Here is a 57,671-nt window from a genome sequence, read left to right on the forward strand (position 1 = left end):
ATATAGTTGGTGCAATTTCAGAGTTATTCGGTGAAGAAGAAGACACAAATATAAAGAGGTGGTAATACGCCATGGAAACCGTTTTAAGACTTTTAGTTTATGCTATCGAGATTTACTCGTGGGCACTTATTATTTACATTCTCCTATCATGGTTCCCAGGTGCAAAGGAATCAACTTTCGGAGAGTTTCTTGCGCGTATTTGTGAACCATATTTAGAACCATTTCGCAGATTTATTCCGCCGCTTGGTATGATTGATATTTCGCCACTCGTTGCGATCTTTGCGTTGAGACTTGCGACAAATGGCTTGGTAAGTTTATTCGGCTATTTCTTATAGTAAGAGGTTATATGTATGAGCATCTACGAGCATTTTAGACCTGATGAAGTGGTCTTTGTGGATAAAGTGTTAGAGTGGAAGCGAGCAGCGGAGTACCATCAAGTGAAGTTAACAGACTTTCTTGATCCAAGACAACAACAAATTGTCACGATGGTAATAGGACAAGGAGATGTTGCTGTACAGTTTGATGGTGCAACGTCTCAAGCAGAGCGCAAAAGAGCACTCATTTATCCGGACTATCTAGTAGTAAATGAAGAGGAATTTCAAGTAGAAGTATTGGAAATTGACTATCCTTCCAAGTTTTATACGCTAGAGCATAGGCAAATATTAGGTACATTTATGTCTCTCGGTTTAACGAGAGAAAAATGTGGTGATATTTTGCTTCAAGAAGATCGTGCCCAAATTGTAGTCGCGAAAGAAGTTGTATCTTATATTGAGATGAACTTACAATCTATAGGAAAAGTGAAAGTCTCCTTATCACCAGTGCAAGGGGAAAAAATTCTACAGATACAAGAAACGTGGGGGGAGAAATCCGGAACAGTTTCTTCACTTCGTTTAGATGTTATGTTAGCTGAAATGTTACATATATCTAGGCAAAAAGTACAACCTTTCATAAAAAATGGTTTAGTAAAAGTGAATTGGAAAACAGTGGAGCAAACCTCTTATGAATGTTATCCAGGAGATGTTTTTTCAGTGAGAGGACATGGACGCAGTAAATTGTTTTCTGTAGAAGGTAGAACAAAGCGCGACAAATGGAGAATTTTGTATGGTATACTAAAATGATTGGTTTTTTAGAAGGAAATCCTCCTATTTTGTCGAAGAAAAGATATAATTGAAAGAGGAAATTTAGATAACTACTTGGAGGTGGCGTTGTGCCGTTAACACCATTAGATATTCATAACAAAGAATTTGGTCGCGGATTCCGTGGCTATGATGAGGATCAAGTAAATGAGTTTCTTGATCAAATTATCAAAGATTATGAATTAGTCATTCGTGAGAAAAAAGCTTTAGAAGAACAAGTTGCGCAATTAGAAGGGAAGTTAGATCATTTCTCTAATATTGAAGATACGTTAAACAAATCTATCGTTGTTGCACAAGAAGCAGCGGAAGAAGTAAAACGTAATGCGCAAAAAGAAGCAAAATTAATTGTACGTGAAGCTGAAAAGAATGCAGACCGTATTATTAACGAAGCTTTAGTAAAATCAAGAAAAGTTGCTTTTGATATTGAAGAGCTAAAGAAACAAGCGAAAGTATTCCGCACTCGTTTCCGTATGTTATTAGAAACACAGCTTGAAATGTTAAACAACGATGATTGGGATAAACTAATTGAGTTAGAAGACGAAGTAGACGAGCTGTTGAAAAAAGAAGAAACAGTGTAAGCTTGACGTTTTTCTCATTATTACATATAATTTTAAACAACATATTTATTAAGAAAAACGAAGATAGGGATAAGTACCTTTTTCATACCTTATATAGCGAACTGAGGATGGTGTAAGCTCAGGATAAGGAGATAATGGGAATATCACCCTGGAGTTCCGCGCTGAACAAATAGAGTAAGCGTAGGCGTATATTCGCGTTAAGAATATAAAGAGGATTGTATACATACGTATAGGATCTACTAGGGTGGTACCGCGGGAGACTTTCTCGTCCCTTTTTGGGATGAGAAAGTCTCTTTTTTATTCCGTTTTTTAGGTCTTTCTTTTATACATGTAAGGAGGAATTGAGCATGGAGTACAAAAATACATTACTAATGCCAAAAACAGAGTTCCCGATGCGTGGGAATTTACCAAAACGTGAGCCTGCAATGCAAGAAAAGTGGGCGGAAATGAATATTTATGAAAAGGTACAAGAACATACGAAAGGTCGTCCTTTATTTGTACTGCATGATGGACCTCCATATGCGAATGGTGACATTCATATGGGACATGCATTAAATAAAGTATTAAAAGACTTTATCGTTCGTTATAAATCAATGACTGGTTTCTGTGCACCATATGTCCCAGGTTGGGATACACACGGTTTACCAATTGAACAAGCTTTAACAAATAAAGGTGTAAAGCGTAAAGAAATGACAGTTGCTGAGTTCCGTAAGTTATGTGCAGAGTATGCATATGAACAAGTAGAACGTCAGCGTGAGCAATTTAAGCGTTTAGGTGTACGTGCTGATTGGGATAACCCATACATTACTTTAGAGCCAGCTTATGAAGCACAACAAATTAAAGTGTTTGGTGATATGGCGAAAAAAGGTTATATCTATAAAGGACAAAAACCAGTTTATTGGTCACCAACGAGTGAATCAGCTTTAGCGGAAGCTGAAATTGAATACCAAGATAAAAAATCTGCATCTATTTACGTAGCATTCCCTGTAAAAGATGGAAAGAACGTATTAGAAGGTGATGAGAAATACATCATCTGGACAACAACGCCTTGGACGTTGCCTGCAAACTTAGGTATTTCTGTTCACCCAGAACTTGAATACGCTATTGTAAAAGTAAATGATGAAAAATATATTATTGCTTCTGAACTATTTGAGACAGTTGCAAAAACGTTAGAGTGGGAAAACGCTGAAGTTGTGAAAACAGTAAAAGGTAGCGAGCTTGAGTATACAGTTGCAAAGCATCCATTCTACGATCGTGATTCATTAGTTATGCTAGGAGATCACGTAACAACAGATGCAGGTACAGGTTGTGTTCATACAGCACCAGGACACGGGGAAGATGACTTTATTGTTGGTAAAAAGTATGGCTTAGAAGTACTTTGCCCAGTTGATGATAAAGGTGTATTAACAGAGGAAGCACCTGGATTTGAAGGCTTATTCTATGATAAAGCTAACAAGCCAATTACAGAAAAATTAGAAGAAGTAGGCGCATTACTGAAACTAACATTCATTACGCATTCATATCCACATGATTGGAGAACGAAAAAACCTATTATTTTCCGTGCGACAGCACAGTGGTTTGCATCTATTGAAGCATTCCGTAAAGAATTATTAGAAGCTGTTGCGGAAACAAAATGGGTACCAGCATGGGGCGAAACTCGTCTTCATAACATGGTTCGTGACCGTGGTGACTGGTGTATTTCTCGTCAACGTGCATGGGGTGTGCCAATTCCTGTATTCTATGCTGAGAATGGTGATCCAATCATTACGGATGAAACAATTAACCATGTAGCTGATTTATTCCGTGAACACGGTTCTAACGTATGGTTTGAGCGTGAAGCGAAAGATCTATTACCAGAAGGATTTACACATTCAGGTAGCCCAAATGGTGAATTCCGTAAAGAAACAGACATCATGGATGTATGGTTCGACTCAGGTTCTTCTCACCAAGCGGTATTAGAAGAGCGCGATGACTTACAACGTCCAGCAGATTTATATTTAGAAGGATCTGACCAATATCGTGGTTGGTTTAACTCTTCATTATCGACAGCAGTTGCTGTAACAGGAAAAGCGCCATATAAAGGCGTACTAAGCCATGGTTTCGTATTAGATGGTGAAGGACGTAAAATGAGTAAGTCGATTGGAAACATCGTCGTACCGAAGAAAATTATGGATCAATTAGGCGGAGATATTTTACGATTATGGGTATCTTCTGTTGACTATCAATCTGATGTACGTATTTCGGATGATATTTTAAAACAAGTAGCAGAAGTGTATCGTAAAATCCGTAACACATTCCGTTTCTTATTAGGAAACTTAGACGACTTTAAGCCAAGTGAAAATACAGTAGCTGTAGCTGAACTTCGTGAAGTAGATCGTTATATGTTAGTGAAATTAAATGACTTAATTACAAAAGTAAAAGAAGCATATGAGACATACGACTTCGCTGCTGTATATCATGCAATTCATAACTTCTGTACAATTGATTTAAGTTCATTCTACTTAGACTTTGCAAAAGACATTTTATACATTGAAGGTGCGAACCATGAAGATCGTCGTGCAATTCAAACTGTATTATATGATGTTCTTGTTGCATTGACGAAACTTGTAACACCAATCTTACCGCATACAGCTGATGAAGTATGGCCATACATTCCGGGTGTAACAGAAGAAAGTGTACAATTAACTGATATGCCAGAAGCTGTACAATTAGATGGTGCAGAAGCATTAAAAACAAAATGGGATGCATTTATGACATTGCGTGATGACGTATTAAAAGCGTTAGAAGTGGCTCGTAATGAAAAGGTAATCGGTAAGTCATTAAATGCAAGCATTACGCTATATCCAACTGCAGAAATGAAAGCTATGTTAGAGTCTATTAACGAAGACTTAAAGCAATTATTCATCGTTTCTGAGTACAAACTTGGTGGCATGATGGAAGAAGCGCCAGCAGATGCACCGAAGTATGAACATACAGCGGTTGTTGTTGCTCAAGCAACTGGTGAAACATGTGAACGCTGTTGGGTAGTTTCAGAAACAATTGGTAAAGATGCTGAACATGAAACATTATGTGAGCGTTGTGCAACGGTTGTTAAAGAAAATTATGTAAAATAATAAGGGGTGACTGCACGTAAAGTGCAGTCATTTTTTGGTTAACAGTATATTGAAATAACTTTCACTCTCTTTCCTATGAAGGAAAAATGTGTGAGAGGTAAGCATATAAATTTCGGACACACTAATCGTACATTGCAACTGGGAGGAATGTACACGTGAATGAAATGTATATGGAAATCAAAGAAGAATTGCAATTGATGCGAAAAGAGTTACAAGAGAGGCTAGCTAAAGAGGTTATGTACAAATATAATACAGAGTTTAGCGAAGAGCTTGGGTATGAAATGAAGGAAGAGATAAAGAAAAAACTATTATTACATGATATAAAAGAGGATTTAAAAGATGTAGAACGTGCATTATTTAAAATGGAAATAGATATGTATGGTATTTGTGAAGACACAGGGAGAGTAATGTCGGTAAAACAAATGAAAACGATGCCGACTGCACGTACCATTCATGAATTTTTCTATGAAAAAGTAAATGTATGAATGGGCACAACGATATTATATTACCTTTTTTTTATTTATTTTATTCTTCTATAAAGGTTCATTGTGAAAAGGTTGCAGCTATGCTAAAATTTTGAGGTACACTGTCTTTGTGGGGGAAATGAAAATGATATATTATGTAATAGCGTTATTTGTCATTGCCATCGATCAAATATCGAAATGGCTAATTGTAAAGAACATGGAATTGGGTACGAGCATTCCGATTATCGATAATGTATTATACATAACATCACATCGAAATAGAGGAGCTGCCTGGGGCATTTTAGAAAATAAAATGTGGTTTTTTTACATTATTACAGTCGTTTTTGTAGCATTTATCGTATTTTATATGAAAAAATATGCAAAAACAGACAAGCTTCTAGGAATTTCATTAGGTCTAATTTTAGGCGGAGCAATTGGTAATTTTATTGATCGTGTATTTAGACAAGAAGTAGTGGATTTCATTCACGTGTATATTTTCTCGTACAACTATCCAGTATTCAATATCGCTGATTCAGCATTATGTATTGGTGTTGTATTAATTATTATTCAAACATTATTAGAAGGCAAGAAAACGAAGGAGTAATTGAATGAGTGAAGTAGTACAAGTAACAGTTGCAGAAGAACAAAAAAATGAGCGAATTGATAAATTCGTTGCAGGAATAAATAATGAATGGTCACGTACACAAGTACAACAATGGATTAAAGATGACGTTGTTACAGTTAATGGAAAAGCTGTAAAAGGGAATTATAAAGTTAGAGAAAATGATGAAATTACAGTGACGATTCCTGAGCCAGAAGAGTTAGATATTCAGCCAGAAGATATGAACTTAGAAATTTATTATGAAGATGCAGATGTACTTGTTGTTAATAAGCCACGTGGTATGGTTGTACATCCAGCACCAGGTCATACAAGTGGTACACTTGTGAACGGTCTTATGCACCATTGTACAGACTTATCAGGCATTAATGGCGTGATGCGTCCAGGTATCGTGCATCGTATTGATAAGGATACGTCAGGCCTATTAATGGTTGCTAAAAATGATATGGCACACGAATCACTTGTAAATCAACTTGTAGCAAAAACAGTAACGAGACGTTACAAAGCGATTGTACACGGTGTTATTCCGCACGATAAGGGAACGATTGATGCTCCGATTGCTCGTGATAAGAAAGAACGTCAAAGTATGACGGTTGATGAAAATGGTAAGCATGCTGTTACGCATTTCCAAGTGTTAGAGCGATTCAAAGATTTCACACTTGTAGAATGTCGCTTAGAAACAGGGCGTACACATCAAATTCGTGTTCATATGAAATATATTGGCTATCCACTTGCAGGAGATCCAAAGTATGGACCAAAGAAAACGTTAGATATGAACGGACAAGCACTTCATGCAGGTATTTTAGGATTTGATCATCCTCGCACTGGTGAATATATTCAGTTTGAGGCACCGATTCCAGAAGTGTTTGAAGACGCATTAAATATTTTACGAAAATAGTATTGACAAATCATAAGAAAACTGAGATACTGACAACAGTTAAATAATGATCCTTTAACACAGCCCCGTGAGGTTGAGAAGGTAACGGTTTGAAATGCATAGGGTATGCTATACCCTTTTTCAAAAGTCCTCTCGCACACGCTGAGAGGACTTTTTTTATACCATTACTCTCACGCAAGAAAAAAGCTTGGAGGTGTAGAGCATGCAAGAGAAAGCTGTCGTTTTAGATGACCAAATGATTCGCCGCGCTTTAACACGAATTAGTCATGAAATCGTGGAACGAAATAAAGGTGTCGATAATTGTGTTCTTGTCGGAATTAAAACTCGTGGAATTTTTATTGCACAACGTTTGGCAGAACGAATTGGTCAAATTGAAGGAAAAGAAATAGAAGTTGGAGAGCTAGACATTACGTTATATCGTGATGATTTAACGCTACAATCGAAAAATAAAGAACCACTTGTAAAAGGTTCTGATATCCCTGTAGATATTACGAAGAAAAAAGTTATCCTTGTAGATGATGTATTATATACAGGCAGAACAGTTCGAGCAGCAATGGATGCTCTGATGGATTTAGGTAGACCATCACAAATCCAATTGGCGGTTCTTGTTGATAGAGGTCATCGTGAACTACCAATTCGCGCTGATTATGTAGGAAAGAACATTCCAACATCAAGTGAAGAGCGTATCGAAGTTGATTTGCAAGAGACAGATCAACAAGATCGAGTAAGCATATACGATAAGTAAAGCCCTTTTAAATGTAGTCCTGTGAGGCTGCCAAAGGGTCTTGGCTTTCATATGTCAAATTTGGCATACGAAAGTGTAGGACTCTTTGTGCACAGGCACAAAGAGTTTTTTTATTGCAAAGATTTAAACTGAAGGAGGATGTAACAATGGAACAAAAGCCAGTGTTAGACGTTAATGAAGTACCGAAACCGGGAAAATGGTTATTTTTAAGTATACAACATTTGTTCGCGATGTTTGGATCAACAGTGCTTGTTCCGTTTTTAACAGGATTGAATCCGTCAGTAGCATTAATATCAAGTGGATTAGGAACGTTAGCGTTTCTTCTTATAACGAAAGGTCAAGTACCTGCCTATCTAGGATCATCATTCGCCTTTATCGCACCGATTATAACAGCGAAAACGGCAGGTGGACCGGGAGCAGCAATGCTTGGTGGGTTGCTAGCAGGGCTTGTGTATATCTTAATCTCAATCGGAATTAAGAAATCAGGATCAAAGTGGATTATGAAATTATTACCACCAATCGTAGTTGGTCCAGTAGTAATGGTAATCGGTCTAGCTTTAGCACATACAGCAGTTAACATGGCGATGAATGGTGCGGATGGCAAATATAGCTTTACACACTTTTCAGTAGCATTAGTAACATTAGCAATTACAATTATATGCTCAATATTCGGAAGAGGATTTTTCAGTATCATACCAGTGTTACTTGGCATTATCGGCGGATATATTTTCGCTTACTTCCAAGGGCTAGTAGACTTAAAGCCGGTAGCTGAGGCAAAATGGTTTGTTGTACCAGATTTCACAGTACCATTTGTAACATACACACCAGAGTTTTCATGGAAGATCGTACTCTTGATGGTACCAGTTGCACTAGTAACAATTTCAGAACATATCGGACACCAAATTGTACTAGGAAATGTTATTAAAAGAGATTTAATTGAAAAACCTGGTTTACACCGTTCAATCTTCGGTGATGGAGTAGCAACATTAATCGCATCACTAATCGGTGGACCACCGAATACAACGTATGGTGAAAACATCGGTGTGCTAGCAATTACAAGAGCGTACAGTGTATACTTATTCATCGGTTCAGCCGTATTCGCAATCATGTTCGGATTTGTCGGTAAGATTTCTGCACTGATTCATTCGATACCAACACCAGTTATGGGTGGTGTATCAATCTTACTATTCGGTGTAATCGCATCAAGCGGATTACGTATGATGGTAGACGATAAAACAGATTTAAGTGACAAACGAAACTTAATGATTGCATCAGTAATACTAGTAATCGGTATTGGTGGAGCGGTACTTCACGTAGGAGAATCATTCCAAGTAGAAGGAATGGCACTAGCAGCAATTGTAGGTGTACTGCTAAATTTACTACTACCGGAAACGAAACAAATAAAACAATCTAAGCAGATTGCTTCATAATAATAACCTTTTAATTCAGTCCTGTGAGACCGAAAAGGGTGGCTTCTTTCTTGCACCCTAGTCTCACAAGATTAGGGTATTTTTATGCAGAGGTTGTTATAAAAATACAAAAGTGGTAACATAAAAATCAGAAAGATGAGGGATGACGATGAGCCATTTGTTAACGATGAGTGAATTATCGGAAGTAGAAATTTCAGAAATCCTAAAAGACGCAGAAGATTTTGCGAATGGGAAAGAAAGCAAAACGACAGAGCAAACTTTTGTTGCGAACTTGTTCTTTGAGAATAGTACGAGAACAAGATTTAGCTTTGAAGTTGCTGAGAAGAGATTAGGACTTGATGTTTTAAACTTTTCAGCTGATGCATCTAGCGTACAAAAAGGAGAAACATTATACGATACGATAAGAACACTAGAATCAATCGGAACAAAAGCAGTGGTCATCCGCCACGAGCAAGATCGCTACTTCGATGAACTAAAAGATCAGGTGAATATTCCAATCTTAAACGCTGGAGATGGATGTGGGAACCACCCAACGCAGTGCTTACTCGACCTTCTTACCATTAAACAAGAGTTTGGAAGATTTGAAGGATTGAAGATTGCGATAGTAGGAGATGTTCGTCATAGCCGAGTAGCACGTTCGAATGCAGAAGCATTAACGAAACTGGGTGCAACAATTTACTTCGCAAGTCCAGAAGAGTGGAAAGATGAAGACAACACATTTGGAACATACAAACCATTAGATGAGCTTGTTCCAGAAGTGGATGTAATGATGTTACTTCGTGTACAACATGAGCGTCATGATCATTATGAAACAGACATTATGAAAGAGTATCATGAGAAACACGGATTAACAGTGGAAAGAGAACAGCGTATGAAAGAAGGAAGCATTATTATGCATCCAGCTCCTGTAAACCGAGATGTTGAAATTGCAAGTGAACTTGTTGAGTGTGAGCGTTCACGCATATTTAAACAAATGGAAAATGGAGTTTACGTAAGAATGGCTGTACTAAAACGCGCCTTACCAAATGTATTAGGAGGAATGAAACATGAATTACTTGTTTAAAAATGGTCGTTATATGAATGAAGAAGGAAAAATCGTAGCAACGGATCTTCTCGTACAAGACGGTAAAATCGCTAAGGTAGCAGAAAATATTACGGCAGATAATGCTGAAGTAATCGATGTGAACGGAAAGTTAATCGCACCTGGATTAGTAGATGTACACGTACACCTTCGTGAACCAGGTGGTGAACATAAAGAAACAATTGAAACAGGTACACTAGCAGCGGCAAAAGGTGGATTCACTACAATTTGTGCAATGCCAAATACACGCCCAGTACCAGATTGCAGAGAACATATGGAAGACTTACAAAATCGTATTAAAGAAAAAGCGCATGTTAACGTATTACCATATGGAGCAATTACAGTACGTCAAGCGGGTTCTGAAATGACAGATTTCGAAACGTTAAAAGAACTTGGAGCATTTGCTTTCACTGATGACGGTGTAGGCGTACAAGATGCTAGCATGATGTTAGCTGCTATGAAACGTGCAGCGAAATTAAATATGGCAGTAGTTGCGCACTGTGAAGAGAATACTCTTATTAATAAAGGTTGTGTACATGAAGGGAAGTTTTCTGAGAAACACGGATTAAACGGTATCCCATCAGTATGTGAATCTGTACATATTGCAAGGGATATACTGCTTGCTGAAGCGACAGATTGTCACTATCACGTATGTCACGTAAGTACGAAAGGCTCTGTACGTGTAATCCGTGATGCAAAGCGTGCTGGAATTAAAGTAACAGCAGAAGTAACACCTCATCATCTAGTGTTATGTGAAGATGATATCCCATCAGCTGACCCTAACTTTAAAATGAACCCACCGCTTCGTGGAAAAGAAGATCACGCAGCATTAATTGAAGGTTTATTAGATGGAACAATCGATATGATCGCAACTGATCATGCACCGCATACAGCAGAAGAGAAAGCACAAGGAATTGAAAGAGCACCATTCGGAATTACTGGTTTTGAAACAGCATTCCCGCTTTTATACACAAACCTTGTGAAAAAAGGAATTATTACATTAGAACAATTAATTCAATTCTTAACAGAAAAGCCAGCTGATACATTCGGCTTAGAAGCAGGTCGCCTGAAAGAAGGTAGAGCAGCTGATATTACAATTATTGATTTAGAACAAGAAGAAGAGATTGACCCAACAACATTCTTATCAAAAGGAAAAAATACACCATTCGCAGGTTGGAAATGCCAAGGATGGCCGGTAATGACAATCGTTGGTGGTAAGATCGCATGGCAAAAGGAGAGTGCATTAGTATGAAAAGACAACTTATCTTAGAAGATGGAACAGTATTAATTGGAACAGGTTTCGGAGGAGAAATCGAAAAGTCAGGTGAGGTTGTATTTACAACAGGAATGACTGGATATCAAGAAACATTATCTGATCCATCATATTGCGGTCAAATTGTAACATTCACGTACCCATTAATCGGAAACTACGGCATCAACCGTGACGATTTTGAATCGATTCACCCATCTGTAAATGGTTTAATCGTAAACGAAATTTGTGATCACCCATCAAACTTCCGTAATGAAATTTCGTTAAATGACTACTTAAAAGAAAGAAACATTCCAGGATTAGCAGGGATTGATACGAGAAAATTAACGAGAAAAATTCGTCAATACGGTACATTACGCGGACGCCTTTGTAATATGGATGCAGATGTAGAATACATCGTGAGCCAATTAAAAGCGACAGTATTTACAGATCATGTGAAACGCGTATCAACGAAAGATCCATACCCAAGCCCAGGCCGCGGACATCGCGTTGTACTAGTAGACTTCGGTATGAAACATGGTATTTTAAGAGAATTAAATAAACGTGATTGCGATGTGATTGTAGTTCCTTACAATACAACAGCTGAAGAAATTTTACGCCTTAGCCCAGATGGGATTATGCTAAGTAACGGACCTGGGGATCCAAAAGATGTACCAGAAGCAATTGAAATGTTAAAAGACATTATCGGTAAAGTTCCTTTATTCGGAATTTGTCTAGGACATCAATTGTTCGCTCTAGCATCTGGTGCGAATACAAGTAAGTTAAAATTCGGCCACCGTGGGTTAAACCATCCAGTAAAAAATCTTGCAACTGGAAAAGTAGCAATTACATCTCAAAACCATGGTTACGCAGTAGAAGAAGAATCAGTTGAAAATACAGAACTTGAAATTACACATGTTGCTTTAAATGATGGAACAGTAGAAGGTCTTCGTCATAAGAAGTTCCCAGCATTTACAGTACAATACCATCCAGAAGCTTCAGCGGGACCAGAAGATGCAAATGATTTATTCGAAGATTTCTTAACAATGATTGAAAACTTCAAGAAAGAAGGGGAAGAGTTATGCCAAAACGCCTAGACATTAACACAATTTTAGTAATCGGATCAGGACCAATTGTAATTGGGCAAGCAGCGGAGTTTGACTACTCTGGTACACAAGCTTGTCAATCTCTTAAAGAGGAAGGTTACAAAGTAATCCTTGTTAACTCTAACCCAGCAACAATTATGACCGATACTGCAACAGCAGATAAAGTATACATTGAGCCTTTAACATTAGAATTCGTAAGCCGAATCATTCGTAAAGAACGTCCAGATGCAATCTTACCAACATTAGGTGGTCAAACAGGTTTAAACATGGCTGTTGAACTTGCAAAATCAGGCGTACTTGAAGAGTGCGGAGTTGAAATTTTAGGAACAAAATTGTCAGCAATCGAGCAAGCGGAAGATCGTGATTTGTTCCGTACATTAATGCAAGATTTAAATGAACCAACACCACCAAGTGAAATCATTCATAACCTTGATGAAGCATATAGCTTTGTAAACGAAATTGGTTATCCAGTAATCGTTCGTCCAGCATTCACATTAGGCGGAACGGGCGGCGGAATTTGCCATAACGAAGAAGAGTTAATTGAAATCGTAACAAGTGGTTTAAAACATAGCCCAGTAACACAATGTTTATTAGAGAAAAGTATTGCTGGTTGTAAAGAAATTGAATATGAAGTAATGCGTGATTCAAATGATAACGCGATTGTAGTATGTAACATGGAAAATATCGATCCAGTTGGTGTTCATACAGGTGATTCTATCGTTGTAGCACCGAGCCAAACGCTAAGCGACCGTGAATACCAAATGTTACGTAATACTTCATTACGAATTATTCGTGCACTAGGAATTGAAGGTGGATGTAACGTTCAGCTTGCACTAGATCCATATAGCTTCCAATACTATGTAATCGAAGTAAACCCACGTGTAAGTCGTTCATCTGCATTAGCATCTAAAGCAACTGGATATCCAATTGCGAAATTAGCAGCGAAAATTGCAGTCGGCTTAACATTAGATGAAATCGTAAACCCAGTAACACAAAAAACTTATGCTTGCTTCGAGCCAGCATTAGACTATGTTGTTTCAAAAATTCCACGCTGGCCATTTGATAAGTTTGAATCAGCGAACAGAACACTTGGAACGCAGATGAAAGCAACTGGTGAGGTTATGTCAATCGGACGTAACTTAGAAGAATCATTATTAAAAGCGGTTCGTTCTTTAGAGCTTGGCATTTATCACTTAGAATTAGACCACTTAAAAGAACTTGATAAAGAAACAATGAAAAAACGCATTATTAAAGCAGATGATGAGCGACTGTTTATCGTAGCAGAAGCAATTCGTCAAGGTGTAACGAAAGAAGAGATTAACGAATGGTGTGAAATGGACTTCTTCTTCTTACAAAAAGTTGAAAATATCGTAAATATGGAACGCGAAGTAAAAGCGAATGTAGGAAATATGGAAGTACTACAAACCGCAAAAGAAATGGGCTTCAGCGATCACTACATCGCAGCAGCTTGGAACAAAACGGAGCGCGAAATTTACGATATGCGTAAAGAAAATAATATGACGCCAGTATTCAAAATGGTAGATACTTGTGCGGCAGAGTTTGAATCTGCAACACCGTATTACTACAGCACATACGCTGAGGAGAACGAATCAATTGTAACAGATCGTAAGAGTGTAGTAGTTCTAGGATCTGGTCCGATCCGCATTGGTCAAGGTGTTGAGTTTGACTATGCAACAGTTCACTCAGTATGGGCAATTAAAGAAGCTGGATATGAAGCGATTATCATTAACAATAACCCAGAAACTGTTTCAACAGACTTCAGTATTTCTGACAAATTATACTTTGAACCATTAACGATTGAAGATGTAATGCACATCATCGATTTAGAAAAGCCAGAAGGTGTTATCGTTCAGTTTGGTGGACAAACGGCGATTAACTTAGCGGCGAAATTAGAAGAACATGGTGTGAAGATTTTAGGAACATCACTTGAAGACTTAGACCGTGCAGAAGATCGTGATAAATTCGAAGCTGCTTTAACAAAACTTGGTATCCCACAACCAGTTGGTAAAACAGCAACGACTGTAGAACAAGCGGTAGCAATCGCAGAAGAAATTGGTTACCCAGTATTAGTAAGACCATCTTACGTACTAGGTGGACGTGCGATGGAAATCGTATATCGTCAAGAAGAACTACTGCACTACATGAAAAATGCAGTTAAAGTTCACGCAGATCACCCAGTATTAATCGACCGTTACATGGTCGGTAAAGAAATTGAAGTAGATGCAATTTCAGACGGTGAGAATGTATTCATTCCAGGTATTATGGAACATATTGAACGCGCTGGAGTTCACTCTGGTGACTCAATTGGAGTATATCCACCACAAAGCTTATCTGAAAAATTAAAAGAACAAATTATTGAACATACAATTGCACTTGGAAAAGGATTAAACATTGTTGGATTACTAAATATCCAGTTTGTCGTATTCGAAAATCAAGTGTACGTAATTGAAGTAAATCCACGTGCGAGCCGTACAGTACCATTCTTAAGTAAAATTACAGGTGTACCAATGGCAAACGTTGCAACGAAAGTTATTCTAGGGCAAGACCTAGTAGAGCAAGGATACGGAACGGGCTATCACCCAGAAGAGAAAGAAGTATATGTAAAAGCTCCGGTATTCTCATTCGCGAAATTACGCTCAGTGGATACAACATTAGGACCTGAAATGAAATCAACAGGGGAAGTAATGGGTAAAGATTTAACGCTTGAAAAAGCATTATATAAAGGATTAGTTGCTTCTGGAATTAACATCCCAACGCACGGATCAGTAATCATTACTGTAGCGGATAAAGATAAAGAAGAGGCGATGGAAATTGCAAAACGTTTCCATGAAATCGGCTATAACTTATTAGCAACAGCTGGAACAGCACAATCATTAACAGAGCAAAATATCCCAGTACAAGTTGTAAACAAAATTGATTCTGAGGACTACAACTTACTAGATATTATCCGCCAAGGAAAAGCACAGTTTGTAATCAATACATTAACAAAAGGCAAACAACCAGCGCGTGATGGTTTCCGCATTCGCCGTGAATCAGTAGAAAATGGTGTAGCTTGCTTAACATCACTTGATACAACGAGAGCAATCTTACGAGTATTAGAATCTATGACATTCTCAGCTCATTCAATGAAAGAAATTACGCAAACAAAGCGTCACGAGGTGGTACATGCATGATGCAAAAGCAAAATATGATCGTCGTTAATCAAAAAGAAATCGCAAAGAACATTTACGAATTAGTGCTTCAAGGAACTTTAGTACAGCAAATGAACGAACCAGGGCAGTTTGTACACATTAAGGTAGCAGAGGGCATTGCGCCCCTTCTGCGCCGCCCAATTAGTATTTGTAATGTAGATCAAGAGAAGAACGAATTTACAATGCTATATCGTGCGGAAGGACAAGGGACAAAAACATTAGCAACTAGAAAACAAGGTGAAATGGTAGATGTATTAGGACCATTAGGACACGGTTTTCCTGTAGAAGAAGCAGAAGCTGGTCAAACAGCTTTACTAGTAGGCGGGGGGATTGGTGTACCACCACTTTATGAATTATCACAGCGCCTCGTTGCAAAAGGTGTACGTGTGATTCACATCTTAGGTTTTCAAACGAAAGATGTAGTTTTCTATGAAGAAAAATTTACAGAACTTGGTGATACGTACGTTGCGACAGTAGACGGTACACACGGTACAAAAGGATTTGTCACAGATGTAATTGATTATTACGGAATTGACTTTGATATTCTTTATTCATGTGGTCCGTTAGCGATGCTTCGTGCATTAGAAGGACGTTACAAAGAGAAAAAAGCCTATATTTCATTAGAAGAACGTATGGGCTGTGGTATTGGAGCTTGTTTCGCATGTGTATGCCACTTACAAGAAGATCCAAGTGGACATTCTTACAAGAAGGTGTGTAGCGACGGACCAGTATTTCCAATCGGGGAGGTTGTACTATGAACAGATTGCAAGTTGAATTACCGGGATTATCATTAAAAAATCCAATTATACCAGCATCTGGATGCTTTGGGTTTGGTCGTGAATATGCACAGTTTTACGATTTAAGTGTACTAGGATCAATCATGATTAAAGCGACGACAGAACAACCACGCTATGGAAATCCTACGCCTCGTGTTGCTGAAACACCGGGCGGCATGTTAAATGCAATCGGACTTCAAAACCCAGGATTAGAAAAAGTAATGAATTCTGAATTACCATGGTTAGAACAATTTGACCTTCCAATCATTGCAAACGTTGCAGGTTCACAAGCTGAGGATTACGTAGCGGTTGCAAAGGAAATTTCTAAAGCGCCTAATGTCCATGCACTGGAATTAAATATTTCTTGTCCAAACGTAAAAACAGGTGGTATCGCCTTTGGTACAAATCCTGAAATTGCTGCTGATTTAACGAAGCGAGTAAAAGAGGTTTCTGAAGTACCTGTATACGTGAAGTTGTCACCGAACGTGGCAAACATTGTGGAAATTGCAAAAGCGATTGAAAATGCAGGTGCAGATGGTTTAACGATGATTAATACATTGCTTGGTATGCGTCTAGATTTAAAAACAGCTAAACCAATTTTAGCAAACCGTACAGGCGGATTATCAGGTCCTGCGATTAAGCCAGTAGCAATTCGTATGGTACATGAAGTAAGCCAAGCGGTTAACATTCCAATTATCGGAATGGGTGGCATTGAAACAGCGGAAGATGTAATCGAATTCTTCTACGCTGGCGCAAGCGCAGTTGCAGTAGGTACAGCGAACTTTATCGATCCGTTCGTATGTCCGACAATTATTGAAGAGTTACCAGCATTACTAGATGAATTAGGATTTGATCACATTTCGGAATGTCAAGGAAGGAGCTGGAAGCAAACATGTCACAGTCGTTAATCGTTGCACTAGATTTTCCAGGGAAACAAGATGTAGAACAATTCTTGCGCCACTTTGAAGGGGAAGAGTTATTTGTCAAAGTTGGTATGGAGTTATTTTACAAAGAAGGCCCTGCAATTATTACGTACTTAAAAGAAAAAGGACATAAGATTTTTCTAGATTTAAAACTTCATGATATTCCAAATACAGTAAAAAGCGCTATGCGTAGCCTAGCTAGTCTAGATGTTGATATGGTAAATGTTCATGCTGCTGGGGGAAGCAGTATGATGAAAGCTGCGATTGAGGGATTAGAGGAAGGTAAGCAAGAAGGAAAAGAGAGACCGATTTGTATTGCAGTTACACAACTAACAAGCACTTCGGAAGCTATGATGAAAAAAGAGATCGGCATTGAGAAAACGTTAGAAGAAGCGGTTGCTCATTATGCAAAACTAACGAAAGAAAGTGGACTTGATGGCGTTGTTTGCTCAACGCTTGAAGTTCCAAAACTACGTGAAGTATGCGGAAATGAATTTGTAACAGTAACACCGGGGATTCGTCTTGCGAGCGATGATATAAATGACCAGGTGCGCGTAGCAACACCGAAACGTGCGAGGGAACTTGGCTCAAGCTATATCGTAGTTGGACGTAGTATTACAAAAGCAGAAAATCCGCTTGAAGCGTATAAAACAGTAAAACAACAGTGGGAAGGTGTAACAGTATGAAAAAAGAAATCGCATCGCATTTATTAGAAATTGGAGCAGTATTTTTACAACCGAATGATCCATTCACATGGTCTTCAGGTATGAAATCACCAATTTATTGTGATAACCGTTTAACTTTATCTTATCCGAAAGTACGTCAAGCAATTGCAGCTGGATTAGAAGAGTTAATTAAAGAGCACTTCCCAACTGTAGAAGTTATTGCAGGAACAGCAACTGCTGGTATTGCGCACGCTGCATGGGTAAGTGATCGTATGGATTTACCAATGTGCTACGTACGTAGTAAAGCAAAAGGTCACGGTAAAGGGAACCAAATTGAAGGAAAAGCTGAAAAAGGTCAAAAAGTAGTAGTAGTAGAAGACTTAATTTCAACTGGCGGTAGTGCAATTACATGTGTAGAAGCACTTCGCGAAGCTGGCTGTGAAGTATTAGGAATCGTATCAATCTTCACATACGAGCTTGAAGCAGGAAAAGAAAAACTAGAAGCAGCTAACGTAGCATCATATTCTTTAAGCGACTACAGTGCATTAACTGAAGTTGCAGCAGAAAAAGGTATGATCGGACAAGCTGAAACGAAAAAATTACAAGAGTGGCGTAAAGATCCAGCTAACGAAGCTTGGATCACAGCGTAACACGAAAAAAGACGACTGCGGGGGAACGCGGTCGTCTTTTTTATATAAATTCAATGTAAAGTTCCATCAATATTAAAGAAAATCATATGACGATCCCCTTGCTAGCAACTATTTAGCGTTTTCCACAACTTCATACCCTCTCACAAACAATAGCGTCATATAAGAAACAATAAATGAGAAGATGCTATACATGCCAACCCAAAAGAAAAACTTCGGAGTAAAGGCGATAACACCTATTATTAAAAAACTAGCAAACGTTACAATCGGCATGACGTAATACGTTTTTGTCTTGCAGGTTCCAACAATAGAAATGATAAAGATAAGTAATGGACAAATTAATAAGACGAAAATCAATTCATTCATAGCTATGTCCCCTTTTCTAATGGAAGTAATCTGTTTCTCGTAAACGTTTTGAAATAATTACTCTCCTAATATAATTTCGCTAAGTAATAACGAATCCCTCTTGAAAACTGATAATTCATGATGAATTTTACAAGCAAAAAGCGTAAGCAAAAGAAAACTTGCTTACGCTATAGAATAAACATCGCAACGATCGTGGTGACAATTAAGCCAATCCCAACTGGTAAAAAGTTTCGACGTGCAAGTTCAAATGGATCGACTTTACAAATCGCAGCGGCAGGAATAAGTGCCCAAGGAATTAACGTCCCGCCCCCGGTCCATATAGCTGCAATTTGCCCGAGGGCTGTTAATGTAGCTGTTCCATGGCCAAGTGCTGTTCCGAAAAGATTGGCAATGGAACCAGCAAGTGATATACCAGAAAAGCCAGATCCATCTAAGCCGGTAATGACACCAACGATAGTTAATGTCCCTGCCGATACATATTGATTTAAAGGAACAGTTTGAGACAAAGCGATTCCTAAGTCGTTAATGATTCCGTGTGAACCTTTCGGTAAATAGTCTCCGATAATTTTTACAAAACCGCTATCTCCTAAATAAAAGAGTGCAGCAATTGGAATAACTGGACCAAAGATTTTAAAGCCAAATTGGAGCCCTTCTATAAAATAATCGGTCGTTTTATTTAGTCCATTTCCTTTGTAAGCGATGAGAGAAATGATGATAATCATAATAACAGTGGTCCCACCGATAAGTGCAGTTGCGTCGCTTCCTTGTAGTTTAAATTGAATCATGCAAAGGATATCGATGGCATATATGATCGGAATACAAATAGCGAGCCATTTTTTTGTCTGAGGAGATAATGAAGTGAGCGTTTTAGAAGACGCAGTTGATGGAATAGATTCTTGTATAGAAGATAATCCTGTATGAAATTCTTTTCGTAAGAAGAAAAATGCGACGGAAGTTGTCACAATGCCCATAACAATTACGAGAGGAACACTGGCAGAAACAACGCTAGAAACAGGAAGACCAGCAGCGTCCGCTGTTAATTTTGGTGCACCTTGAATAACGAAGTCACCAGATAAGGCGATGCCGTGTCCGAATAAGTTCATAGCGATGGCAACTCCAATTGGCGGAAGGCCAACGCGTACAGCGACGGGTAATAAAATAGCCCCCATTAAGGCGACAGCTGGAGAAGGCCAAAAGAAGAAAGAAATTGTCATCATTAAAAGGCCGATAATCCAGTAGGCGAGGGTAGGGGTACGAATCATCTTTGTAAATGGTGAAATCATCGTATCATTTATGCCGGTATGAACGAGTAGATTGCTCATTGATACGATAATGGAAATGATTAATATAGTTGGTAAAAGTTCAGTAATAGCGTAAATGAAACTTTGAAAAATACCGCTAATGGCAAGAGGGATAGAACTTGTAGCTGTTAATGCTAATAAAAAGATAAAAACGATACAAATAATCGTCGTATCCTTTCGGAAAATAAAAAAGGTAATAATGGTGAGTAAACAAATAACATAGAGAGCGTGTAATAGCGTTAATTCAACTCCCATAACATTCACATCCTTTAGGCATTCGTGTAGTTTATTGTATGAAAGCGGTGAAAGTATGTGAGTATAGGAAAAAGAAAAAGTAAAATTTCATGTACTGTAATGGTAAGAATGATAAATGGATGTTACAATACAATTAATCCTAAAAATGGAATTAAAGGAGGGCTTATGCACAAAAAAATTGGGTATTATGGTGTGCTCGTTTGTTTGCTATTATCAGTTATTTCAGGACAATTTCTTAACAGTGCATGGGTGCCAGTTATATTATGTATAGGGGTGTTGGTTTTTGCTCCTATGTATCGCTGGGACGAGTGGAAAGCATACAGCCGAAAAAAGAAAATTATTTTCAGCATCGAGTTTGTTATTATAATTAGCACGATTCCATTTTTGTTACTGAAGGGAAATGAAATAATAGATGGGATTGTAATGTTTCAAGGCTGGTTATTTATTGCAAAATTACTATATTTAATGTGTGTTTTAATAGTGGTAGCGCTAGTCGCTAAAAAAGTAAATGAAAAGTTATTTGCTAATGAATAAAAAAAGTGCCACCTTATTCGGTGGCACTTTCTCATTTTATTGAATGAGCTTTTTGCATCTTTTTAATTAAACGAATTTGTCCGCGATGATTGATTTCATCTTCAAATACGTGAAACCACTTAAAATAGTTATTTGCTTGTTTGTCATACCAAAAGTCTGTCGTTTTAAACAGCCATTCATCAGGTAACGATTGGAATGTTTCAATTGTTTTGGAACGTACTTCTTGTAATGTATCAATATAAAATTCTATAGAGTTTCCTTTTATTTTCTCACGTCCAAGAGCTTCTAACTCGAGGCCAGGTAACCATCTTTCTAGTTCGGCCTCCGTTGGTTCGCGGTCTTCAAAAGTATGAATCTGGTAATAAAATTCAACAGCAGCCATGTGATATAATAGCATGCCGATTGAATTTGCTTCCTCATTATATAAATAATCAAGTTCTTCCATTGTTAAATCTTCCACCTCTTGCATTGTTGTATAGCGAGCGTAATTCATCATGGAAACTAGTTTGGAAAATTCAGGATGTAAACCATCGATTTTATCTATTACAAAGTTCAATTACAATTCCCCCTCTTTAAACGAATACTCCAGAGAAGGCATTCTATGTGCAGAGAAAAAATCCTGTTGAAAATTTCAAAATATTAACAAGGGATTACAATTAGTTCTCTATTTGATTTTGTAATAACTTCATATCCGTCTTTTGTAATGACAATATCATCTTCAATTCTACAACCGCCCCAGTTAGGTATGTAAATACCTGGTTCAACTGTAACGACCATACCCTCTTCTAAAGTAGCCTTACTTTCTTGGGATAGGCGGAGAGGTTCATGAATTTCTAATCCAAGACCATGACCAGTAGAATGTCCAAAATATTGACCGTATCCATGCTCAGTAATGTAGTTTCTCGTTATATCATCGATACGTTTTGCAGTTTCTCCAGGTTTAATCGCTTCAGTCCCGCGTTTTAATGCTTCTCGTACAATATTGTATATCTTTTTAAATTCTTCTGATGGTTCCCCGATTGCTACAGTACGTGTTATATCGGAACAGTATCCGTCGTAAAGTGCACCGAAATCTAATGTAACGATGTCGCTCCGCTCGATTATTTTATTTGATGCAACGCCATGAGGAAGAGAAGAACGAACACCAGAAGCTACAATAATTTGAAATGATGAAGATGTAGCTCCTTTTTTTCGCATGAAAAATTCTAACTCATCTCGTACATCATTTTCACTTATTCCCGGTTTTAGAAACGTAAGAATGTGGTGAAATGCTTCGTCCGCAATATGAGCTGCAATTTTCATTGTTTCTATTTCAGGCGTGTCTTTAATGATACGAATACTTTCGATAATTTCGCACACTTGAATCATTTCCGTATGTACGTATTTTTGCAAGTTTTTATATTGTTGCAATGTCATGTTGTTTTCTTCAATTCCAAGTTTTTGAATGTTTAATTTCGATACTTGATGTGCAATCTCTTTTTCTAAATTTCCTTTATGCATAACAATTTCAGCATCTTGTATTTGTGATTTTGCTTGATCTACATAGCGGAAATCTGTTATGAAAACAGCTTGATCCGCAGAGATTAAGACGACGCCAGCACTACCTGTAAAGCCTGTTGCATATTGACGATTTTCTTTTTTTGTAATAAGTAACCCGTCAATTCCATACTTATGTAGTTGTTTTTGGATATTAGTTATTCTTATATTCATTTTAATGCCTCCTTTTTATATTTAATAAAGCAAAAATTGTGCCAATATACTTATTGACAATAAAAGAGAAGAGGGAGTTTTGTGTCAAAAAAACTAGACAAATATAAAATGAGGATGTAAAAAATTTATACAGTAATGTAAACTTGCATATTGTAATCTTTCAATTCTAATATTATATTTTTTGTATAAATAAATGGTGATAATTGGTATAATAAGAGGTCGTTATGTGTTCTTGTAGATAAAGGTGCGTAACGAATAAATAGGAATAAGGAATGTGAATATATGAAGAAATTAAGTAAAGTCATGTCATTTTGCTTCGCTGCTAGTATGCTAGTTGTAACAGGGTGTGAAAAAAGTGAAATCAAAGCTCAAGCAAATGAAACGATTGAACAGCTTGATGAAGCGCCGGAAGTGACAGAAAAAGAAGCGAAAAAGATTGTAAGAAAGAGTGTAGATGCAATAGCAAATGCATTTAGTGAGATGGAAAAAGAAAATGGATGGAGTCGAAATAACCCTGGAGATTTGGCGACAGCGAAAAAAGGAGTTAAGGGATTAGTTACAGAAAAATTTGTAGAGAACCAGCTTCCTAATTCGCTTGAAACATTTAATAGATCTAGAGAGACAGATATGTTGCTATTCCCTATTAATATTGAACCAGAAATGAGATTAACGTATACACAGAAAGATAAAAATTTAACGATTGAAACGATTATACCTTCAAATGATATGGGAAATGAAGCAGAGATATGGGAGTTTATTTTCGTTTATAAAGATGGAAAATGGTTAATGGATAAATGGTCATCGCATACACCGAGAGATTTAAAACTTACGAAGGAAGAAGCTAGTGAGTTTCTGAAAATTCGAGGCTTTAAGAATGTCGATTTTGTTAAAGAAGAAAACAGTGGTGACAAAAAATATATTTTTAAAGAAAATACTAGATCAATAGCTGTGGATGCAAAAACATCGGTTATTACATATAATTTAGATGAGCAAAAGCAGGAAAAAGAAGCGAAAGAAAATAGTAGTCAAGAACACGAAAACATTAAGGAAAATAACATGAGTACGCATGCTACTTCTAAAGAAGAGAAGCAGGCTAAAAAAGAAACTTCGTCAGCAGTAGGTAAAAGTAAGGTTTTAAATGAGTTAGCGGCTCTAGAAAACCAAGAAAAACATACAAATGTCATGTCAACAAATGACATAGTAAATGAAATAGAAGGAAATTATGAACTGTGGGATAATAAACTAAATGAAATTTACAGTACATTAAAAAATACGATGTCCCCTGATGCATTTCAGTCATTAAAAACGAAACAAATTGCGTGGGTTAAAGAAAAGGAAAGTAAGGTTAAAGCAATTGGTACTGATACAAATAACGGGACGATGAGACGTATAGATGCTTCAGAGGAGAAATACAAGATGACAAAAGAAAGATGTTATGAATTAGTGAATGGGTATATGAACTAGTTGGAACGAATATAAAAATGCGTTGCTTATGAGCAACGCATTTTTATATTTAAGCTTTTAATTTCATTACAGTATCAGCATCCGGTGTAACATATACGGTTTGCTGATTGTCGTACGTAACAAAACCAAGTTTTGCACCACTCGGTTTTTTCACATGGCGTATTTTGGTGAAATCAACAGGTACAGAACTAGACTCTTTTGCTTTACTGTAATAAGCAGCAATTTTGGCAGCTTCTAGTAAAGTTTCTTCAGCAGGTTCTAAAGAACGAATGACAACGTGAGAACCAGGTATGTCTTTCGTATGTAACCAAATTTCATCACGACGGGCAAATTTCGTTGTTAAATAATCATTTTGCTTATTGTTTTTACCGACGAAAATCTCTGTGCCATCACTTGCTACATATTTATCTAATACTGGTTTAGTAGGCTTTTTCTTTCCGTTTTTCGTTTTACGATTGCGCATATAACCTTCTTCAGCTAATTCCTCACGAATTTCTTCAATATCTTTTGAAGAAGCAGCTTCCATTTGTTGAAGTAAGCTATCAAAATAAAGAATTTCTTCCTTTGTTTTTTCGATTTGTTCTTCTACAACAACAACTGAATTTTTCGCTTTTTGGTACTTTTGGAAATAGCGTTGTGCATTTTCAGATGGCGTTTTTAAAGGATCTAATGCGATCTTTACAGTTCCGCCATTTTCATCATAATAGTTAACGACTTCAATATCTTTATCGCCTTTTTTCAAAGCGTACATATTGGCTGTAAGTAGTTCGCCAAATAGTTGATATTTATCTGCTTTTCCAGCATCTTGTAATGTTTTTTCTAGTTTAATGAGTTTTTTCTCATTTTTATTTTTTTCGTTTTGCATAAAGCGCTCTAAATCATGAGCTTGTTGTTTTACACGGTCACGCTCTGCTTTTCCAAAAAAGAAACGGTCTAGCAATTCACTAACAGATGAGAATGTCTTGTCTTCTCCAGCTAAGTGCGCAAGAGGGAAAAGATAAAAGAATTCTTTCCCATTTGAAGTAGTCATTGTTGGTGAATATGTATGAGTTAATAATGGTTTTTGTATGGAGAAAAATGCGTCAGCTAATGCTTTTTCATTTACCATATCTGCTTTTTTCACTACTTCTTTTGCGAATAATGGTGATATTCCGGTAAAGGTTCCGACTAGCTGTTTATCCATGTTTCCAGATAGAAAGTCTAGCGGTCTAATAAATTCATCCTTTGTTTCGATCTGAAGTGGGTTAATTTTATGTTGTGCCGGTGGTGCAATATATTCAGCTCCAGCGTATACAGTTCGATGTCGGTTTACTGCTAAGGAAACGTGTTTTAAGCTATCTAAAATATTGTTTGTTTTTGTATCTACTAAAATGATGTTACTATGTCGTCCCATAATTTCAATTACTAATGTTTTTAGCGATTCATCACCAATTTCATTTCTGCTACGAACGGTAATTTGAATAATACGCTCTAAATCAATTTGTTCAATTTTTTCAATAAATCCACCTTCTAAATGCTTACGAAGAAGCATACAGAACATTGGTGGAAGTGCAGGTGAATCATAATTTTGATTTGTTAAGTGTAAACGTGCATATGTCGGATGAGCGGAAAGAATCAGTTTTTGATTTTTTCCGTTTGCTCGAATATGTAATAAAATCTCGTATTTTGAAGGTTGGTATATCTTAGAAATTCTTCCTGTGTAAAGAGAATTTGCAATTTCATGCGTAATCGCTCTTGTAAATAATCCATCGAATGCCATAAAAACACTCCTTTCTAACTAAAAGTTAATTATAGCATTTTTTTGGACGAGGCTGAATAAGCTTTCAATAGAGTATGTCTGGAATCAGGAGGTCGATAGCAGGATGAACTGGTATGGAATGCGTGCACATGAAGTGGAAGAAAGAACGAATACAAATGTGAAGGTTGGACTTACAGAGAAAGAAGCAGAAGGGCGAATAAAAAAATTTGGTACAAATGAACTAGATGAAGCGAAAAGGCCTTCTGCACTAATGGTATTTTTGGCGCAATTTAAAGATTTTATGGTGCTTGTTTTGTTTGGTGCAACAATCGTTTCGGCTTTTTTAGGGGAATACATTGATTCTATTGCGATTGTGGCAATTGTTATTATCAATGGTATTCTCGGATTTTTTCAAGAAAGAAAGGCTGAAAAGTCATTGGAAGCTTTAAAAGAGCTAGCCGCCCCGCAAGTAACTGTACTGCGAAATGGAAAGTGGGTAAAGGCACCGTCTAAAGCACTCGTTTTAGGTGATATTATTAAATTTTCTAGTGGCGATCGTGTTGGAGCTGATGTACGTCTTGTTGAGGCGTCGAGTTTATATATTGAAGAATCGGCTTTGACAGGAGAGTCAGTACCCGTGCAGAAGAAAGTAGAAGCATTGCAAGGGCAAGATGTTTCAATTGGTGATCAAAAAAATATGGCTTTTATGGGTACGATGATTACACGAGGGTCTGGAACAGGAGTCGTTGTAGCAACGGGTATGAATACAGCGATGGGACAAATTGCAAATATGTTACAAAATGCAGAGCAGATGGAAACACCACTGCAAAGAAGATTAGAGCAACTCGGAAAAATATTAATTATTGTGGCTCTTGTTTTGACAGCGCTTGTCGTGTTAGCTGGTGTGTATCAAGGGAATGAAGTGTATCATATGTTTTTAGCGGGTGTGTCGCTAGCTGTTGCTGCTATTCCAGAAGGATTGCCAGCAATTGTTACAGTAGCCTTATCACTTGGTGTACAGCGTATGATAAAAAAGAGAGCAATTGTAAGAAAGTTACCAGCAGTAGAAACGTTAGGTTGCGCTTCTGTTATATGCTCTGATAAAACAGGAACGATGACGCAAAACAAAATGATGGTAACACATATGTGGTCAGGTGGAGAGTTGTGGAAAGTGACAGGCCAAGGATATGAACCTAATGGCTCGTTTATGAAAGGTGAAAAAGAAATTAATCCAGCTAAGACGAAATCACTTTATCAACTACTTACATTTGGTTCGTTATGCAATAACGCAAATATTATTCAAAAGAAAAAGGCGTATGTATTAGATGGAGATCCAACTGAGGGAGCGCTTGTAGCTGCAGCAATGAAAGCGGGGATAACGCGTGAGGCGCTGAAAGGGAAATTTGAAATTATCCGTGAATTTCCGTTTGATTCAACTCGAAAAATGATGAGTGTTATTGTACGAGATCGAGAGGGTAAAAAGTTTGTCGTTACGAAGGGAGCACCAGATGTCCTTCTGCAAATGAGTCAAACGATTTTATGGGGGGATAAGCAGCAACCATTAAGTGAGTTGTATAGAAAAGAAGTACAGGCGGCTATTCATAGCTTAGGTAGTCAAGCACTTCGAACAATTGCAGTTGCTTTTAAGCCTTTAAAAGTAACAGACTCAATTGAACATGAAAGAGACGTTGAAAAAGATTTTATGTTAGTTGGAATACAAGGAATGATTGATCCGCCAAGACCAGAAGTAGAGCAGGCAGTAAAAGAGTGCAGAGAAGCTGGTATTCGAACGGTGATGATTACAGGTGATCATAAAGTGACTGCAATGGCGATTGCAGAACAATTAAGCATTTTACCACCAGGTGGACGCGTTGTTGAAGGGGTAGAACTCGCAACTATGGATGTAGAAGAATTAGAAAATGTTGTAGAAGATACGTATGTATTTGCTCGTGTATCACCAGAACATAAATTAAAAATTGTTAAGGCGTTGCAAAATAAAGGACATATAGTGGCGATGACAGGTGATGGAGTAAACGATGCTCCGGCTATAAAAACTGCGGATATTGGGATAGCGATGGGAATTACAGGGACAGATGTTGCAAAAGAAGCTTCTTCTCTCGTATTGCTGGACGATAATTTCGCTACGATAAAATCAGCAATTAAAGAAGGTAGAAATATATACGAGAACATACGTAAGTTTATTCGTTATTTATTAGCATCGAACGTTGGAGAAATTTTGGTCATGTTATTTGCAATGTTACTTGCACTACCGCTGCCGATGGTTCCAATTCAAATTTTATGGGTGAATTTAGTTACTGACGGTTTACCGGCGATGGCGTTAGGTTTGGATAAGGCCGAGGGAGACGTGATGAAGAGAACGCCGCGTCATCCGAAAGAAGGGGTATTTGCTAGAGGGCTTGCCTGGAAAATTATAAGTCGTGGCTTTCTAATTGGGGCAGTGACGCTAGTAGCATTTATTATTGCGTATAATCAACATCCAAATGAACTGAAATATGCACAAACTGTAGCGTTTGCAACATTGGTACTTGCTCAGCTGATTCATGTATTTGATTGCCGAAGTGAGCATTCTGTTTTCCACCGCAATCCGTTTGGAAATGTGTATTTAGTAGGAGCGGTTATCATTTCATTACTACTCATGCTAGTCGTTATATATTATCCACCGTTACAACCGATTTTTAGCACGATGCCAATACAAGTGAGAGATTGGTTGTTAATTGGAGGTTTATCGTCAATTCCGACCTTCTTATTAGTAGGCTCTTTATTAACAGGGAAAAAAGGGAAGAAGGAAAAGCCAATATTATATAAGAAGGGATTAAACTTGAAATAGTCAATGATATGAAAATGTGATATAATTTACAGAAGGTAGTAGAGCCTTGTCTCTATTACCTTTTTCATTGAGTTATTTCATGGCTTGGATGTGATAAAAAATGATTTGTAGTATGACAGGATTTGGAAGGTCGAAAGTAGAGAGTGATACTTTTCAAATTACAGTAGAAATGAAATCGGTGAACCATCGTTTTCTAGAGATGAGTATTCGACTACCGAAGCAAATGATGGTATTTGAAGACAAAATTCGTAAAATAATTGCACAGCAAGTTCGCCGTGGACGTATTGAAGTGTCTATTAGTATAGCGGGTGAAGGGCTTGTTGAAAGAAAATTAAGTGTGAATTGGTCGCTTCTTGAGCAGTACCAATCAATTATGGAAGATATAAAAGGAAAATTTCAATTACAAGATTCTATTACACTCGAGCAATTAATGGCAATGCCAGAAGTAACAGCGATTGAAGAGGTAGAAAACGTAAATGAACAATTTGAGAACAGTTTATATGAGGCTGTTCGCCAAGCTGCTCATATGTTAAAAACGATGAGAGATGGCGAAGGAGAACGATTACATAAAGATATAGCGTATCGCTTACAAGAGATTCACAATTGTGTAAATGCTATTATTCCGCATGCACCAATTGTTACACAAAAATATCGTGAACGATTAGAAAATCGCTTAAAGGAATTACATAATCAAGATCTAGATGAACAAAGATTGCTAACAGAAGTTGCAATCTTTGCTGAGCGTTGTGATATTCACGAAGAGTTAGTTCGTTTGCAAAGTCATTTAGAACAATTCCGTGAAACACTGCAGATTGAAGAGCCTGTTGGAAGGAAAATGGATTTCATCGTGCAAGAGATGCATAGAGAAATTAATACGATTGGTTCTAAGGCAAATGACTTAACAATTTCAAAATATGTTGTAGAAATGAAAAATAACCTTGAAAAAATTCGTGAACAAGTACAAAATATTGAGTAGCTTTCAAAAAATATATAAAGTTATACGTGGTGGAGAAATCGGATAGACTTACTAGGAGGCGCAAACTATGGCCATGCGGTTTTTAAATATTGGATACGGAAATATTGTATCTGCTCATCGAATTATTGCTATTGTAAGTCCGGAGTCAGCTCCTATTAAACGAACAGTACAGGAAGCACGCGAACATAATGCTTTGCTTGATGCTACGTATGGGAGAAAAACAAGGGCGGTTATTGTTATGGATGATGGGCATGTTGTATTAAGTCCAATTCAGCCAGAGACGATTGCACATCGTTTGAATAATAAAGAAGATTTAAGTGAGGAAGGGTAGGTTTTACATATTTATGAGAAGTAGAAGAGGATTGCTCATCGTTCTTTCAGGACCTTCTGGGGTTGGTAAAGGAACGGTTCGAAAAGAGCTGTTTAGTCATGAGGATACACGTTTTCAGTATTCCATTTCAGTAACGACACGTAAGCCGCGTGAAGGTGAAGTGGATGGTGTGGATTATTTCTTTAAAGAGAGAGAAGAATTTGAGGAAATGATTCGTAATGAAAAATTACTTGAGTGGGCTGAGTTCGTAGGTAATTATTACGGAACACCAATTGACTATGTTGAAAAAACATTACAAGAAGGAAAAGATGTATTCTTAGAAATTGAAGTGCAAGGAGCAATTCAAGTTAAGAAAGCTTTCCCAGAAGGTGTATTTATTTTCTTAGCACCTCCAAGTTTATCTGAACTAAAGAACCGAATTGTCGGTCGTGGTACAGAAACTGAAGATGTTATTGAAAATCGTTTAACGGTAGCGAAAGAAGAAATTGATATGATGGACGCTTACGACTACGTTGTAGAAAACGACCAAGTTGAACTAGCTTGTGAAAGAATTAAAGCAATTGTGGTTGGCGAACATTGCCGCCGCGAAAGAGTAGCAAAATATTATAAAGAAATGACGGAGGGTCTATAATTATGTTAAATCCATCAATTGATTCATTATTAACAAAAATCGATTCTAAATATACACTTGTAACAGTGGCTGCAAAACGTGCGCGCGAAATGCAACTTGCTAATAACTGTGTTGTAGAAAAACCAGTTTCTCATAAATGTGTAGGTAAAGCATTAGAAGAAATCGATATTGAAGCGTTAAGCTACGTACCAAGTGAAGATAAAGTAACTGAATAAGACTTTGTCTTCGACAATTTAAAACATAGACTTTATAATTTTCTATGTAACGGTAACAACCTATTTACAAGTAGGTTGTTATTTTTTTACGGTAGGGAAGAAATATTGATACTGATGAGCTGATAATCTTGTTTCAGTATGATAAGTTTGAAAAAGAAAGAGGACGAGCCATATGCTAAAAGGGAAAAAGATACTTTTATGTGTAACAGGAGGCATTGCGGTCTTTAAAGCGGCTGCGTTAACGAGTAAATTGACACAATCTGGTGCTATTGTAAAAGTAATGATGAGTGAGTCGGCAATGAAATTTGTTACACCTCTTACATTCCAAGCGCTTTCTCGCCATGATGTATATACGGATACATTCGATGAAAAAGACTCAGCTGTTATTGCTCATATCGATTTAGCAGATTGGGCAGATGTTGTACTTGTTGCACCTGCTACAGCCAATTGTATTGGAAAGTTAGCTAACGGTATTGCAGATGATATGATTACAACTACTTTGTTAGCTACTACAGCCCCAGTGTGGATTGCACCTGCTATGAATGTGCATATGTATGAAAATAAAATTGTTCAAAAAAATATGATGACGTTAAAAACGTTAGGGTATACATTTATTGAGCCCGGAGAAGGTTTTTTAGCGTGTGGTTATGTAGCGAAAGGAAGATTAGAAGAACCTGAAGCGATTATCGCACGGTTAGAAGAGGCTTTTTCAGAACAAAAACCATTACATGGAAAAAGAATATTAATAACTGCTGGTCCAACGCGTGAAAAGATTGATCCAGTTCGTTTTATGACCAATTTTTCTTCTGGAAAAATGGGATATGCGATTGCGGAAGTGGCAGCGAACTTAGGTGCTGACGTCATACTCGTTTCGGGACCGACAGCATTACATCCACCATTACATGTAACTACGGTGCAAGTGGAATCTGCGCAAGATATGTTAGAGGCGGTTATTCAACATTATGAAGACGTAGATGTTGTTATTAAAACAGCAGCAGTTGCAGATTATCGCCCGAAATACGTTCATGATAATAAAATGAAAAAGAAAAATGGCGATGCTGTAATTGAACTTGAGAGAACAGTAGATATTTTAAAAACGTTAGGTGAGATGAAGGACAAACAGTTACTTATCGGTTTTGCGGCTGAAACGACAAACGTAGAGGAATATGCAACGAAAAAATTACGTGAGAAAAATGCGAATATGATTGTTGCAAACGACGTAAAGGCGCAAGGAGCTGGATTTGGTACAGATACGAACATTGTAACAATGTATAGAAAAGATGGAGAAGTTATAGAGTTGCCACTTTTAACGAAGAAAGAGGTTGCTCGTGAAATATTAAAGCAAATTGAAATGATGTTAGAAGATGATCGTCTATGAAATTTGCAAGTGTAATTGTTGATGTACCTGCACGTCAGACAGATCGACCATTTGATTATATTATCCCTAAAAAATGGGAAGATATTGTCCAGACAGGCATGCGTGTAGTAGTTCCGTTTGGCCCAAGGAAATTGCAAGGTTTTATTATTGGGATTAAAGATTCGGTTGAAGTAGAAAGTAAGAAGTTAAAGACAATCCATGAAATTTTAGATGTAACACCCGTTTTAAATGAAGAGTTGTTAAAGCTAGGGTATTGGCTTACAAGTGAAACGTTATGTTATATGATTTCAGCTTTTCAAGTTATGCTTCCAACGGCGATAAAAGCAACATATAAAAAACGTCTACAGCTTCGCAAACAAGAAGAAGTAGCACCTGAACTACTGTTTTTATTTCAGGACAGAGAAGCGATAGATTGGGAAGCGATTGAGACGCAGCCACATCTATACCGCACGATTCAACAAGAAATTAAACATGGCACGATTGAAGTTGTTTATCAAGTAAAAGATAAAGTACAAAAGAAGAAACAAAGAGTCGTTCAACCGGAGTTGCCAGAAGATAAATTAGAATTAGCAGCATTTGAACTGAAAAGTAAAAAACAACAAGATGTCCTCTATTATTTTGTGGAAAATTACAAAAGTGTACCGTTGAAAGTAATAACAGAAGAGTTACAAATAACAGATGCTCCAATTAAAGCACTTGTTAAAAAGGGACTACTCTCAGAAAAGTATGTGGAAGTGTACCGAAATCCGTATGACGATGACGATTTTGAACAAACGAAACCATTCCCACTTACTGAGGAACAAAAGCAAGTTATTACACCGATTTTATCATCAATTACAAATGAAACTTACAATCCATTTTTACTATATGGTGTTACAGGAAGCGGAAAAACAGAAGTATATTTACAATCTATAGCAGCGGTGCTCGAGAAAGGAAAAGAAGCTATTGTACTTGTTCCTGAAATTGCACTAACGCCTCAGATGGTAGATCGTTTTAAAGGTAGATTTGGCTCACAAGTTGCAGTTCTTCATAGTGCGCTGTCTGTTGGAGAAAAATATGATGAATGGCGTAAGATTTTAAGAAAAGAAGTGAAAGTCGTAGTTGGTGCACGTTCAGCTGTATTTGCTCCTTTTGAAAATTTAGGGATTATTATTATTGATGAGGAACATGAATCGAGCTACAAGCAAGAAGATAATCCGAGGTATCATGCAAGGGATGTAGCTGTGTGGAGAGGGCAATATCATAAATGCCCTATCGTTCTTGGTAGTGCAACACCGACGCTTGAATCGTTTGCAAGAGCGAAAAAAGGTGTGTATGAATTACTGACGATGGAAAAACGTATGAACGAACAAGCTTTACCGACAGTAGAGATTGTTGATATGCGTGAAGAACTTCGTGACGGGAATCGCTCCATGTTTTCAAAGGCACTGCATGAAAAAATAGCAGATCGGTTAGAAAAGAAAGAACAAATGGTGCTCTTTTTAAATAGAAGAGGTCATTCTACATTTGTTATGTGCCGTGATTGCGGGTATGTTGTACAATGTCCGCATTGTGATATCTCGCTGACATATCATAAAATGAACCATCGTTTAAAATGCCATTATTGCAGTTACGAAGAAAATATGCCGACTGCGTGTCCTGCTTGTCAAAGTACATACATTCGTTTCTTTGGTACAGGTACGCAAAAGGTAGAAGAAGAAATTACAAAACTATTTCCAGAGGCACGAGTCATTCGAATGGATGTAGATACGACGAGTCGTAAAGGGATGCATGAGAAATTATTAAAGGCGTTCGGGGAAGAAAAAGCAGATATATTACTTGGAACACAAATGATTGCAAAAGGATTAGATTTTCCGAAAGTAACGCTTGTTGGTGTTTTAACTGCTGATACGATGCTTCATTTACCTGATTTCCGGGCGAGTGAAAAGACTTATCAGTTATTGACGCAAGTAAGTGGACGAGCAGGCCGACATGAATTGCCAGGGGAAGTTATCATTCAAACGTATACGCCAGAACATTATAGTATAGAGTTAGCAAAGAACCAACAATATGATGTGTTTTTTGACCAAGAAATGCAAATGAGGCGAACGAGACAATACCCACCTTATTACTATGTTGTACTTGTGACGGTATCTCATCCGGAATTATTAAAGGCAGTACAAGTGACGGAAAAAATTGTCGGTCATTTACGGACGCACTGTTCGCAGCAAACGATGGTGTTAGGACCGGTTGCTTCAGCAATTCCAAGGATAAAAGATAGATATCGTTATCAATGCATGATAAAATACAAACGGGAACCAAACTTAAAGAACGTGCTCAAAATGGTAAATGAACATTATCAAGCAGAAATGCAAAAAGAGCTACAAATCTCAATTGATTTTAATCCAACAATGTTAATGTAGCGGAGGGAAATATGGCAGTTTTAGAAATAGTAAAGCATCCAAATGAAGTGTTAGAAACACCGTGTGAAAGAGTAATTAACTTTGATAAAAAGTTAGTGAAATTGTTGAAAGATATGCATGAAACAATGTTAATTGCGGACGGAGTCGGTTTAGCTGCGCCTCAAGTAGGGGTAAGCTTGCAAGTGGCGGTAGTTGATATCGGTGATGATACTGGGAAAATTGAGTTAATCAATCCATCGATATTAGAAAAACGTGGTGAACAAGTAGGTCCCGAAGGCTGTTTAAGCTTCCCGGGACTTTATGGTGAAGTGGAACGTGCGGATTATATTAAAGTGCGTGCGCAAAATCGCAGAGGTAAAGTATTTTTATTAGAAGCAGAAGGGTTTTTAGCGCGTGCAATTCAACATGAAATCGATCATTTACACGGTGTGTTATTTACATCGAAAGTGACAAGATATTATGAGGAAAACGAATTAGAATAGGTATTAAAAGGAGCGGTTTTTAAATGATAAAAGTAGTATTTATGGGAACACCGGACTTTTCAGTGCCGGTGCTTCGTCGTCTTATTGAAGATGGCTATGATGTAATAGGTGTTGTGACGCAACCAGATCGTCCGGTAGGCAGAAAGAAAGTATTAACACCTACACCTGTTAAAGTGGAAGCAGAAAAACATGGTATTCCAGTGTTACAACCGTTAAGAATTCGTGAAAAAGACGAATATGAAAAAGTACTGGCATTAGAGCCGGATTTAATTGTAACAGCTGCGTTCGGTCAAATTGTACCAAATGAAATTTTAGAAGCACCGAAGTATGGATGTATTAACGTCCACGCTTCTTTACTTCCTGAACTTCGTGGTGGTGCACCAATCCATTATGCAATTATGGAAGGGAAAGAAAAAACAGGTATTACAATTATGTATATGGTAGAAAAATTGGATGCTGGTGATATTTTAACGCAAGTAGAAGTGGAAATTGAAGAGCGTGAAACGACAGGCTCGTTATTTGATAAGTTAAGTGAAGCAGGGGCACATCTTTTATCTAAAACAGTACCTTTACTAATTCAAGGTAAGTTAGAACCAATTAAACAAAGCGAGGAAGAAGTAACGTTTGCATATAATATAAAACGTGAGCAAGAGAAAATTGATTGGACAAAAACAGGTGAAGAAGTATACAATCACATTCGCGGATTGAATCCATGGCCAGTTGCTTATACAACTTTAGCAGGACAAGTTGTTAAAGTATGGTGGGGAGAAAAAGTACCTGTAACGAAATCAGCTGAAGCAGGTACGATTGTTGCAATTGAAGAAGATGGTTTCGTTGTAGCAACTGGTAATGAAACGGGTGTTAAAGTTACAGAATTGCAACCTTCTGGTAAAAAGCGTATGAGTTGTTCGCAATTTTTACGTGGCACAAAACCTGAAATTGGAACGAAGTTAGGAGAAAATGCATGAGACAAAATGTTCGTGAATTAGCTCTTGATGGTTTAATTCAAGTAGAAAAAAGTGGTGCATACAGTAACTTACTTTTAAATAATCTAATTGAAAAAAGTACAATTGATAGAAAAGATATTGGTTTATTAACTGAAATTGTATATGGAACAATTCAACGTCGTGACACATTAGATTATTATTTACAGCCTTTTTTAAAAAAGAAGGTTGAAGCGTGGGTAAGAGTATTGCTTCGCTTATCTTTATATCAAATGATTTATTTAGACCGAGTGCCCGAAAGAGCGGCTATTCATGAAGCAGTTGAGATTGCAAAGCGTCGCGGGCATAAAGGAATTGCTGGTATGGTGAACGGTGTATTACGTTCGATTCAAAGAGAAGGTGTACCTTCTGTAGATGAAATCAAAGATCCAGTAGAACGCTTGGCAATTGCAACAAGTCATCCAGTTTGGCTTGTCCAAGAATGGGCTTCAGAATATGGTTTAGAAACTGCTGAGAAAATGTGTGAAGTGAACATGTTACCGCCTGTACCAACAGCGCGTGTAAATGTTGATAAAATAACAGTAGAAGAAGCAATTACATTATTAGCTAGTGAAGGTATAGAAGCGAAGCGTGGCGATTTATCAGATGATGCAATTCAAATTGAAAAAGGAAATGTAGCGCACACAGATGCGTTTAAAAAAGGTTTTCTTTCTATTCAAGATGAAAGTTCTATGCTGGTAGCACGTGCCTTAGAACCAGATGAGGGAGATGTAGTTCTTGATAGTTGTGCTGCTCCAGGTGGAAAAACAACGCATATTGCAGAGCGATTAAAAGGAACTGGTCAAGTCATGTCCCTTGATTTACATGCGCACAAAGTACGTTTAATTAAACAACAAGCAGAGCGACTTGGTCTAGGAAATGTCGAAACAAAGGCATTAGATGCTAGAAAAGTACAAGAACACTTTGCAAATGAAACGTTTGATAAAATATTAGTAGATGCCCCATGTTCTGGATTTGGTGTAATTAGACGTAAGCCTGATATTAAGTTAGGTAAAGATAAAGGCGATAGTGAAAGATTATCGACGATTCAACTTGCAATACTAGAAAAAATCGCACCGTTATTAAAACAAGGTGGTCGCCTTGTTTATAGTACGTGTACAATTGAGAAAATAGAAAATGAACAAGTAATAGAACGATTTTTACAAGAGCATCCTGAGTTCGAGTGGGATACTACGATAAAAGAGCGTATGCCAGAAAAGCTAAGTCCGTATATTGATGAAGGTCAAGTACAAATTTTACCGCATTATTTTGCAACAGATGGCTTTTATATTGCTTGTTTAAGGAAGAAGGTGTAGCATCGTGGAAACGACTGTGAGAAAACAAAAGAAAAATTTAGAAACGAAAAAACCATCAATTTACTCTTTACAACTTCATGAAATGCAAGATTGGTTAAAGGAGCAAGGAGAACCAAAGTTCCGTGCTGGACAAATTTTTGATTGGTTATATAAAAAACGTGTAAAAAATTATGAGGATATGTCAAACCTTTCTAAAGGATTGCGTGAAAAATTGTCGAATTCCTTTGATATTACTACTTTAAATACGTTAGTAAAACAAACGTCTTCGGATGGAACAATTAAATTCTTATTCCAATTATATGATGGATATTCTATTGAAACGGTATTAATGCGACATGAATATGGAAATTCCATTTGTGTAACAACACAAGTAGGTTGTCGTATTGGGTGTACGTTCTGTGCTTCAACGCTTGGCGGTTTAAAGCGAAACTTAGAAGCTGGAGAAATTGTAGCACAAGTAGTAGAAGTGCAACGTGCACTTGATGAATCAGAAGAACGTGTAAGTTCTCTTGTCGTTATGGGAATTGGAGAACCATTTGATAACTACGATAATTTAATGGGATTCTTACGCATCATTAACCATGAAAAAGGACTTCATATTGGTGCGAGACATATGACAGTTTCGACAAGTGGAATCATCCCGAAAATTTATAAGTTCGCTGAAGAAGATTTACAAATTAATTTTGCGATTTCACTGCATGCTCCAAACTCAGAATTACGTTCAAAATTAATGCCGATTAACCGTGCTTATAAGCTACCAGATTTGATGGAAGCTATTAAATACTATGTAAATAGAACAGGGCGTCGTATTACTTTTGAATATGGACTATTTGGAGGCGAAAATGACCAAGTTGAGCACGCTGAAGAGCTTGCTGCGCTCTTGAAAGGTGTAAAATGTCATGTGAACTTAATTCCGGTAAACTACGTACCTGAACGTGATTATGTACGTACGCCACGTGAACAAATTTTCTTATTTGAAAAAACGTTAAAAGATCGTGGAGTAAATGTAACGATTCGCCGTGAACAAGGTCATGATATTGATGCAGCCTGCGGTCAGTTGCGTGCGAAGGAGCGCAAAGAAGAGACGAGGTGACGAGATGAAAGCCGTGTTTCTATCAGATAAAGGAAAAGTTCGTCAACATAATGAAGATAGTGCAGGAGTTTTTCACAATTTAGATGGAAATATTTTAGCGGTAGTAGCAGATGGAATGGGAGGTCATCGAGCTGGTGATGTAGCTAGCTCGATGACCATTCAATTATTCCATGATTATTGGAAGCAAACGCATAATATGAACGAGCCAAAAAAAGTAGAAGAGTGGTTACATACTAGCGTTGGGATTATTAATGAGCGTATATATGAATACTCTAAGCAACATGTAGAATGTAACGGGATGGGAACAACACTTATAATAGCGATTTGTACACCAAATTTTGTGACGATAGGTCATATAGGAGATAGTCGTTGTTATATGGTATCAGAGGGGGAAATCTCGCTTGTAACGGAAGATCACTCACTTGTCAATGAACTTGTGAGACATGGTGAAATTTCAAAAGAAGACGCAGAATATCACCCGAAAAAGAATGTTTTGTTAAGGGCATTAGGAACAGAAGAGAAAGTCGGATTAGATGTGAAAACATTAGTGCTAGAGGAAGATGATCAGTTACTTCTTTGCTCTGATGGACTATCTAACAAAGTTTCTATTGCTGATATGCAACAAGTTTTACAGTTAAATGAACAGCTAGAAACTAAGGGACAACGTCTCATTCAATTGGCGAATGATCGTGGCGGGGAAGATAATATCACCCTTGTTCTCATTGATTATGCGGGTTCGACAAACGAAAGTAGGTGAAGTGCAACGTGCTGATTGGAAAACGCTTAAATGACCGTTATAAGCTACTGAAAATGATTGGTGGCGGTGGAATGGCCAATGTGTATTTAGCTCATGATGATATACTAGGCCGAGATGTAGCGGTGAAAATATTAAGACTCGACTATTCAAATAACGAAGAGTTTATTAAACGTTTCCATCGAGAAGCGCAGTCTGTTACAACGTTGTCGCATCCAAATATTGTGAATATGTATGATGTCGGAGAAGAAGATGGTATATATTATCTTGTAATGGAGTATGTACCAGGACAAACATTGAAGCAATACATAATTGAGAGAGGGATGTTACCGATAGGAGAAGCTCTTGATATTATGGAGCAGTTAACATCCGCCATGGCACATGCCCATCATTTTGAAATTGTGCACCGCGATATTAAACCGCACAATATTTTAATTCGAGCTGATGGAGTAATAAAAGTAACAGATTTTGGAATTGCGACAGCTACAAGTGCAACAACAATTACACATACAAATTCAGTACTCGGTTCGGTGCATTATTTATCACCAGAACAAGCGCGCGGCGGGATAGCAAATAAACAATCAGATATTTATTCCCTAGGGATTGTTATGTTTGAGTTGTTAACAGGAAGACAACCGTTTTCTGGTGAATCTGCTGTTGCTATAGCTTTAAAACATTTACAAAGTGAAATTCCGTCTCCGAGAAGATGGAATGAACATATTCCGCAAAGTGTCGAAAATATTATATTAAAGGCAACTGCGAAAGATCCGTTTCATCGATATCAATCTGCCAATGCGATGAAACGAGATATTGAAACTGCGCTATATCCAGAGAGGATAAATGAGCAGCCATTTTACATACCGGAAGATATGGAAGCGACAAAAGCGATTCCGATTATTCAACAAGAACAATTATTCGAAAATGTTACTGATGAAACAATTGTTTTAACAGGAAGTAAAGTGGATGAACAGACAAGAAAAGAAGAAACGGATTTAAATAAGAAGAAAAAACGAAGTAATAAATGGCTCAAAATTTTAATTACAACATTTTTACTTTTAGCGATCGGAATAACGTTAGCCCTTACTGTTATTCCAGGATTCTTTATTCCAAAAGATGTAAAAGTCCCTGATGTGTCTGGTATGAAATATACGACTGCAGTAAATACATTAGTTGAAAAGGGTTTTGAGGTTACGGAACCTAATATTGTATATACAGATGATGTAGAGGTCGGTGGTGTTCTAAAAACAGACCCCGCGGCCGGAAGAGTCGTGAAAGAGAACTCTAAAATTACTATCTATCAATCGGGTGGGAAAAAGAAAAATAAGATGAGTGATCTCACAGGAAAAGATTTTGAGAGCATAAGGTCTGAATTAGAAGAAAAATATAAACAAGTTACAATAAATTATATTGAAAATGATAGACCAAAAGGTGAAATCGTTGAGCAAATTCCGACGCCGGATCAAATGGTAGTAGAGGCGGAACAAGACTTGAAAATTTGGGTAAGTAAGGGTCCATATCAAATTAGACCAGGTGACTTTTCAGGATGGACTGAAAATAGTGTCAATGGTTATTTGAATGAGAGGAAACTAACTCCAGATATAAAACGAGAGTATTCTGATACTGTTGATAAAGGACTTGTAATTTCGCAATCTCCAAAACCAGGAACGCCGTTAAAAGAAGGAGATAAAGTGACGATTGTCATCTCAGAAGGTCCTAAGCCGAAAGTAACGAAAACAGTGAAAGTAGATAATATTTCTATTCCGTATGAGTCTTCTATAATAGGTGAGAAAAAACCGCAAACGATAGAAATTTATAAAGAAGATATGCAACAAAAAATGGATAGACCAATTGAAACTAGAACAATTTCAGAGTCGGCAACTATTTCATTAGAATTTGTAATTCAAGAAGGTACAAAAGGACATTATAAAATTGTACGAGATGGTGTAACGATTATTGACAAAGAAGTACCATATCCAACTCAATAATAATGAATTCCATTTTCTTTTTAGAGAGAATGGAATGTATTACTTCTGCCTGTTATGCTGTCTACATATAGTGGACTGTATAACAGGCAAAAATATATGATTCAAAAAGATATAAAAGTGATACTGTTATAAATAATATTTTAAATTTGATGGTAGATTAAATATATTAATGTGTATATATGACGGGTTTTGAAATCTTTATTTAAAGAATGATAATCCATTCAATATGAATTACAGCTTCACTTTATACAGAATAAAGGAGAATTATATGCCAGAAGGAAAAATTGTAAAAGCTCTAAGTGGATTTTATTATGTGCAGCATGAAGAAGGGATTACACAATGTCGCGGGCGTGGTGTATTTAGAAAAAATAAAATTACACCACTGGTAGGAGACCAAGTTGTTTTTCAGGCTGATAATCCAAGTGAAGGATACGTGCTTGAAGTATTTGATCGAAAAAATGAACTTGTCAGGCCTCCTATTGCTAATGTTGATCAAGCAATTCTTGTTTTTTCAGCAGTAGAACCAGATTTTAATCCGGGACTGTTAGATCGATTTTTAGTGCTGATTGAATATCATAATATTAAGCCGATTATTTGCATTAGTAAGATGGATTTAGTGGATGAAAAAATGAGAGAGACTGTTGAATCTTATGCAAATGACTATCGTGAGATGGGATATGATGTATTATTTACTTCTATAAATACATCGGAAAGTATTGATATTTTAAAACCGTTCTTAGAAGGTTGTGTTTCCGTTGTTGCGGGACAATCTGGTGTTGGAAAATCTTCTATGCTTAACGTCTTACGTCCAGAATTAGAACTGAAAACGAATGATATTTCCTCACATTTAGGACGCGGGAAACATACGACAAGACACGTAGAATTAATTGCGATTGGAAGCGGACTAGTTGCAGATACACCTGGTTTTAGTTCACTCGATTTCATAGATATAGAGGTAGAAGATCTTACATATTGTTTTCCAGAGTTGAAAGAAGCGAGCCAATACTGTAAATTTAGAGGGTGTACACATCTTTCTGAACCGAAATGCGCTGTGAAGGCTGCGGTTGAAGAGGGGAAGATTACAGAATATCGTTATAAGAATTACAAACAATTTGTAGAAGAAATTAGAGAGAGAAAGCCGAGGTATTAGTTATGATTAAAATTGCACCATCGATCTTATCAGCAGATTTTTCAAAATTAGGGGAAGAGATTAAAGATGTAGAAAAAGGCGGAGCGGATTACATTCACGTCGATGTAATGGATGGACATTTCGTACCAAATATTACGATTGGACCATTAATTGTAGAAGCAATTCGTCCGATCACATCGTTACCGTTAGATGTACATTTAATGATTGAAAATCCTGATAACTATATCCCGACTTTCGCAAAAGCGGGAGCGGATATTATTACTGTTCATGTAGAGGCGTGCCCTCATTTACATCGTACAATTCAGTTAATTAAATCTCATGGCATTAAAGCAGGAGTTGTATTAAATCCGCATACGCCAGTTTCAGTGATTGAGCATGTATTAGAAGATATTGATATGGTATTACTTATGACAGTAAACCCTGGATTTGGTGGGCAGAAATTTATCCATTCTGTATTACCGAAAATTAAACAAGTTGCAGAAATGGTTAAAGAGCGCAATCTAGAAGTAGAAATTGAAGTTGATGGTGGTGTAAACGCTGAAACAGCAAGACTTTGTGTAGAAGCAGGAGCAAATGTACTTGTAGCTGGGTCAGCAGTATACAATCAAAAAGACCGCGGTGAAGCAATTCGTGTCATTCGTGGATAATGAATGAACGAGTCTTTATCCCAGTGAATCTTCTAGTGTAGTAAGTTTTCACTATTTATAAAGGATAGAGAAAAAATATGTAAAAAGGCAATCTACCGAATGGCAGATTGCCTTTTTACAATAGAAGGGGAAGGAAACATGATTATTCATATTTTAGCGGGAGGACCTGCGGAATATTGTGCAGATTTTTCTCCATATGAAAATGAGAAAGTAGTGTGGGCGGCAGTTGATAGAGGAGTATATCGTTTATTAAAAAGAGGTATTATTCCTGCTGTTGCGTTTGGAGATTATGACTCGGTTACTGAAGAAGAATTAGCATGGATGGGGCAACAAACAAATGATTTACATATTGTTCCTCGTGAAAAAGATCAAACGGATTTAGAAATTGCGATTAACTGGGCGTTAGAACAAAAGCCGGCACTCATTCGTATTTTTGGTGCTACTGGCGGAAGACTTGATCACGGTTTAGCGAATATACAAATGCTTTTAAAAGGATTAGAAGTAGGAATAGAGATGTGTATTGTAGACAATCAAAATGAAATAAGTGTAAAAAGAGTGGGTACACATATAATTGAAGAAAATAAAAAATTCCCTTATGTATCTTTTGTGCCTGTTACTGAAATAGTGGAAGGGATTACATTACTTGGTTTTAAATATCCTCTAACGAATAAAAAAATAGAGTGGGGATCAACACTTTGTATTAGTAATGAACTCGTTGAGGAAAAAGGTACTTTTTCATTTACTTCTGGCATATTAATGGTGATAAGAAGCACTGATTAAAGAAACAATTTTGCTCCTTACATCATATAGTGACCAAGTGGAGTAATGGGGATTAGGAGGGAAACCATGAGATTTTATACAATTAAGTTACCTAAATTTCTTGGTGGAATTGTTCGTGCCATGTTAAATACCTTCAAAAAAGATTAAAAAAAGCACCTATTACCGGTGCTTTTTCCATTGGTATAGTAAAAAAAGAGCCTAGCGGCTCTTTTTTTTATTATTAAACACGTTCGATTTTGCCAGATTTTAATGCTCTAGCAGAAACGTAAACACGTTGAACTTTTCCGTCGATGCGTACGCGAACTTTTTGAAGGTTAGCGCCCCACTTACGTTTTGTAGCGTTCATTGCGTGAGAACGAGAGTTACCAGAACGAGCTTTTCTTCCAGTAATAGCACAAACACGAGCCATTTATATTTCCCTCCCTTGATACCTTACCATACGTAATTTTTCAATGTTAGTCTTTTATGCGATGCTAAAAACACTACTATAATTTAACACAACTAAAAAGAGAATGCAACACTGTAGAAAAAAGAAATCAAGAAAAATTACTTGACACTATATGTCAATGAAGAAAAGTTGAAATCAAGAAAAATTGCTTGACATATTATAGTGATACATGTTGTATAATAACAATGGACTATTTTGCTCATCATAAAAAAGTGTAGTTTTCAACATAAAATATGAGAGTGAAAAAGAAAGAACGATGGAATTTTCTTTAAAAAGATTATATGATAGTAACTAAAGTAGTCTAACTCACTTTCACCATTTATGAAGGGGGAAAACGAGATGTCAATTGAAATTAAAACGAAGTACGGTCAAATTGATATTAGTACAGATGTAATTGCAACAATTGCTGGAGGTGCCGCGGTAGATTGCTACGGTATCGTAGGTATGGCATCAAAAAATCAGTTAAAAGATGGATTAACAGACATTTTACGAAAAGAAAATTTCACTAGAGGTGTTATTGTTCGTAAAGATGAAGATGAAGTACATATTGATATGTATATTATTGTGAGCTATGGTACGAAAATTTCAGAAGTAGCACATAACGTGCAGACGAAAGTGAAATATACATTAGATCAAACTGTAGGACTAGCAGTAGATTCTGTAAACATCTACGTACAAGGAGTTAAAGTAATAAACTTGTAATGTGCATTAAGGAGGAAAATCTGTGTCAATTCAAAAAATTGATGGAAAACGTTTATCACAAATGATCATTCAAGGAGCGAATAATTTAACAAATAATGTTCAGCTTGTTGATGCATTAAACGTATTTCCAGTTCCAGATGGCGATACCGGTACAAACATGAACTTATCTATGACTTCAGGCGCACGTGAAGTGAAAGCAAATCCTTCACAACATGCTGGTAAAGTCGGCGTAAGTTTAGCCAAAGGATTATTAATGGGAGCTCGTGGTAACTCTGGAGTTATTTTATCTCAGTTGTTCCGTGGTTTCTCGAAATCCATTGAACAAAAAGAAGAATTAACAACAGTTGATTTTGCTGCAGCTTTAGAAGCTGGAGTAGAGGCGGCTTACAAAGCGGTTATGAAACCGATTGAAGGAACGATTTTAACGGTTGCAAGAGAAACGGGTAAATATGCAGTAACAGTTGCGAAAAAACAGCGCGACTTTGTTTTGTTTATGGAAGACGTTGTGAAAGAAGCAAATGCATCGTTAAATCGTACGCCAGATTTATTACCTGTATTAAAACAAGTTGGCGTTGTAGATAGCGGTGGTAAAGGTCTTGTAGTAGTTTACGAAGGGTTTTTAGCTGACTTAAAAGGAGAAACGATTTCTTCTGATGCACCTGCCCAACCATCTATGAATGAAATGGTACGCGCAGAACATCACCGTAGTGTACAAAGCCAATTGAGTACAGAAGATATTAAGTATGGATATTGTACGGAGTTCATGGTGAAATTAGAAGCTGATAAAGTGAAAGAACATAATTTCTCTGAACAAAAATTCCGTGAAGATATTAGTGTGTATGGTGATTCACTACTAGTTGTATCTGATGATGAAATTGTAAAAGTTCATATCCATGCAGAGCATCCTGGAGACGCTATGAACTACGGACAACGTTACGGTAGTTTAATCAAGATTAAAGTAGAGAATATGCGTGAACAGCATACTGCTTTATTAGATGAGCCTGCTATGATGCCTGAGCCAACTAGCCAGCCCAAAGAGAAACAACCATATGGTATCGTAACTGTAGCTATGGGATCTGGTATTAAAACTTTATTTGAAAGCATTGGCGCGACGAAAGTTATCGAAGGTGGCCAAACGATGAATCCAAGTACTGAGGATATCGTGAAGGCGATTGAAGAAGCAAACGCTGAAAAAATCATTATTTTACCGAACAACGGGAATATCGTAATGGCAGCAGAACAAGCAGCGTCAGTTGTGGATCAAGAAGTGATTGTAGTTCGTTCAAAAACAGTTCCTCAAGGTATGGCTGCAATGTTAGCATTTAATCCAGTTGGAACGCTAGAGGAAAATGAAGAAAACATGAAAGAAGCTTTATCTCATGTGAAAACAGGTCAAATTACGTATGCTGTACGTGATACGGAAATTGATGGTGTGGCAATTCAAAAAGATGATTTCATGTGTATCGCAGATGGAAAAATCGTATCAACAAATGCTGAAAAAGTAGGAGCTGCGAAGCAATTACTAGAAGCACTAATTGATGAAGATTCTGAAATCGTAACGATTCTACAAGGTGAAGATGCAACTGATGAAGAAGTAGCTGAATTAGTTGAGTTTGTAGAAGAGAATTTTGAAGATGCAGAAGTAGAAGTACATGCTGGAAACCAACCGGTGTATTCTTTCATCTTCTCTGTAGAATAAGAAAAAAATTCGTTTTGAAAATAAATGGATTACTTACTTGCTAATGGATAATAAGTAGTAATATGAAGTTTATTACTAGTTTTTATTCAAAAGGCTAGCATATTGAAGATAAAAAAGAGCCTTGCTGCTAATAGTGAGGCTCTTTTCTTTCGTGTTGTTTATGAGGGATTTGAGTAGTTTCTCTTAGAATGCCTATGATAGAATATATAGGGTGAAAGAGAGCGATTACAGATGTCAATCATGTTAATGGATAATGAATCAAAAAATAATGTGACGGAGCGTGAGAATCTTGAATGAAGTTGTACAAGTTCCTGTTACGGATGTAAAGGGAATCGGAGGAGAAACATCTGAATTACTACACGAGATGGGAATTTATACAGTTTCTCATCTATTAGAACATTTTCCGTACCGTTATGAAGACTATGCGATGAAAGATCTTGCAGAAGTAAAGCATGATGAACGTGTAACAGTTGAGGGAAAAGTTCATAGTGCTCCTTTACTGCAATATTACGGGAAGAAGAAGTCGCGTCTTACGGTTCGTGTCCTCGTAGGTCGTTATTTAATTACAGCTGTATGTTTTAATAGGCCGTACTATAAGCAGAAGTTAAATTTAGATGAAACGGTAACGATTACTGGAAAATGGGACCAGCATCGTCAAACGATTGCAGTATCAGAACTTCATTTTGGACCGGTTGTACGTCAACAAGAAGTGGAGCCTGTGTACTCAGTGAAAGGGAAACTTACAGTAAAACAGATGCGCCGTTTTATTGCACAAGCGTTAAAGGAGTATGGAGACTCTATAGTTGAAGTGTTACCAGATGGATTGCTAAGTCGGTATAAATTACTGCCACGTTATGAAGCGCTTCGGGCTTTGCATTTTCCATCGGGGCAGGAAGACTTGAAGCAAGCGCGTCGCCGGTTTGTATATGAAGAGTTTTTCTTATTTCAGTTGAAAATGCAAACGTTACGAAAAATGGAGAGGGAAAATTCGAAAGGGACGAAAAAAGAAATTCCTTCAGAAGAATTGCAAGAGTTTATCGATGCACTTCCGTTTCCATTAACTGGTGCGCAAAGCCGAGTTGTAGATGAAATTATGAAAGATATGACATCTCCTTATCGAATGAATCGTCTGTTGCAAGGTGATGTAGGTTCTGGTAAAACGGTGGTCGCTGCAATTGGTCTTTATGCAGCGAAATTAGCGCATTATCAAGGTGCTTTAATGGTTCCAACAGAAATTTTAGCAGAACAACATTATCAATCGCTCGCAGAGACGTTCTCGCACTTTGGTATGAAGGTTGAATTGTTAACAAGTTCAGTTAAAGGTGTGAGACGCCGAGAGATTTTGGCAAAATTAGAACAAGGAGAAATAGATATCCTTGTTGGAACACATGCTTTAATTCAAGATGAAGTTATCTTTCATAGGTTAGGTCTCGTGATTACTGATGAACAACATCGATTTGGTGTAGCGCAGCGACGAGTTTTACGTGAGAAAGGTGAAAGTCCAGACGTATTATTTATGACAGCGACCCCGATTCCACGTACGTTAGCAATTACTGCATTTGGAGAGATGGATGTTTCTATAATCGATGAGATGCCAGCTGGTAGAAAGGTAATTGAAACATACTGGGCAAAACATGACATGTTAGATCGTGTTCTCGGTTTTGTAGAGAAAGAGATAAAAAAAGGAAGACAAGCATATGTTATTTGTCCTCTAATTGAAGAATCTGAGAAACTTGATGTACAAAATGCAATCGACTTACATAGTATGCTGACTCATCATTATCAGGGGAAATGCCAAGTCGGATTAATGCATGGAAGATTATCATCTCAAGAAAAAGAAGAGATAATGGGGCAATTTAGTGAAAATAAAGTGCAAATTCTTGTGTCGACAACAGTTGTTGAGGTGGGTGTGAACGTACCGAATGCGACTGTAATGGTTATTTATGATGCAGAGCGTTTCGGTTTATCACAGCTTCATCAGCTAAGAGGACGTGTTGGGCGTGGTAGTGAACAATCGTATTGTTTATTAATAGCAGACCCTAAATCAGAAACAGGAAAAGAAAGAATGCGCATAATGACTGAAACAAATGATGGATTTGTATTGTCAGAAAAGGATTTAGAATTACGAGGTCCTGGAGATTTCTTTGGGAGTAAGCAAAGTGGTTTACCAGAATTCAAGGTTGCTGATATGGTACATGATTATCGGGCGCTAGAAACAGCTAGACAAGATGCGGCGTTACTAGTAGATTCAGAAGCGTTTTGGCATAATGATCAATATGCGTCGTTGCGTACGTATCTTGACGGGACAGGTGTGTTCCAGGGAGAGAAGCTCGATTAAAGGGAGGCAACAAAAGTTTTTGTTGCATTCTACTTTTAATGATTATATACTACTGTTAGTACCTAGTCATAAAAATGGATGGTGCGGTATGAAAAAAAGAAGAAGTAAAAAAGAAAGACAAGAATTATTACAACAAACGATAGAAACGAATCCTTTTATTACGGATGAAGATTTAGCAGAAAAATTTCAAGTGAGTATACAAACCGTACGCCTTGATCGTATGGAATTATCTATTCCTGAATTAAGAGAAAGAATTAAACATGTAGCTACAAAGCAACATGAAGAAGATGTGAAATCTTTACCGTTAGAAGAGGTTGTCGGAGAAATTATTGATATAGAATTAGATAGACATGCGATTTCTATTTTGGAAGTGAAGGTAGAACACGTATTTAAAAGAAATCAAATTGCCCGTGGGCATCATTTGTTTGCACAAGCAAACTCACTAGCTGTTGCAGTTATTGATGAAGAATTAGCTTTAACTGCAAAGTCTACCATTCGATACATTCGTCCTGTAAAATTAGGAGAGCGTGTTGTTGCAAAAGCGCGCGTGGAAGATGTAGAGAATGATAAAGGGCGGACGGTTGTCAAAGTGCGTAGCTTTGTTGGAGAAGAACTTGTTTTTACAGGCACTTTTGAAATGTATCGATCTAGTAATTATAGTGAGGAAGGTAACAACTTATGAAAATCGCAATAGATGCAATGGGCGGCGATCATGCTCCAAAGGCTGTCGTACTAGGAGCAATGAAAGCTATTAAGGAATATTCTGATTTACATATTACGTTAGTGGGGAAAGAAGAGGAAATTCGTCAATACTTAACGAGTGAAGAACGAATTACTATACTTCATACAGACGAAAAAATTGAATCGACAGATGAACCAGTAAGAGCGGTTCGTCGAAAAAAACAAGCTTCAATGGTACTTGCGGCGCAGCAAGTGAAAGACGGTGTAGCGGATGCTTGTATATCAGCTGGTAGTACAGGAGCTTTAATGGCGGCTGGATTGTTTGTTGTAGGTCGTATGGAAGGAATTGAGCGACCAGCTTTATCCCCTACAATGCCAACTGTTGATGGAGAAGGTTTTGTTATGTTAGATGTTGGAGCGAACGTTGATGCAAAACCGATTCATTTATATCAATATGCAGTAATGGGATCTGTATATGCTGAGAAAGTAAGAGGAATTAAAAATCCTCGCGTTGGACTTTTAAACGTTGGAACAGAAGATGGTAAAGGTAACGAGCTTTCAAAACAAGTCTTTGCAATGCTTAAAGATGCCCCAATTAATTTCGTTGGGAACGTTGAATCAAGAGATTTATTGCAAGGTGTAGCAGATGTTGTTGTATGTGATGGTTTTACAGGGAATGTAGCACTGAAATCATTAGAAGGAACAGCACTTGCATTATTCTCTATGTTAAAAGAGCAGTTAATGAGTTCGTTTACGAGCAAATTAGCAGCAGCGGTATTAAAGCCAAAACTTATGGTATTAAAAGATAAAATGGATTATTCGGAGTATGGAGGAGCGGCATTATTTGGATTGAAGGCTCCTGTCATTAAGGCTCACGGTTCTTCCAATGACCAATCGATATTTAGTGCGATTCGTCAAACGAGAGAAATGGTAGCGAAAGAAGTTATTCCTACTATTTCAAGCGTAATGGAGAAAGAGCCACTCCAATAAGAGGAGGATTTGAAATGGGAAAACTAGCATTTCTTTTTCCGGGCCAAGGTTCACAGGCAGTTGGAATGGGTAAACAGTTAGCAGAGAATAATAAAGAGGTTGCAAATGTATTTGCAAAAGCAGATGAGGTGTTGCAAGACTCACTTTCAGAAGTGATTTTTGAAGGGCCGCAGGAAAAGCTTACGTTAACAACAAATGCGCAACCTGCTTTATTAACGACGAGTTTTGCTATTTTGACAGCTTTAAAAGAGTATGATATTACACCAGACTTTGTCGCAGGGCATAGTTTAGGTGAGTATAGCGCTCTTGTAGCAGCGGGTGCATTAACTTTTGAGGATGCAGTATATGCTGTAAGGAAACGTGGGGAATATATGGAAGAAGCTGTTCCTGGCGGAGAAGGTGCAATGGCGGCTATTTTAGGTGCTGATCCACATATGCTGAAACAAGTTACAGAAGAAGTAACAAGTGAAGGATATGCAGTACAAATTGCTAATATGAATAGTACGAAGCAAATTGTGATTTCTGGAACAAAGCAAGGAGTCGAGATTGCTTCTCAAAGAGCGAAAGAAAATGGTGCAAAGAGAGCAATTCCGCTTAAAGTAAGTGGACCGTTTCACTCTGCGCTTATGAAGCCAGCGGCGGAGAAATTCCAAAGTGTCTTAAATGAAATTACAATTCAAGATACGAATATTCCGGTAATCGCAAATGTAACAGCAGACGTTATTACAAGTGGTGCACATATTCAAGAAAAGTTAATCGAGCAGCTCTATTCGCCTGTCTTATGGTATCCATCCATTGAATATATGGTGAGTCAAGGGGTAGATACATTTATTGAGATTGGACCTGGGAAAGTACTTGCTGGACTTATGAAGTCAATTGATTCATCAGTGAAAGCATACGCGATATACGATGAAGAGACATTACAAGATACCATTTCGAATTTGAGAGGAGAAAGTTGATGTTAAAAGGGAAAGTAGCATTAGTAACGGGTGCTTCACGTGGAATTGGTCGTGCAATTGCGATTGATTTAGCAAAACAAGGGGCAAATGTTGTAGTAAATTATGCTGGTAACGAGCAAAAGGCAAATGAAGTAGTTGATGAAATAAAGAAATTAGGTTCGGATGCAATTGCAGTAAGAGCAGATGTTGCAAATGCTGAAGACGTTACAAATATGGTGAAACAAACTGTAGATGTATTTGGACAAGTTGATATTCTTGTAAATAATGCAGGTGTAACAAAAGATAATTTATTAATGCGTATGAAAGAAGAAGAATGGGATACAGTTATTAATACAAACCTAAAAGGTGTATTCTTATGTACAAAGGCAGTATCTCGATATATGATGCGTCAACGTCATGGACGTATTGTAAATATCGCTTCTGTTGTCGGAGTAACGGGAAACCCAGGACAAGCAAACTATGTTGCTGCTAAAGCGGGTGTAATCGGATTAACAAAAACATCAGCAAAAGAGCTAGCAAGCCGCAATATTACTGTAAATGCAATTGCTCCCGGATTTATTGCGACAGATATGACAGACGTATTAGATGAAAATATAAAAGCTGAAATGTTAAAATTAATTCCTGCGGCTCAGTTTGGTGAAGCGCAAGATATCGCAAATGCTGTAACGTTTTTTGCTTCTGATCAAAGCAAATATATTACAGGTCAAACGTTAAATGTTGATGGCGGTATGGTAATGTAATAAAAGAATCGATTTCAGCTAGTTTTTTTGGACAATATTTAATATAATATTTGAGGGGAGGTGAATGGAATGGCAGATGTTTTAGAGCGTGTAACAAAAATTATCGTTGATCGTTTAGGAGTAGAAGAAACAGAAGTAGTACCAGCTGCAAGCTTCAAGGAAGATTTAGGAGCAGACTCCCTAGATGTAGTAGAACTTGTAATGCAATTAGAAGACGAATTCGAAATGGAAATTTCTGATGAAGATGCTGAAAAGATTGCTACTGTTGGCGATGCTGTGACTTACATAGAGAGTCATCTATAATGCTTGAATGAAGTCCCGTTTTTTAGCGGGGCTTCTCGGCTTATATCTGGAGGGACCTATGCCGTACCGTAAATATAGAGAAAAAAAATACGAAACAAAATATCGTGAAGCGTTTAAAGTATTTCAAGAAAAAATAGGTATTACGTTTACAGATGAAAAATTATTGATTCAAGCATTTACGCATTCATCGTATGTGAATGAGCATCGAAAAAAACCGCATGAAGATAATGAGCGTCTCGAATTCCTTGGAGATGCAGTATTGGAACTTACTGTATCGCAGTATCTGTTTCAAAAATATCCGACAATGAGCGAAGGAGAGTTAACAAAACTACGTGCAGCTATTGTATGTGAACCATCTCTTGTTCGTTTTGCAAACGAGTTGTCATTTGGTAGCCTAGTTTTATTAGGAAAAGGTGAGGAAATGACAGGCGGACGTGAACGACCAGCTTTATTAGCGGATGTCTTTGAAGCGTTTATTGGTGCCCTTTATCTTGATCAAGGGCTAGAAACAGTATGGGGCTTCTTAAAAGAAATTGTATACCCTAAAATTAATGAAGGTGCTTTTTCTCATGTGATGGATTATAAGAGTCAATTACAAGAGTTGATTCAGCGTGATGGTAGTGGCAATATTGAGTATCAAATTTTGCAAGAAAAAGGACCGGCTCACAATCGAGAATTTGTGTCACGTGTTACGTTAAATAACGTGGCCTTAGGTCTTGGTAGTGGCAAGTCGAAAAAAGAAGCAGAGCAACAAGCTGCTGCAGAAGCGTTGAAAAAGTTAAAAGAACAACTATAAGGAATCCCCCTTTGAATGAGGGGGATTCCTTGTGCATAGAATGAAACTTTCTTTTCGTTTATAAATGTAAGGAAATGAAATCCGTATAATCGTTTGTTTTTGTATAAACAACATTTATAGCAACGGAGAATAGGAGGAAGGCCTTTCGTGTTTTTAAAAAGATTAGAAATAGCAGGATTTAAGTCTTTTGCTGAGCGTGTATCTGTCGATTTTGTCCCAGGTGTAACGTCTGTAGTAGGACCTAATGGAAGCGGGAAAAGTAATATTACTGATGCCATTCGTTGGGTACTTGGTGAACAATCGGCAAAATCATTACGTGGTGCAAAGATGGAAGATATTATTTTTGCAGGTAGTGATATGAGAAGAGCGGTTAATGTTGCTGAAGTAACATTAACTTTAAATAATGAAGATCAACGTTTACCGATTGAATATAATGAGGTGTGTGTAACGCGTCGTGTATCTCGTTCTGGTGATAGTGATTTTTATATTAATAAACAATCATGCAGGTTGAAAGATATTATCGATTTATTTATGGACTCTGGTATGGGAAGAGAAGCTTTTTCGATTATTAGCCAGGGGAAAGTTGAAGAAATTTTAAGTAGTAAATCAGAAGAACGTCGTGGTGTATTTGAAGAAGCGGCGGGAGTGTTGAAATACAAACTTCGTAAAAAGAAAGCTGAAGGTAAATTAGCAGACACACAAGAAAACTTAAATCGTGTACAAGATATAATTCACGAATTAAGTAGTCAAGTAGAACCTTTAGAAAGACAAGCTTCTATTGCAAAGGATTATCTCGAGAAAAAAGAAGAATTAGAGAAAGTAGAAGCGGCGCTTATTGTACATGAAATTGAAGAATTACATGAGAAATGGGAAGCGCTTCGAAATCAGTTTGGGCATAATAAAAACGAAGAAGCGAAAATGTCAACGCATTTACAAAAAGGTGAAGAAGAGCTAGAAGAATTACGAGGCCAATTACAAGCAGTAGATGAGTCTGTAGATTCCCTGCAAGAAGTACTTTTACTTTCTAGTAAAGAGCTAGAAAAGTTAGAAGGACAGCGTGAGCTATTAAAAGAGAGAAAGCAAAATGCAACGACGCATTGTGCACAACTCGAACAGTTAATTGTTGAATTAACAGAGAAAGCTACAAGTTATGATGGTGAGATTGAATCGAGTACAGAAGTATTGATGCAATTTGTAAATCATGTAAAAGAGTTGGAGACGAAATTGCATGACAATGAGCAATTACTTGCAACGTTTGCTGACAATTTAGAAGAGCAAATTGAGAATTTAAAAGGTGACTATATTGAACTTTTAAATCAACAAGCTAGTCATCGTAATGAGTTATCTATGATTGAAGAACAATCTAAACAACAAAACTCAAAAAATGAACGCCTTGATGAAGAAAATGCGAAATATGTAGAAATGCGTATGGAAATTACAGCGAAAAAGACAAAACTTGTGGAAAGTTATGAACAAGTAAAAGAAAAAGTAGCTGGAATCCTTTCGAATATACAAAAGACAGAAGCGGCACTTGGGAAATGCAAGGCGCAGTATAGTGAAAACGAAACAAAACTGTATCAAGCATATCAATTTGTACAACAGGCACGTTCTCGAAAAGAAATGCTAGAAGAGATGCAAGAGGACTACTCTGGTTTCTATCAAGGGGTACGTGAAGTATTAAAAGCTAGAGAAAATAGGTTGCAAGGTATTGAGGGTGCTGTTGCAGAACTGCTAACGGTACCGAAAGAATATGAAATTGCAATGGAAATTGCTCTAGGTGCAGCGATGCAGCATATAGTTGTACAAAAAGAAGAACATGCTCGTAATGCAATTGCGTTTTTAAAACAAAATAAACATGGACGAGCAACGTTTTTACCGCAAGCTGTTATTAAAGGTAGATCGTTATCATTTGAGCAATTACGTATTGTAAATCAGCACCCATCGTTTGTAGGTGTGGCAGCAGAACTCGTGCAATATAACAATAAATATGAAAATGTAGTTTCAAATTTATTAGGTACTGTTATTGTTGCAAAAGATTTACGCGGCGCGAATGAGTTGGCGAAACAATTGCAATACCGTTATCGCATTGTAACAATCGAAGGTGATGTAGTAAACCCTGGCGGTTCTATGACGGGTGGAGCGGTAAAACAGGCGAAATCATCTTTATTAGGACGTCAACGTGAACTAGAAGAGTGGACGAGTAAGTTAACTGATATGGAAGAGAAAACAACGAAGTTAGAAAACTTTGTTAAAGCAGTAAAACAAGAGATTCAAGAAAAAGAAGTGCAAATACGCGAACTAAGGCAAAGTGTAGAAGCAGAGCGTGTAGATGAACAGAAATTAAGAGAAGAAATTAGTCGCTTAGAATTAGAAGAACATCGTATTAATGATCGTTTATCTATTTACGATTTAGAGATTGAAGGGTTCTTGCAAGACCAAGTGAAAATGCAAGGCCGTAAAGAAGAGTTAGAAAAGATTTTGGCGACTCTTCAGGCAGAGATTACGGAATTAGATAGCAAAATCACAGCTTTAACAAAACAAAAAAGTGAGCAACATTCTTCGAAAGAAAAAGTTCAAAAAGAAATGACTGAGTTAAAAGTGTTAGCAGCTGAAAAGCAACAACGCTTATCTAATCAAAAAGAAAAAGTAGAACGATTGACGAAGGAAAAAGAAGAAACCGATGCAACGCTTGTCAAAACGAAAGAGGATTTAGCATTCTTAAAACAAGAAATGACATCGAATTCAAGTGGTGAAGAACAAATTACGAATATGATTGAGAAGAAAGCATATGATCGTAATCAAACTTCAGAGTTAATTCGCTCTCGTCGTGAACAACGTGTATCGTTACAAGAGAGAGTAGAACAGTTAGAGCGTAACCTGAAAGAAACAACAGGTAAACATAAATACATTCTTGAGATGTTGAAAGATCAAGAGGTAAAAATAAACCGACTTGATGTAGAGTTAGAAAATAGATTACAACATTTACGTGAAACATATACGATTTCATTTGAAGCGGCAAAACTGAAGTATACAATGGTGATGCCTGCTGAGGATGCACGTAAAAAGGTGAAACTAATTAAACTCTCCATCGAAGAGCTAGGTACAGTAAACTTAGGAGCAATTGATGAGTATGAGCGTGTGGCAGAGCGTCATACATTCTTACTAGAGCAAAAAGATGATCTAGAAGAAGCAAAAACGACATTGCACCAACTTATTACTGAAATGGATGAAGAAATGAAAAAACGCTTTTCTACTACGTTTGAAGGAATTCGAATGGAGTTTCAATCGGTGTTCTCTGAATTATTTGGAGGCGGTAGAGCGGATTTAGTTATGACGAATCCAGAGGACTTATTAAATACGGGTATTGATATCGTAGCGCAACCGCCAGGAAAGAAACTGCAAAACTTAGGTTTACTTTCAGGTGGAGAGCGTGCTTTAACGGCAATTGCGCTGCTATTTGGTATTTTAAAAGTGCGCCCAGTCCCATTCTGTGTATTAGATGAGGTAGAGGCTGCTCTTGATGAGGCAAACGTTGCCCGTTTTGCTCAGTATTTAAAGAAATTTAGTGATGAGACACAGTTTATTGTAATTACACATAGAAAAGGTACAATGGAAGAGTCTGACGTATTGTACGGTGTAACAATGCAAGAGTCAGGGGTATCTAAACTTGTTTCGGTTCGTTTAGATGATGGAGAAGAACTAGTTGCAAGCAAATAGAAAGGATGGGACAGTATGAGCTTTTTTAAAAAACTAAAAGAAAAAATTTCAAAACAAACAGATACGGTAACAGAGAAGTTTAAACAAGGATTAGAAAAAACGAGAAATTCGTTTGCAGATAAAGTAAATGATTTAGTCTTTCGTTACCGTAAAGTAGATGAAGATTTCTTCGAAGAATTAGAAGAAATTTTAATCGGTGCAGATGTTGGCGTTTCGACAGTGATGGAATTAATCGACCAGCTGAAAGAAGAAGTGCAACGCCGTAATATTCAAGATCCAAAAGAAGTACAAGCTGTTATTTCGGAAAAATTAATAGA

At 37.3% G+C, this 57,671-nt stretch carries 54 protein-coding genes and 1 other annotated feature (2 of these 55 cut by a window edge); of the genes, 48 read left to right on the forward strand and 6 right to left on the reverse strand.

Annotated features, from left to right (window positions below):
- The 18 genes from LMD38_RS07630 to pyrE form a co-directional block, all read left to right on the forward strand.
- Nucleotides 1–65 carry the 3' portion of a cell division protein SepF gene (locus LMD38_RS07630; protein WP_000119138.1) on the forward strand. Its footprint begins 406 nt before the window's first position, so only the last 65 of its 471 coding nucleotides appear in the window; its start codon lies off the left edge, out of view; the stop codon is at nt 63–65.
- 6 nt (nt 66–71) lie between these two features.
- Nucleotides 72–335, forward strand: a complete 264-nt coding sequence (locus LMD38_RS07635) for a YggT family protein (protein WP_000450921.1) — start codon at nt 72–74, stop codon at nt 333–335.
- Between the two features lie 15 nt (nt 336–350).
- On the forward strand, nt 351–1,118 hold the full coding sequence (locus LMD38_RS07640; RefSeq protein WP_000029727.1) for a YlmH family RNA-binding protein: 768 nt from the start codon (nt 351–353) through the stop codon (nt 1,116–1,118).
- Nucleotides 1,119–1,207: 89 nt separating this feature from the next.
- Nucleotides 1,208–1,714, forward strand: a complete 507-nt coding sequence (gene divIVA, locus LMD38_RS07645) for a septum site-determining protein DivIVA (protein ID WP_001131612.1) — start codon at nt 1,208–1,210, stop codon at nt 1,712–1,714.
- Between the two features lie 51 nt (nt 1,715–1,765).
- Nucleotides 1,766–1,990 (forward strand) — a binding site (T-box leader).
- A 71-nt stretch (nt 1,991–2,061) separates the two neighbouring features.
- Entirely contained in the window at nt 2,062–4,827 is a 2,766-nt protein-coding gene (gene ileS2 / locus LMD38_RS07650; protein WP_062821678.1) for an isoleucine--tRNA ligase, read from the forward strand.
- Between the two features lie 155 nt (nt 4,828–4,982).
- Nucleotides 4,983–5,312, forward strand: a complete 330-nt coding sequence (locus tag LMD38_RS07655) for a TraR/DksA C4-type zinc finger protein (protein WP_001004666.1) — start codon at nt 4,983–4,985, stop codon at nt 5,310–5,312.
- Nucleotides 5,313–5,436: 124 nt separating this feature from the next.
- Complete coding sequence (gene lspA / locus LMD38_RS07660) at nt 5,437–5,895, forward strand: lipoprotein signal peptidase LspA (RefSeq protein WP_000642177.1); 459 nt, start codon at nt 5,437–5,439, stop codon at nt 5,893–5,895.
- A 4-nt stretch (nt 5,896–5,899) separates the two neighbouring features.
- On the forward strand, nt 5,900–6,808 hold the full coding sequence (locus LMD38_RS07665; RefSeq protein ID WP_000005838.1) for an RluA family pseudouridine synthase: 909 nt from the start codon (nt 5,900–5,902) through the stop codon (nt 6,806–6,808).
- A 202-nt stretch (nt 6,809–7,010) separates the two neighbouring features.
- Nucleotides 7,011–7,553, forward strand: a complete 543-nt coding sequence (gene pyrR, locus LMD38_RS07670) for a bifunctional pyrimidine operon transcriptional regulator/uracil phosphoribosyltransferase (protein ID WP_001156487.1) — start codon at nt 7,011–7,013, stop codon at nt 7,551–7,553.
- Between the two features lie 146 nt (nt 7,554–7,699).
- The gene (gene uraA / locus LMD38_RS07675) at nt 7,700–8,983 is read left to right on the forward strand and encodes a uracil permease (RefSeq protein WP_061183957.1); all 1,284 of its coding nucleotides are present in this window, start codon (nt 7,700–7,702) and stop codon (nt 8,981–8,983) included.
- 148 nt (nt 8,984–9,131) lie between these two features.
- Nucleotides 9,132–10,046 (forward strand): aspartate carbamoyltransferase, encoded by a 915-nt coding sequence (gene pyrB, locus LMD38_RS07680; RefSeq protein WP_000018853.1) that lies wholly within the window; start codon nt 9,132–9,134, stop codon nt 10,044–10,046.
- On the forward strand, nt 10,030–11,316 hold the full coding sequence (gene pyrC / locus LMD38_RS07685; protein ID WP_062821677.1) for a dihydroorotase: 1,287 nt from the start codon (nt 10,030–10,032) through the stop codon (nt 11,314–11,316). The genes pyrB and pyrC overlap by 17 nt, the downstream gene beginning before the upstream one ends.
- On the forward strand, nt 11,313–12,410 hold the full coding sequence (locus LMD38_RS07690; RefSeq protein ID WP_000828682.1) for a carbamoyl phosphate synthase small subunit: 1,098 nt from the start codon (nt 11,313–11,315) through the stop codon (nt 12,408–12,410). Before pyrC ends, LMD38_RS07690 begins: the two co-directional genes overlap by 4 nt.
- Nucleotides 12,395–15,613, forward strand: coding sequence for a carbamoyl-phosphate synthase large subunit (gene carB / locus LMD38_RS07695; protein ID WP_001126114.1), 3,219 nt, complete (start codon nt 12,395–12,397; stop codon nt 15,611–15,613). The genes LMD38_RS07690 and carB overlap by 16 nt, the downstream gene beginning before the upstream one ends.
- Nucleotides 15,610–16,389, forward strand: a complete 780-nt coding sequence (gene pyrK / locus LMD38_RS07700; protein ID WP_228920243.1) for a dihydroorotate oxidase B electron transfer subunit — start codon at nt 15,610–15,612, stop codon at nt 16,387–16,389. Before carB ends, pyrK begins: the two co-directional genes overlap by 4 nt.
- Nucleotides 16,386–17,315: a dihydroorotate oxidase B catalytic subunit gene (gene pyrD, locus LMD38_RS07705; protein WP_001081057.1), complete on the forward strand. Its 930-nt coding sequence runs from the start codon at nt 16,386–16,388 to the stop codon at nt 17,313–17,315. The genes pyrK and pyrD overlap by 4 nt, the downstream gene beginning before the upstream one ends.
- Entirely contained in the window at nt 17,300–18,016 is a 717-nt protein-coding gene (gene pyrF, locus LMD38_RS07710) for an orotidine-5'-phosphate decarboxylase (RefSeq protein WP_016718316.1), read from the forward strand. The genes pyrD and pyrF overlap by 16 nt, the downstream gene beginning before the upstream one ends.
- Complete coding sequence (gene pyrE / locus LMD38_RS07715) at nt 18,013–18,645, forward strand: orotate phosphoribosyltransferase (protein ID WP_000711446.1); 633 nt, start codon at nt 18,013–18,015, stop codon at nt 18,643–18,645. The genes pyrF and pyrE overlap by 4 nt, the downstream gene beginning before the upstream one ends.
- A 108-nt stretch (nt 18,646–18,753) precedes the next feature.
- Here pyrE and LMD38_RS07720 read toward each other — a convergent pair whose 3' ends face one another.
- Together LMD38_RS07720 and LMD38_RS07725 are read right to left on the reverse strand one after the other, a co-directional pair.
- Nucleotides 18,754–19,008, reverse strand: coding sequence for a YbeF family protein (locus tag LMD38_RS07720; protein ID WP_001003925.1), 255 nt, complete (start codon nt 19,006–19,008; stop codon nt 18,754–18,756).
- 167 nt (nt 19,009–19,175) lie between these two features.
- The gene (locus LMD38_RS07725; protein ID WP_016718315.1) at nt 19,176–20,564 is read right to left on the reverse strand and encodes a membrane protein; all 1,389 of its coding nucleotides are present in this window, start codon (nt 20,562–20,564) and stop codon (nt 19,176–19,178) included.
- Between the two features lie 165 nt (nt 20,565–20,729).
- Between LMD38_RS07725 and LMD38_RS07730 the strand changes: the two genes are divergently transcribed.
- Nucleotides 20,730–21,098, forward strand: a complete 369-nt coding sequence (locus tag LMD38_RS07730) for a YoqO family protein (protein ID WP_061183982.1) — start codon at nt 20,730–20,732, stop codon at nt 21,096–21,098.
- A 31-nt stretch (nt 21,099–21,129) separates the two neighbouring features.
- Here the strand turns inward: LMD38_RS07730 and LMD38_RS07735 are convergent, their stop codons facing one another.
- A complete protein-coding gene (locus tag LMD38_RS07735; protein WP_061183960.1) occupies nt 21,130–21,654 on the reverse strand; it encodes a DinB family protein in 525 nt (174 codons plus the stop codon).
- Nucleotides 21,655–21,737: 83 nt separating this feature from the next.
- Entirely contained in the window at nt 21,738–22,808 is a 1,071-nt protein-coding gene (locus LMD38_RS07740; RefSeq protein ID WP_001026203.1) for a M24 family metallopeptidase, read from the reverse strand.
- A gap of 282 nt (nt 22,809–23,090) precedes the next feature.
- On the opposite strand from LMD38_RS07740, the gene LMD38_RS07745 reads away from it, so the two are divergent.
- Complete coding sequence (locus LMD38_RS07745) at nt 23,091–24,272, forward strand: lysozyme inhibitor LprI family protein (protein ID WP_062821675.1); 1,182 nt, start codon at nt 23,091–23,093, stop codon at nt 24,270–24,272.
- Nucleotides 24,273–24,321: 49 nt separating this feature from the next.
- Here LMD38_RS07745 and LMD38_RS07750 read toward each other — a convergent pair whose 3' ends face one another.
- A complete protein-coding gene (locus LMD38_RS07750; RefSeq protein ID WP_062821674.1) occupies nt 24,322–26,031 on the reverse strand; it encodes an Rqc2 family fibronectin-binding protein in 1,710 nt (569 codons plus the stop codon).
- A 103-nt stretch (nt 26,032–26,134) separates the two neighbouring features.
- Between LMD38_RS07750 and LMD38_RS07755 the strand changes: the two genes are divergently transcribed.
- The 17 genes from LMD38_RS07755 (at nt 26,135) to spoVM (ending at nt 44,128) form a co-directional block, all read left to right on the forward strand.
- The gene (locus tag LMD38_RS07755; protein ID WP_062821673.1) at nt 26,135–28,858 is read left to right on the forward strand and encodes a calcium-translocating P-type ATPase, SERCA-type; all 2,724 of its coding nucleotides are present in this window, start codon (nt 26,135–26,137) and stop codon (nt 28,856–28,858) included.
- A 100-nt stretch (nt 28,859–28,958) separates the two neighbouring features.
- Nucleotides 28,959–29,834, forward strand: a complete 876-nt coding sequence (locus LMD38_RS07760; protein WP_000564120.1) for a YicC/YloC family endoribonuclease — start codon at nt 28,959–28,961, stop codon at nt 29,832–29,834.
- A gap of 67 nt (nt 29,835–29,901) precedes the next feature.
- Entirely contained in the window at nt 29,902–30,165 is a 264-nt protein-coding gene (gene remA / locus LMD38_RS07765) for an extracellular matrix/biofilm regulator RemA (protein WP_001251456.1), read from the forward strand.
- Between the two features lie 13 nt (nt 30,166–30,178).
- Nucleotides 30,179–30,796: a guanylate kinase gene (gene gmk, locus LMD38_RS07770; RefSeq protein ID WP_001257738.1), complete on the forward strand. Its 618-nt coding sequence runs from the start codon at nt 30,179–30,181 to the stop codon at nt 30,794–30,796.
- Nucleotides 30,797–30,798: 2 nt separating this feature from the next.
- A complete protein-coding gene (gene rpoZ, locus LMD38_RS07775; RefSeq protein WP_000933969.1) occupies nt 30,799–31,011 on the forward strand; it encodes a DNA-directed RNA polymerase subunit omega in 213 nt (70 codons plus the stop codon).
- A 172-nt stretch (nt 31,012–31,183) separates the two neighbouring features.
- Nucleotides 31,184–32,389 carry a bifunctional phosphopantothenoylcysteine decarboxylase/phosphopantothenate--cysteine ligase CoaBC gene (gene coaBC / locus LMD38_RS07780; protein WP_000911756.1) on the forward strand — a complete coding sequence of 402 codons (1,206 nt, stop codon included), beginning with the start codon at nt 31,184–31,186 and terminating at the stop codon, nt 32,387–32,389.
- Entirely contained in the window at nt 32,386–34,791 is a 2,406-nt protein-coding gene (gene priA, locus LMD38_RS07785) for a primosomal protein N' (RefSeq protein ID WP_062821671.1), read from the forward strand. The genes coaBC and priA overlap by 4 nt, the downstream gene beginning before the upstream one ends.
- Nucleotides 34,792–34,802: 11 nt before the next feature.
- On the forward strand, nt 34,803–35,273 hold the full coding sequence (gene def, locus LMD38_RS07790; RefSeq protein ID WP_000279468.1) for a peptide deformylase: 471 nt from the start codon (nt 34,803–34,805) through the stop codon (nt 35,271–35,273).
- Between the two features lie 23 nt (nt 35,274–35,296).
- Entirely contained in the window at nt 35,297–36,241 is a 945-nt protein-coding gene (gene fmt / locus LMD38_RS07795; protein WP_016718311.1) for a methionyl-tRNA formyltransferase, read from the forward strand.
- Nucleotides 36,238–37,572, forward strand: coding sequence for a 16S rRNA (cytosine(967)-C(5))-methyltransferase RsmB (rsmB, locus tag LMD38_RS07800; protein ID WP_016718310.1), 1,335 nt, complete (start codon nt 36,238–36,240; stop codon nt 37,570–37,572). The genes fmt and rsmB overlap by 4 nt, the downstream gene beginning before the upstream one ends.
- Before the next feature lie 4 nt (nt 37,573–37,576).
- Nucleotides 37,577–38,665, forward strand: a complete 1,089-nt coding sequence (rlmN, locus tag LMD38_RS07805; protein ID WP_000450543.1) for a dual-specificity RNA methyltransferase RlmN — start codon at nt 37,577–37,579, stop codon at nt 38,663–38,665.
- Between the two features lie 4 nt (nt 38,666–38,669).
- Complete coding sequence (locus LMD38_RS07810; protein WP_000648696.1) at nt 38,670–39,422, forward strand: Stp1/IreP family PP2C-type Ser/Thr phosphatase; 753 nt, start codon at nt 38,670–38,672, stop codon at nt 39,420–39,422.
- An 8-nt stretch (nt 39,423–39,430) separates the two neighbouring features.
- Entirely contained in the window at nt 39,431–41,404 is a 1,974-nt protein-coding gene (gene prkC, locus LMD38_RS07815) for a serine/threonine protein kinase PrkC (RefSeq protein WP_016718309.1), read from the forward strand.
- A 268-nt stretch (nt 41,405–41,672) separates the two neighbouring features.
- Nucleotides 41,673–42,554 (forward strand): ribosome small subunit-dependent GTPase A, encoded by an 882-nt coding sequence (rsgA, locus tag LMD38_RS07820; RefSeq protein ID WP_001113936.1) that lies wholly within the window; start codon nt 41,673–41,675, stop codon nt 42,552–42,554.
- Between the two features lie 2 nt (nt 42,555–42,556).
- Nucleotides 42,557–43,201, forward strand: a complete 645-nt coding sequence (gene rpe / locus LMD38_RS07825) for a ribulose-phosphate 3-epimerase (RefSeq protein WP_000589966.1) — start codon at nt 42,557–42,559, stop codon at nt 43,199–43,201.
- A gap of 99 nt (nt 43,202–43,300) precedes the next feature.
- Entirely contained in the window at nt 43,301–43,981 is a 681-nt protein-coding gene (locus tag LMD38_RS07830) for a thiamine diphosphokinase (protein WP_062821669.1), read from the forward strand.
- 66 nt (nt 43,982–44,047) lie between these two features.
- On the forward strand, nt 44,048–44,128 hold the full coding sequence (spoVM, locus tag LMD38_RS07835; protein ID WP_001213599.1) for a stage V sporulation protein SpoVM: 81 nt from the start codon (nt 44,048–44,050) through the stop codon (nt 44,126–44,128).
- A gap of 73 nt (nt 44,129–44,201) precedes the next feature.
- On the opposite strand, the gene rpmB is transcribed toward spoVM, so the two are convergent.
- A complete protein-coding gene (gene rpmB, locus LMD38_RS07840; RefSeq protein ID WP_000124776.1) occupies nt 44,202–44,390 on the reverse strand; it encodes a 50S ribosomal protein L28 in 189 nt (62 codons plus the stop codon).
- Between the two features lie 378 nt (nt 44,391–44,768).
- On the opposite strand from rpmB, the gene LMD38_RS07845 reads away from it, so the two are divergent.
- The 11 genes from LMD38_RS07845 to ftsY form a co-directional block, all read left to right on the forward strand.
- Nucleotides 44,769–45,131, forward strand: coding sequence for an Asp23/Gls24 family envelope stress response protein (locus LMD38_RS07845; protein ID WP_000021109.1), 363 nt, complete (start codon nt 44,769–44,771; stop codon nt 45,129–45,131).
- Between the two features lie 22 nt (nt 45,132–45,153).
- Entirely contained in the window at nt 45,154–46,830 is a 1,677-nt protein-coding gene (locus LMD38_RS07850) for a DAK2 domain-containing protein (RefSeq protein ID WP_000027110.1), read from the forward strand.
- 289 nt (nt 46,831–47,119) lie between these two features.
- On the forward strand, nt 47,120–49,168 hold the full coding sequence (gene recG / locus LMD38_RS07855) for an ATP-dependent DNA helicase RecG (RefSeq protein WP_061183962.1): 2,049 nt from the start codon (nt 47,120–47,122) through the stop codon (nt 49,166–49,168).
- An 88-nt stretch (nt 49,169–49,256) separates the two neighbouring features.
- Nucleotides 49,257–49,850, forward strand: coding sequence for a transcription factor FapR (gene fapR / locus LMD38_RS07860; RefSeq protein ID WP_000747357.1), 594 nt, complete (start codon nt 49,257–49,259; stop codon nt 49,848–49,850).
- On the forward strand, nt 49,847–50,839 hold the full coding sequence (gene plsX / locus LMD38_RS07865) for a phosphate acyltransferase PlsX (protein ID WP_000684108.1): 993 nt from the start codon (nt 49,847–49,849) through the stop codon (nt 50,837–50,839). Before fapR ends, plsX begins: the two co-directional genes overlap by 4 nt.
- Nucleotides 50,840–50,853: 14 nt before the next feature.
- Nucleotides 50,854–51,798, forward strand: a complete 945-nt coding sequence (gene fabD / locus LMD38_RS07870; protein WP_061183964.1) for an ACP S-malonyltransferase — start codon at nt 50,854–50,856, stop codon at nt 51,796–51,798.
- Nucleotides 51,798–52,538: a 3-oxoacyl-[acyl-carrier-protein] reductase gene (gene fabG / locus LMD38_RS07875; RefSeq protein ID WP_000911784.1), complete on the forward strand. Its 741-nt coding sequence runs from the start codon at nt 51,798–51,800 to the stop codon at nt 52,536–52,538. The genes fabD and fabG overlap by 1 nt, the downstream gene beginning before the upstream one ends.
- Before the next feature lie 69 nt (nt 52,539–52,607).
- A complete protein-coding gene (gene acpP, locus LMD38_RS07880; RefSeq protein WP_000786062.1) occupies nt 52,608–52,841 on the forward strand; it encodes an acyl carrier protein in 234 nt (77 codons plus the stop codon).
- Nucleotides 52,842–52,899: 58 nt separating this feature from the next.
- Nucleotides 52,900–53,637, forward strand: coding sequence for a ribonuclease III (gene rncS, locus LMD38_RS07885; RefSeq protein WP_001146876.1), 738 nt, complete (start codon nt 52,900–52,902; stop codon nt 53,635–53,637).
- 147 nt (nt 53,638–53,784) lie between these two features.
- A complete protein-coding gene (smc, locus tag LMD38_RS07890; protein ID WP_228920245.1) occupies nt 53,785–57,354 on the forward strand; it encodes a chromosome segregation protein SMC in 3,570 nt (1,189 codons plus the stop codon).
- 15 nt (nt 57,355–57,369) lie between these two features.
- A protein-coding gene (ftsY, locus tag LMD38_RS07895; protein WP_000007647.1) for a signal recognition particle-docking protein FtsY crosses the window boundary here: on the forward strand, nt 57,370–57,671 show its beginning. The gene runs 688 nt beyond the window's last position; only the first 302 of its 990 coding nucleotides appear in the window; its start codon is at nt 57,370–57,372; the stop codon falls past the right edge of the window.

Origin of the sequence: Bacillus pacificus (assembly GCF_020861345.1) — a bacterium.
Classification (GTDB): domain Bacteria; phylum Bacillota; class Bacilli; order Bacillales; family Bacillaceae_G; genus Bacillus_A; species Bacillus_A pacificus.

Bases quoted from the DNA above. Each gene is read 5' to 3' on its own strand.
- ileS2 (WP_062821678.1), top strand. From the start codon at position 2,062: ATGGAGTACAAAAATACATTACTAATGCCAAAAACAGAGTTCCCGATG.
- remA (WP_001251456.1), top strand. From the start codon at position 29,902: ATGGCCATGCGGTTTTTAAATATTGGATACGGAAATATTGTATCTGCT.
- priA (WP_062821671.1), top strand. From the start codon at position 32,386: ATGAAATTTGCAAGTGTAATTGTTGATGTACCTGCACGTCAGACAGAT.
- plsX (WP_000684108.1), top strand. From the start codon at position 49,847: ATGAAAATCGCAATAGATGCAATGGGCGGCGATCATGCTCCAAAGGCT.
- rpe (WP_000589966.1), top strand. From the start codon at position 42,557: ATGATTAAAATTGCACCATCGATCTTATCAGCAGATTTTTCAAAATTA.
- rncS (WP_001146876.1), top strand. From the start codon at position 52,900: ATGCCGTACCGTAAATATAGAGAAAAAAAATACGAAACAAAATATCGT.
- pyrK (WP_228920243.1), top strand. From the start codon at position 15,610: ATGATGCAAAAGCAAAATATGATCGTCGTTAATCAAAAAGAAATCGCA.
- carB (WP_001126114.1), top strand. From the start codon at position 12,395: ATGCCAAAACGCCTAGACATTAACACAATTTTAGTAATCGGATCAGGA.
- pyrF (WP_016718316.1), top strand. From the start codon at position 17,300: ATGTCACAGTCGTTAATCGTTGCACTAGATTTTCCAGGGAAACAAGAT.
- LMD38_RS07740 (WP_001026203.1), bottom strand. From the start codon at position 22,808: ATGAATATAAGAATAACTAATATCCAAAAACAACTACATAAGTATGGA.
- pyrC (WP_062821677.1), top strand. From the start codon at position 10,030: ATGAATTACTTGTTTAAAAATGGTCGTTATATGAATGAAGAAGGAAAA.
- rsgA (WP_001113936.1), top strand. From the start codon at position 41,673: ATGCCAGAAGGAAAAATTGTAAAAGCTCTAAGTGGATTTTATTATGTG.
- gmk (WP_001257738.1), top strand. From the start codon at position 30,179: ATGAGAAGTAGAAGAGGATTGCTCATCGTTCTTTCAGGACCTTCTGGG.
- LMD38_RS07665 (WP_000005838.1), top strand. From the start codon at position 5,900: ATGAGTGAAGTAGTACAAGTAACAGTTGCAGAAGAACAAAAAAATGAG.
- LMD38_RS07720 (WP_001003925.1), bottom strand. From the start codon at position 19,008: ATGAATGAATTGATTTTCGTCTTATTAATTTGTCCATTACTTATCTTT.
- rsmB (WP_016718310.1), top strand. From the start codon at position 36,238: ATGAGACAAAATGTTCGTGAATTAGCTCTTGATGGTTTAATTCAAGTA.
- LMD38_RS07730 (WP_061183982.1), top strand. From the start codon at position 20,730: ATGCACAAAAAAATTGGGTATTATGGTGTGCTCGTTTGTTTGCTATTA.
- pyrE (WP_000711446.1), top strand. From the start codon at position 18,013: ATGAAAAAAGAAATCGCATCGCATTTATTAGAAATTGGAGCAGTATTT.
- rpmB (WP_000124776.1), bottom strand. From the start codon at position 44,390: ATGGCTCGTGTTTGTGCTATTACTGGAAGAAAAGCTCGTTCTGGTAAC.
- LMD38_RS07725 (WP_016718315.1), bottom strand. From the start codon at position 20,564: ATGGGAGTTGAATTAACGCTATTACACGCTCTCTATGTTATTTGTTTA.
- rpoZ (WP_000933969.1), top strand. From the start codon at position 30,799: ATGTTAAATCCATCAATTGATTCATTATTAACAAAAATCGATTCTAAA.
- LMD38_RS07635 (WP_000450921.1), top strand. From the start codon at position 72: ATGGAAACCGTTTTAAGACTTTTAGTTTATGCTATCGAGATTTACTCG.
- LMD38_RS07755 (WP_062821673.1), top strand. From the start codon at position 26,135: ATGAACTGGTATGGAATGCGTGCACATGAAGTGGAAGAAAGAACGAAT.
- def (WP_000279468.1), top strand. From the start codon at position 34,803: ATGGCAGTTTTAGAAATAGTAAAGCATCCAAATGAAGTGTTAGAAACA.
- acpP (WP_000786062.1), top strand. From the start codon at position 52,608: ATGGCAGATGTTTTAGAGCGTGTAACAAAAATTATCGTTGATCGTTTA.
- coaBC (WP_000911756.1), top strand. From the start codon at position 31,184: ATGCTAAAAGGGAAAAAGATACTTTTATGTGTAACAGGAGGCATTGCG.
- LMD38_RS07745 (WP_062821675.1), top strand. From the start codon at position 23,091: ATGAAGAAATTAAGTAAAGTCATGTCATTTTGCTTCGCTGCTAGTATG.
- fabG (WP_000911784.1), top strand. From the start codon at position 51,798: ATGTTAAAAGGGAAAGTAGCATTAGTAACGGGTGCTTCACGTGGAATT.
- LMD38_RS07760 (WP_000564120.1), top strand. From the start codon at position 28,959: ATGATTTGTAGTATGACAGGATTTGGAAGGTCGAAAGTAGAGAGTGAT.
- fapR (WP_000747357.1), top strand. From the start codon at position 49,257: ATGAAAAAAAGAAGAAGTAAAAAAGAAAGACAAGAATTATTACAACAA.
- LMD38_RS07690 (WP_000828682.1), top strand. From the start codon at position 11,313: ATGAAAAGACAACTTATCTTAGAAGATGGAACAGTATTAATTGGAACA.
- pyrR (WP_001156487.1), top strand. From the start codon at position 7,011: ATGCAAGAGAAAGCTGTCGTTTTAGATGACCAAATGATTCGCCGCGCT.
- fmt (WP_016718311.1), top strand. From the start codon at position 35,297: ATGATAAAAGTAGTATTTATGGGAACACCGGACTTTTCAGTGCCGGTG.
- LMD38_RS07750 (WP_062821674.1), bottom strand. From the start codon at position 26,031: ATGGCATTCGATGGATTATTTACAAGAGCGATTACGCATGAAATTGCA.
- uraA (WP_061183957.1), top strand. From the start codon at position 7,700: ATGGAACAAAAGCCAGTGTTAGACGTTAATGAAGTACCGAAACCGGGA.
- pyrB (WP_000018853.1), top strand. From the start codon at position 9,132: ATGAGCCATTTGTTAACGATGAGTGAATTATCGGAAGTAGAAATTTCA.
- spoVM (WP_001213599.1), top strand. From the start codon at position 44,048: ATGAGATTTTATACAATTAAGTTACCTAAATTTCTTGGTGGAATTGTT.
- LMD38_RS07640 (WP_000029727.1), top strand. From the start codon at position 351: ATGAGCATCTACGAGCATTTTAGACCTGATGAAGTGGTCTTTGTGGAT.
- LMD38_RS07830 (WP_062821669.1), top strand. From the start codon at position 43,301: ATGGCAGATTGCCTTTTTACAATAGAAGGGGAAGGAAACATGATTATT.
- fabD (WP_061183964.1), top strand. From the start codon at position 50,854: ATGGGAAAACTAGCATTTCTTTTTCCGGGCCAAGGTTCACAGGCAGTT.
- lspA (WP_000642177.1), top strand. From the start codon at position 5,437: ATGATATATTATGTAATAGCGTTATTTGTCATTGCCATCGATCAAATA.
- LMD38_RS07810 (WP_000648696.1), top strand. From the start codon at position 38,670: ATGAAAGCCGTGTTTCTATCAGATAAAGGAAAAGTTCGTCAACATAAT.
- pyrD (WP_001081057.1), top strand. From the start codon at position 16,386: ATGAACAGATTGCAAGTTGAATTACCGGGATTATCATTAAAAAATCCA.
- LMD38_RS07845 (WP_000021109.1), top strand. From the start codon at position 44,769: ATGTCAATTGAAATTAAAACGAAGTACGGTCAAATTGATATTAGTACA.